Source organism: Asanoa hainanensis, from assembly GCF_900188485.1.
Lineage (GTDB): Bacteria > Actinomycetota > Actinomycetes > Mycobacteriales > Micromonosporaceae > Asanoa > Asanoa hainanensis.
Genome location: NZ_FZPH01000006.1, coordinates 154,618 through 210,335 on the forward strand (window position 1 = coordinate 154,618; position 55,718 = coordinate 210,335).

Genomic DNA, 55,718 nt, shown 5'->3' on the forward strand with positions numbered 1-55,718 from the left:
GCCCGCGACCCGGACCGCCCACCGCCTGCGGTCAGCGAGGGCTTGAGTCGCGTCGGCGGTGTGCCAAGATCAGCGCCCTTCCGCCGAGACCGATGGCGAACATGACCGCACCGGCGATCACCGATTGCCAGGGCAGGGTCGCGACCAGCGTCAGACAGCCGGCTACGCCGAGGACGTTGAGCCAGCGCGGCCAGCGCCGGTCCTCCCGTGGCTGGGTGAACGCCGATGCGTTGGCCACCGCGTAGTAGACGAGCACGCCGAACGACGAGAAGCCGATCGCCCCGCGCAGGTCGACGGTGGCCACCACGACGCTGACCACCACGGCCAACGCCACCTCGGCGTGGTGCGGGACGCGGTAGCGCGGATGCACCGCCGACAGCCACCCCGGCAGGTCGTGGTTTCGGGCCATGGCCAGCGTGGTCCGGCCGATGCCGGCGATCAACGCCAGCAACGCGCCCAGCGCGGCCACCGCCCCACCGATCCGGACCACGGGGGCCACCGCTCCAGAACCGGCATCGTGTACGGCGGTGCTCAGCGGCGCGGTCGCGGCGGCGAGCGCGTCCGGTCCGGCGGCCAGCAGTGCCGCGATGCCGACGACCAGGTAGACCACGACGGCGATGAACAGCGCCCGGGGTATCGCGCGAGGGATGGTGCGCGCGGGATCGCGTACCTCCTCGCCCATGGTGGCAATGCGCGCGTATCCCGCGAAGGCGAAAAACAGCAGCCCCGACGCCTGGAGGATGCCGTAGACGCCGCCGGAGGTCAGTGCCGACCAACCGCCCAGGTTCGCGGTGCTGGCCTGGCCGCCGACCGCGATCGCGACCACCACGATTGTCAGCGCCGTGAGGCTGGCGGCCACCAGCACGCGGGTGAGCTGCGCGGTGCGCGTCACGCCGCGGTAGTTGAGCGCCGCCAACGCGATCACGCCGGCCACCGCCACAATCCGCTGTGCCCACCACGGGCCTGGCACGGCGTACGCGGCGAAGGTCAGCGCCGTCGCGGCGCAGGAGGCGGTCTTGCCGACCACGAACCCCCAGCCGGCGGTGAAGCCCCACCAGTCGCCGAGGCGCTCCCGGCCGTAGACGTAGGTGCCACCGGAGGTCGGGTACGTCGCGGCGAGTTGGGCCGAGGCCACCGCGTTGCAGTAGGCGATGACCGCCGCGATCGCGAGGCCGATCAGCAGACCCGTGCCCGCGGCTCGGGCGGCCGGGCCGAAGGCCGAGAACACGCCCGCCCCGATCATCGAGCCGAGGCCGATTAGCACCGCGTCCCGGGTGCCGAGCCGCCTGGCGAGCTGGTCGGACAATGGTTGCCCTCTCGAAAGTACATCAAACCGATTTGATGTATTCTCGATCGCATGGCGTCGACGGGTCAAGCCGCCCCACCCTTCCTCCGCCTCGCCGCGCATCCTCTGCGGTGGTGCCTGCTGAGCAGCCTGGCCGGCAGTGACCTGCGGGTGCGCGAGCTCGCCGCTCTGCTCGACCAACCACAGAACCTCGTGTCGTACCATCTGCGCCTGCTCCGCGACGGCGGTCTGGTCACCGCCAACCGCAGCAGCCTCGACGGCCGCGACAGCTACTACCACCTGGATCTCGACCGGTGCGGCCAGGCGCTGGCCGACAGCGGCGCCGACCTCCACCCGGCCCTGCGCCGCGACATCGCGGCCGTCGACCGCCCGGAGCGGTTTCCGGCGGTCGCCGTGCTGTTCGCGTGTACGGGCAACAGCGCGCGCTCGGTCATCGCGGAGGCGCTGCTGCGCCACGAGACCGGTGGCCAGGTGCGCGTGGTCAGCGGCGGCAGCCACCCGAAGCCGGCCGTGCACCCCGACGCCGTACGCGTGCTGCGCGAGAAGTTCGACCTCGACATCGCCGACCAGCGTCCGCGGCACCTCGACACCCTCGCCGGCCAGCGCCAGGACTACGTCATCACGTTGTGCGACAAGGTGCGCGAGATCTGCCCGGAGTTTCCCGACCACCCGCGCCAGATCCACTGGAGCATCCCGGACCCGGCCGCAGTCGGCGGCTATCCGGCATTCGCCCGCACCGCTGCCGACATCGCGGCCCGGGTGCGCCACCTGCTCCCTGTTCTGGCGAGACCGACCAGTGCAGGAGGACCGCCATGACCGAGTACGCGACCGTCCGCTACCTCGTCGACGACGTCCAGGCGGCCGTCGACTTCTACACCGTCCACCTAGGATTCCAGCTGAACACCAACGTGGCGCCGGCCTTTGCCGACGTCACCCGTGGACCGCTGCGGCTGTTGCTCTCCGGGCCCACCAGCTCCGGCGCCCGCGCGACCCCCGCCGACGCGGCCATGCCGGGCCGCAACCGCATCCACCTGACCGTCGACGACCTCGACGCCGAGATCGCCCGGCTGCGCGGAGACGGCGTCGCGTTTCGCAGCGACGCCGTCTCCGGTCCGGGCGGCCGTCAGGTCCTACTCGCCGACCCCGCCGGCAATCTGATCGAGATCTTCCAACCTGCTGCTAGGGCTTAGCGGACCGTGCGGAAGAAGGTGCGGACGTCCTCGACGAACAGGTCCGGCGCTTCGAGGGCCGCGAAGTGGCCGCCGCGGTCGTACTCGGTCCAGTGGGTGATGTTGTTGGTCTGGTCCGCGTAGCGGCGGATCGCCACGTCCTCCGCGAAGACCGCGACCCCGGTCGGCACGCCGCTCGGCGTCGGCCAGTTGCCGCTGTGCATGCTCTCGTAGTAGAGGTTGGCCGACGTGCCGGCGGTGTTGGTCAGCCAGTAGAGCATGACGTTGGTGAGGATCTCGTCGCGGGCGATCACGTCCTCCGGCAGCTTGCCGCCGTGCGTCCACTCCTGGAACTTCTCGACGATCCAGGCGAGCTGGCCGACGGGTGAGTCCGCCAGCGCGTACGACAGGGTCTGCGGTCGGGTTGCCTGGATCTGGAAGTAGCCGTTCATGTCGGCCATGTAGTTGGCTAGCCGGCCCAGCCGCACCCGCTCCGCGTCGGTCATCGTGGCCTGCTCCTCCTCCGGCACCTCGCCGAACGGGATGAAGCCCAGCGTGGCCGCGTTGACGTGGATGCCGATCACGTGGTCGGTGTCGACCCGCCCGAGGTCCGGCGCGATGAAGGCGCCGTAGTCGCCGCCCTGTGCGCCGTAGCGGTCGTAGCCCAGCCGGCGCATGAGCTCGGCGAAGGCCGCGGCGATCCGGCGGCTGTCCCAGCCCGCCTCGGTGACCTGGCCGGAGAGGCCGAAGCCGGGGATCGAGGGGATCACCACGTGGAACGCGTCGGCCGGGTTGCCGCCGTGTGCCCGCGGGTCGGTCAGCGGGCCGATCAGGTCGAGGAACTCGACGATCGAGCCGGGCCAGCCGTGGCTGAGCACCAGCGGCAGCGCGTCGGGCTCGGGCGAGCGCACGTGCAGGAAGTGCACCCGCTGGCCGTCGATCTCGGTGGTGAACTGCGGGAACTCGTTGATCCGGCGCTCGGCGGCGCGCCAGTCGTAGCCGTCGGCCCAGTAGGCGGCCAGCTCGCGCAGGTAGTCGACCGGGACGCCGCGCGACCACTCGGCGCCGGGCAGCGCGAACGGCCAGCGGGCACCCGTCAGCCGGGCGCGCAGGTCGTCGAGGTCGGCCTGGGGGATCTCGAGGCGGTACGGGTTCATCGTGGCCCTCCATCGGAGCGTTGTGTTCCGTTCCGCTTAACCATAGCAGAACGGAATGGTACGTTCCAGTAATTGGGTCGGGGAATCTGATGCGGGCCGGGGCGCTCGGGTGGGACCGTTCTCGCATGCGGAAGTACGTGATCATGGGCGTGCAGGGCAGCGGCAAAGGCACCCAGTGCACCCTCATGCGCCACGACCTCGAGCTGACCCACATCAGCGTCGGCGACATCCTGCGGTGGCACGTGCAGCAGCACACCAAGATCGGCGCCCTGGTACGCCGCACGATGGCCGCGGGCGAGCTCGTCGGTGACGACCTGGTCGAGTCGATCGTGCGGGACCGGCTCGCGCAGCACGACTGGAACTACGGCTTCCTCATCGACGGCTTCCCACGCAACGTCCGGCAGGCCGGGTTCTTCCTGGAGAGCTACGACATCGACGGGGTGATCCACCTCGACCTGCCGGACGAGGAGGTGCAGAAGCGGGTACTCAGCCGCCGCCTCTGCGCGGCCTGCGGCATGGACTACAACCTCATCTCGGACCGCCCCGAGGTCGAGGGCAAGTGCGACGTCTGCGGCGGCCGGCTCGTCACTCGCGACGACGACACCCCGGAGGCGCTGGCGGCCCGGCTGCGCGACTACTACGGCAAGACCGAGCCGGTGCTGGAGCTCTTCCGGCGCAAGGAGTACGTGCTCACGGTCGACGCCCGGCCCGACCCCGCCACGGTCCAGAAGGCCATCCGCGCAGGCCTCAACCTGCCCGCGTACGCGGCCTAAGCTCCGCCGCGGCCCGGCCCCCGCTGTTGAACGGGGCCTAGGGTGGTGGCATGACGACGATCTACCGTTCGGTCAACCCCGCCCGGCTCGACGACGTGGTCGCGGAGGTGCCGCTGGCCGATGCCGCCGGCTTCGTGGCCGCGTGCCGCACCGCCCGGGCCGCGCAGCGTGGTTGGGCGGCGGTGCCGGCTCCGGTCCGCGGTCAGGTCATCGGCAACCTGGGCCGGCTGGTGCGGGCCAACCTCGAGACGCTCGCCCAACTCGTCACCCGCGAGATCGGCAAGCCGATCCTCGAGGCCCGCGGCGAGGTGCAGGAGATCATCGACACCTGCGACTTCTTCCTGGGCGAGGGCCGCCGGATGTACGGGCAGACCGTGCCCAGCGAGATGCCCGACAAGCAGCTGTTCACCTTCCGGGTGCCGGTCGGGGTCGCCGCGATCATCACGGCCGGCAACTTCCCGGTCGCGGTGCCGTCCTGGTATCTGGTGCCCGCCCTGCTCTGCGGCAACGCCGTCGTGTGGAAACCGGCCGAGTACGCCTCCGCGAGCGCCGCCGCGCTGGCGGCCCTGGTGCGGCGGTCGGGTGTGCCCGACGGGGTCTTCTCGGTGGTCGACGCGGACGGGGCGGCCACGTTCGACGGGCTGTCTCTCGCCCTGGACGCCGGGCTGGTCGACAAGGTCGGCTTCACCGGCTCGTCGGCCGTCGGCGCGCGGATCGGCGAGCTGACCGGGCGGCACCTGCAGACGCCCTGCCTGGAGCTGGGCGGCAAGAACCCCATGGTGGTCACGCCCGACGCAGACCTGTCGCTCGCCGTCGAGGGCGCGCTGTTCGGCGGCTTCGGCACCGCGGGCCAGCGCTGCACGTCGCTGGGGACCGCGATCGTGCACGAGTCGGTGTACGAGTCCTTCGTGGACTCGCTCGGCAAGGCCCTCGCGGACGCGGTGATCGGCGACCCGACGCGCGAAGAGGTCCTCTATGGACCGATGCTGGCCGACCGGTTCGCGGAGCGCTACGAGGAATACCTGACCTGGATCGGCGACCACCACCGCGTGCTCGGCCCGATCGGTCGGATCACCGCCGACAACCCCCGCGCGGGTTTCGCCGGCAACCCCGCCGACGGGCTGTTCTACCACCCCGCGCTGGTCGCCGGCGTGCGCCCCGACGACGAGCTGTTCCGCACCGAGACCTTCGGCCCGATCGTCGGGGTGCTGCCCTACCGCGACCTCGACGAGGCGATCGAGCTGGCCAACGCGCCGGGCTACGGCCTCTCCTCGTCGATCTACACGAACGATCCCCGGTCGGCGTTCGCGTTCCGCTCGGGCGTCTCGGCCGGCATGGTCAGCGTCAACAACTCCACGTCGGGCGCCGAGGCCCACCTACCGTTCGGCGGCAACGGCAAGTCGGGCAACGGCTCCCGGCAGTCCGGCGTGTGGGTACTCGACCAGTTCACCCGCTGGCAGTCGATGAACTGGGACTACTCGGGCCGGCTCCAGAAGGCCCAGATGGACACCCAGACGATCACGCCGGACCTGGATTTCCGCCTCTAGGTGTTAAGTGCGATCAGGCCCGCGTCGGTAGGACTGAAGCCGCACGCGTCGAGGTAGAAGCCGCGCAGGTGCGGCTCGAAGTCGACGTGCAGCCAGGCGGCACCGGCCGCGCGGGCCTCGTCCGTGGCAAGGCGGACCAGCCTTGCTCCGACGCCCTGGCGCTGGGCACGCTCCGCCACCACGGTGTCCAGAACGAAAGCGTGCGCACCGCCGTCCCACACGACGTTGACAAACCCGACGAGCGCACCGTCAAGCCGAGCACAAACCCATCCGAGACTGTGCCGCTGCACCCGACCCCACCAGTCGTCGCGGTCAACGTCAGAGCGGACGTCGGTGGCCGGGCCGGCGGGGGCGAAGCCTTCCGTATGTAGGGCTTCGAGCTCGGCGTTGCTGAACACGCCGCGCCATTCGTAGGCGATCGCCGACACGTCAGTCGGGCGCCGCGGCCACGTGCAGTGGACCCGGCGACGGCTGGCCGTCCAGGACGGTCGGGTCGACGCTCCACTGGCCCGCCAGGCGGGTCACGTCGTCTTCGCCGACGAGCAGGTCGTCCGGGTCCGGTGCGGTCTCTGGAATGCCCAGTGAGCGTTCGGCCTCGTCCGGGTCGCCGCGCCACTCGGTGACCTCGCCCGTCTCGCCGACGAAGTCGAAGGCTCGCACCAGCACGCCGTCGACCGCGCGGACCCAGCGGTGTTGCTCTCCGACCCGGTGGGTGGCGAAGAACTGCACCTCGGTGGCGAGCGCGACGGACAGCGCCACCGCCTCGACCGTGCTCGGGATCGTGAAGAGGCGGCGCCCGGCTACCAGGATCCAGTCGTTGTCGCGCGCGCCGGGCAGCGGAGGTGTGACGGCCAGCCGGTCGTCGGTGAGGTGGGCCAGGTCGACACCCTCGCGCCATGGTGCGGGCCCGAGGTCGCGCAGGCCCAGCGCGTCGACGACCGCACCGGGGTCGCGGCCGCGGATCGCCAACCACGCCTGCTTGCGGCCGAACCCGACCATCGTCTCCGCGCTCACTCGTGCGACGTTAGCTCGCTATCCCACGGTCGCCTCCAGGAACTCGCGTGCCACCCGCTTGGGGACGCACATCCGCCAGGAGTCGAGGACGATCTCGCGCATCTCCGTCTCGTCGATCGCCGCTAGTCGGACGCGGACCCAGTTGTAGCGCTCGTCGGACGGGATCGGCATGAGGAACTTGTCGGGCTCGGCCTCGACCAGCGCGACGCGCTCCTCCTTGGGGTAGCCGAAACCCATCACGGTCTCGTCGGGCGAGAAGGACAGGAAGACGAGGCTGCCGACCCGGAACTTGACGCGGTCGCGGACCAGCACCTCGTAGGCCCGCGGCAGAGTGGTGGCGAGCCGTCGCACGTCATCGATGGTGACCACGCGGACACGCTATGACCCGGGTACGACAAAAAGCGCCGCCACCGTGCCCGCGATCAGGAACGGGCCGAACGGCAGGTGGCTCGACCAGCGCACCCGGCCGGCGATCAGCAACGCGATGCTGACCAGCGCCGACGCCACCAGCGCGGCCATCAGCCCGAGCAGCACGAAGCCCCAGCCGAACCAGCCGAGCAGCGCCGCGCAGCTCAGCGCCAGCTTCGCGTCGCCGAGGCCGAACCCCCGCCGCCCGAGCAGCACCGTCGTCAACGCGAAGAAGAGCCCGAGCGCCAGACCGGCGAGCACCGCCCGCCACCAGCGATCGAAGCCGAAAGACACCAGCGAAGGGCCAAGCAGCAGCAGGACGACGCCGGCCGCAGCGGGCAGGGTCAACCGGTCCGGCAACCGGTGCACGGCGAGATCGACCAGCACCAGGGGTACGGCAAACGCCGCCCACCACGCATAAGCGGGCAGCACCGGCAACGGCACCACGAAAAGCCCGGCCGCGAGCGCGAGCAGCGCCAGCAGCTCCACCGTGAACGCCGGCGGACCGACCCGAGCGCGACAGCCACCACATCGGCCCAGCGGCAGCAGCGCACCCGGCGGCCCGCCGAATCCCGTCGGCGCCGCGCACGTAGGGCAGGCACGCAACCACGGCGACCCCGACGGGACCGAATGGCCCAGCGCCAGCCACCGGAGCAGCGGCGTCACCACCACGGCGGGTAGCCACCTCGGCGCCGTCCGTACCCGGGCGACCGGGGTCATGCCAACCGCCAAATCAACACGGAGAGTAACGCCATGATCGCATTCGTGGATCTTCGCGCCAGCCCCGGCCACAACCCGGACCACGGTGAGCCAGCGGACAAACCGCCGGTCCGTGAATCGGACACAAACCGACGGTCTCGCGCATATCGCGGCGCGTATCGCACACGCTGTCCGTCACATGATAAGGAGCGCGGGATGCGCGTACCCGAGTGCCGCACCCAGCCGAATAACGTCGCCACCATTGATCCTTCCGTGACCCTACGTGTTATTTCGGATCGCCTCTGTTGCATCGGCGATCGTCAGCCTATGCTCGGCCCTCGGGTGTTGCACTACCGATCAATAAGCACTCCGCCACGGCTTTGACGATCCAAGTTAATAAATGTGAAACGCGGTCGGATCATGGTCCGACCCTTGGCTTACCACGCCCAGTTTCGCCCCACGGTCCCAGGCGACACAGGGAGGATGCACCGTGCCCGCACCACGAACGGCGAGCGCCGCGCTCGCCGTCGCGCTTGTGGCGGCCCTCGCCGCCTGCGGTTCCGAGCCGCCATCGGCGGCCACATTCGACAACGCGCCGGCAGCCGCGACCAATCCCGAAAAGGCCGCGGCGACGAAGTCCGCGCTCGACGCGTACGCCGGTTATCTAGCGGCCGCCAGAAAGGCCGAGGCAATTCCCGACCCGAACTATCCGGAGCTGAAGAAATACCTCGGCGATCCGCTGCTGACCCGCGTCCGGACCACTATTCGTGACATTAAGGAGCATGGCGCGATGCGTACCGGCAAACTCATTTCCGACCCACGGGTCACCGCCGTGAGCTTGGATTCCGTGCCGGCGACCGTCTCGATCCAGGACTGCATCGACGCCACCGGCTACGCGATGGTCGACGCGAGAACGAAGAAGAAGGTGCCGGGCCACGCGGCCGGCCGCTATGTCGCCACGGCGACCGCCAGCCGCTATCCCGACGGCCGCTGGCTCATCAACGCCGGCCTGGCGCACCGGGACCAGCCGTGCTGACCGCCCGCCGGCTGGCCCGGTTCGGCGCGTTCACCGCCGGCCTCGCGCTGGTGCTGTCCGGCACCGTGGTCGCGCTGGCGGCCGCGCCCGGCGGCGGGGCCGAGTGCCCGCCCAACCAGACGACCTGCGAGGGCTGGGGCGAGGGTGGCGGCGGCACCGGCGACGGCGGTGGCAGCGGCAACGGTGGCGGCGGGAACGGCGGCGGTGGCGGCCCGTGCACGCGCGACGGCGAGGTCGTGCCCTGCCACGACGACCTGCTCGGCTGGTTCAACCAGTCGGACGGCTGCTACTACCGGGTGGCCGAGCCGCAGCCCGCCGGCGTGCCGCCGGGCAGCACGGCCTACATCCGCAGTTGCGGCGCCGGCGGACTGGCCGGCGGCGAGCCGGTCATCCTCGACGACCCGCCGCCCGGCTTCAACGCACCGCCGGACCCGGCCGTGCTCGCCCAACGCGCGCTGGACAGCCTCGACCTGCTTCCCCCGGAGATCGGCATCGCGCCGAACCCGGCGGTCGGCCCCGGACTCGTCGGGTTGCCGATCTGGCTCTGGGTGCCGGCCGACCCCGATCCCGGCGACGACGAGAGCACCTGGGGGCCGATGACCGCCAGCGAGTCCGAAGGCGGCGTCACGGTCACCCTGACGGCGGCCGTCGGCAAGATCGTCTTCCGGATGGGCGACGGAAAGACCGTGACCTGCACCAACCCGGGCACGCCCTATGTCCGGCAGGGCGGCAAGTCGCCGACCTGCGGCTACGACGGATACCGGGCGGCCAGCCCGCGCGGCGGCAGCTACACCGTCGAGGCGACCACCACCTGGACCGTCACCTGGGTCGCCGGTGGTGTGAACGGAACGATCGAGGGCGTCACCCGGGACAACGAAGCGCAGATCCAGATCGACGAACTCCAGGTGGTGACCAAGTGACCGCGACACCGACCCGCAACTCCGCGATGCCGGTGCCGGCGCCGATCGCCCCGCCCAAGGTGATCCGGCAGCGCCGGATGCGCCCCGGGCTGCTCGGCCTGGCCGTACTCCTGATCGCGCTCGGCGGCCTCGGCGCCGCGTTCGCGATCACGTCGGTCAAGGCGACCGGCGACTACCTCGCCGTCGCGCGCTCGGTGCCGCAGGGCACCACGCTGACCGCCGACGACCTGGCGACCGTGCAAGTGGCTGGTGGCGCCGGTCTGGCGTCAGTGCCGGCCAGCCAGCGGGCCCAGGTCGTCGGCAAGCGCGCAGCGGTCACGCTGATGCCCGGCTCGCTGCTGACCATGTCGCAGCTCACCGACAAGCCGCTGCTCACCGAGGGCCAGCAGCAGGTGGCGCTGGGCCTGCGGGCCAACCAGGTGCCGGCGCGGCGCCTGCTGCCCGGCGACAAGGTGATCCTGGTCGGCACGCCCGAGAAGGACGCACCACCGGCGATCACCCGGTACGACGCGACGGTCATCGACATGGCGCTGGACCGGGGCAACGCGACGGTCTACCTGGCTTTGCGCGCCACCGACGTGGCCGCGGTCGTCCTGCTGGCGGCCGACGACCGGATCGCCGTCGTCCTCGTGCCTGGCGCGTGACCGTGGCGATCATCGCGCTGGTCTCCGGCAAGGGTGCGCCCGGCGTCACGACCGCCGCCCTGGCCTGCACGTTGACCTGGCACCGCCGGCTGGTGCTGGCCGAGTGCGACCCGTCCGGCGGCTCGATCCTCGCGGGCTACCTCGGTGGCGCGCTGGAAGGGCGGCGCGGCCTGGGTGAGGTGGCCGTCGCGGAACTTCGCGACGGCAATCTCGAGGCCCACTTCTGGTCGCAGCTCGTCGACCTCGACGCGCCCAGGCGGGAGCGACTGCTCCTGCCGGGCGTGGTCGACGCGGCGCAGGCGGGCAGCGTCACCCCGCTGTGGCAACGGTTCGCGGACTTCTTCGGCACCCTCGAACGCGGCCAGCCGCCGTTCGACGTGCTGGTCGACTGTGGACGCATCCAGGTCGGCAACCCGCCGTGGCCACTGTTGCGGGCCGCGGCCACCGTGCTGGTGGTCACCGGAGCGCGGCTGGCCGACCTCTCGGCGGCCCGCGGCGCGATCCGGGCGATCGAGCGCGACTTCACCGACCACCGGGTGCCACCCGGCAACCTGCGGCTGCTGGTGGTCGGCGACGGTCACCCGAAGGCCGAGATCAGCAAGGCGTTGAAGCTGCCGGTCATCGGGCAGCTGCCGCACGACCCGCGTACCGCTGAGGTGCTCACCCACGGCGGCACCGTGCGCGCCAACCGGCCCTTGATGCGCGCGGCCGGCGCGCTCGAGGTGCCCGTGCACAGCCTGCTCGACCGCCGCCGGGCCCGGTTGAGCTGGCCCGTCGCGGAGGTGGGCCATGCGGTTTGAGCCCGTCGCCTACGACCCCCGCGGTCACGAGGTCGGCGCCACCTCGACCGTGCCGCCGATGCCGCCGCTGACGCCGAACGGACGGCACCACCATCCGGACCAGCCCAACCCGGCACCCCCACCGATAAGCCAGCCGGGCCAGCCGCACGCACCGACCCAGCCCCTGCCGCAGACCCGGCGCCGGGTCGACTTCGCCCTGGTACGCGAGCTGCGCCGGGAGCTCTCCGAACGGCTGACCCGCTGGCAGCGCGGCCGCGACTACACGCCCGGCGAGGAGGACCTCGAACGCACGCGGCTCGCCGCCGAGGTGGTCGCCGCGTACGCCGACGCGGTCCGCCGGGCCGGCACGCCGCTGCACGCCGCCGACGAGCGCGCCCTGCTCGACCAGGTCACCGCCGAGCTGGTCGGCCTCGGTCGGCTCCAGTCCCTCCTGATCGACGAGTCGATCGAAGAGGTGCACATCCTCGGCTGCGACCAGGTCCGGATCACCCGGCACGGCGGCGGCGTCGACTGGGGCGACCCGATCGCCGACAGCGACGACGAGATGGTGGAGATCCTCCAGGCCGCGGCCCGCCGGGCCGGCTCGACCGAGCGGAGCCTGTCGACCTCCAAGCCCACCCTCGACCTCCAGCTCCCCGACGGCAGCCGGCTGGCCGCGGTGTTCCTCGTCAGCCATCGCCCGTACGCGGTGATCCGGCGCCACAACACCCTCGACGTGACGCTCGACGAACTGGCCGGCGCCCGCGCCGACCTCGACGAGATGGTCGACCCGCTGGTCCGCGACTTCCTGCGTGGGGCGATGCGGGCCGGGCTCAACATCATGGTGGCCGGGCTGGCCGGCGCCGGGAAGACCACGGTCATCCGGGCCCTGATGAACGAGATCCCGGCCGACGAGCCGTACGTGCTGCTGGAGGAGAGCCGCGAGCTGTTGCCCGCCCGCCGGCAGCTCAAGCACCGCGCGGTGATGAGCTTCGAGGCCCGCGAAGGCCACGGCGAGCGCGGTTTCGACGGTCGCCCGGCGGGTGAGGTGACGATCGCCGACCTGATCCCGGTCTCGCTGCGGATGGGCGTCCTGCGGATCATCGTCGGCGAGGTCCGGTCACGGGAGATCGTGCCGATGCTGCAGGCGATGACCACGAGCCGTGGTTCGATGTGCACGATTCACGCGCGTACGCCAGGCGGGGTGAGCGAACGCATCATCGAGCTCGCGCTGTCCCACGGCCGGGAGATGACCGTCGACCAGGCCCGCCGGATGGCCGGCAACGCGCTGGACCTGATCGTCTACGTGACGGTCGAGGACGAGACCGCGATCGGCGGCCGCAAGCACCGCTTCGTCTCGCACATCGAAGAGGTGATCGGGGTCAGCGAGCACAACCGCATCTCGACCACCACGGTGTTCGGCCCGGGCGCCGACGGCCGGGCGGTTCCGAAGCACCTGCCGGAGCGGGTCCGCGACCAGCTCATGCGGATCGGCTACGACGCCCGGATGCTGACCCGCTACATCGAGGCCGGCACCGGTGCCTGGCGCCGCCCGAGGCACACCCAGCTCCAGCAGCGGAGGTCGATGTGAAGCTGCCCGCCGACCTCGAGCTGATCGCACTGCTCGCCGGCGCCGCCTGCGTGGCCGGCGCCGTCCTGGCCGTGGTGGCCGTCGTCGGCACCACCGCGCCTGCGCGGCCCGCGCGCAACTCCGCGCTGAGTCGACTGTGGACCGGTTCCAGCGACAACCCGCGCGACCGGCGCCGCCACCAGATCCTGCTGGTCTGCGCGGCCGGAGCGGGTGCGCTGGCGTTTCTCGTCACCGGGCTGCCGATGGTCGGCCTGTTGGTCGCCATCGCCGTGCCGGGCACGCCGTGGCTGTTCACCGTCGGGCGGGCCGAGCAGCGGGCAGTGGCCCGGATCGAGGCGATCGGCGAGTGGACCCGGCGGCTCAAGGACGTCTCCAGCACCGGGCAGGGCCTGCAGCAGGCGATCGTCGGCACCGTCGCGACCGTGCCCGAGCAGGTCCAGGAGGAGGTGCGGTTGCTCGCCGCCCGCCTGCAGGCCGGTTGGCAGGCCCGCACCGCCCTGCTCGCGTTCGCCGACGACATCGCCGACCCGGTGGCCGACCAGGTCGTCGCGGCGCTGATCCTGCACCTGTCGGACCGGGGCGAACGCCTCGGCGACGTGCTGGGCTCGATCGCGTCGGCCGCCTCCGCCGAGGTCGCCACCCGCCGCGAGATCGAGGCCAAGCGCACGCAGCCCCGGTTCGCGGTGCGCTTCCTGACCGGCATGGTGCTGCTGGTGCTGGCCTACGGCCTGATCAACCCCGACTACATGCGCCCGTACGGCACGCCGACCGGCCAGATCGTGATGGCGGTGCTCGGCGCCGTGTTCATCGGCCTGCTGGCCTGGGTCCGCACGATGAGCCTGCCGGCGAAGACCAACCGCTTCCTGGCGGCGCCCAAGCTCGAGGAGGCGGTGCGGTGATCGTCGTCAACCTGCCGTTCGTCTCCGGCGTGCTCGGGGGCGCGCTGATCGGCGCCGGCGCGTTCGTCATCATCCGGGAGTCGCTGCCGGCCTCGCCCGCGCTCGCACCCGCACTGCGCAGGCTGCACCAGCCGGGTGCGAGCGGCCCGACCGTGCAAACCCGGCGCAACCTCGACTGGCTCGGCGGGCTGTCCCGCTGGCTCCGCCCGCCGACCCGCGACCTGGCGCTGCTCGGCCGCACGCCGGAGCAGTACGCGCTGTCCCTGCTGACCGCGGCCGGCGCCGGACTGCTCGCGCCGGTGCTGCTGACGGTGTTCTGTCAACTCATCGGCATCGGGCTGCCGTTCTTCGTCCCGGTGATCGGCAGCCTCGGCCTGGCCGCCGCCGCCGCGTTCATCGCGCACCGCGACGTGCTCAGCAAGGCCGACCGGGCCCGGCGGGAATTCACCCGGGCGGTCTGCACCTATCTCGACCTGGTGGCGTTGCAGCTGACGGCCGCACACGGTCCGGTGCAGGCGTTGGAGAACGCCGCCGCGGTCTGCGACGGCTGGGTCTTCGAACGGATCCGTTCCGCGCTGCGCATGGCCCAGTTGCAGATGCACTCGCCATGGGAAGAGCTGCGCGAGCTGTCCGAGGAGATCGGCGTCGTCGAGCTCGGCGACGTCGGCGCGATCATGCAGTCCTCCGGCACCGAGGGCGCACAGGTCCACGAGACGCTGCGCACCCGGGCCGACTCCCTACGCGACCAGATCCGCACCGACAACCTCAGTCGCGCCGAGGCGGTCACCGGCCGCCTCGACGTACCCGGAGCGATGCTCGTGTTCGTTCTCATGGGCTTCGTTCTCTACCCCTTCCTGACCCGGGTGTGAGCCCGGGCGTCCGAGAGGAAAGTCCGATGGCGTACCTCGCCTATCTACACATGGCCGCGCTGCAGCGGCTTCGCACCGTACTGCGCGGCGGCGAAGGGGACCGGGGCGACAACCCGGTGCCGACCGCGATCATCATCGTCGGCCTCGCCCTGATGGCCGGCATCGTCGTGGCCTGGGCCCTGACGACGGCCAACACCTTCATGGACCAGTCGGGCGACATCCAGCAGATCGACGGCGGCGGCGGCGAAGGCTGACGATGGCCCTACTACCGATCCCGGGTACGGACGCGGCCACCGCGCGCCGGGACCCGGACGTGCCCGGGGATCGGGACGGCTCCGACCGCGGCGCCTCGCCGGTCGAGCTCGCCATCGTCGCACCGCTGATCATCCTGTTGCTGTTCCTGGCCATCCAGATCGCGGCCATCTTCCTCGCCCGCTCCGCGGCCCTGTCCGCGGCGCAGGAGGCGGTCAGCGCGCAGCGCGCCTACCAGGCACCGCCGGGCGTCGGCATCACCAAGGGCAACGCGTTCCTGACCCACACCGGCGACTGGCTCAGCGACGGCCAGGTCGAGGCCGCGCCCGCCGAGGCCGACGAGGTGGCGTTCACCGTCACCGGCCAGGCCCTGTCGGTGATCCCCGGCGTCCGCTTCCCGGTCGAAGCGACCGCCCACGGCACCGTCGAACGATTCACTGTGGACCAGCCATGAGAGATCGGGGCTCGGCGTCGGTCGAGGTGGCCATCCTGCTGCCGGCGTTCATCATGCTGATGGTGGTGGCGTCCTTCGTCGGGCGGGTCACCATCGCGCAGAACGCCGTCGACCTGGCCGCGCACGACGCGGCCCGGGCGGCGTCGATCGAGCGCGAAGGCGGTCAGGCGGCGGCCGCGGCCCGCGACGCGGCCAACGACACCCTCGACGAGCTCGACGTGCTGTGTCTGAACCGCACCATCACCCCCGACGTGGCCGACGCGTTCGCGAACGACGACTTCGGGCCGCAGGCCGGGCCGCCGCCCGTCGTCACCGTGACCGTCGAATGCACGCTCGACTTCACCGGCTTCCCGTTCCTCGACCTGACCACCACGGACGTGCGGGCGCGCTACACCTCGCCGCTGGACTGGTACCGCGGTCGGAGCCTCGGATGACCGCCGGAAGCGGACCTCCGGCGTCGGCGGGCGGCGCCGGCGCCGGCGCCGGAGTCGGCACTGACCGCGGCCGGGTCAGTGTGTTCATCGCGGTCGCGCTGGTCGGCGTGCTGATCGTGATCGGGCTGACCTTCGACGGGATCGGCCGGATCCGCGCCTACCAGCGGGCTGCCAACATCGCGGCGGAGGCGGCGCGGGCCGGCGGCCAGGCGATCGACGTCGCGGACGCGATCGCCGGCGCACCGGCCGCCGTCGACCCGGCCGCCGCCCGTACCGCCGCGTTGGCCTTCATCGACAACCTCGACGATCCGACCGTGGTCGACCGCTCCGTGGCGCTGGGCGAGGACGACGACGGCAACGAGAGCACCCAGTTCCTCCAGGTCACGGTCACCATCTCGTACGACGCGGCGATGCTCGATTTCTTCGGCTTCGACGACACGTACCCGGTGCGGGCCGAGGCGACGGTCGAGCTGGTCACCACCACCGATGCCTTCCCCGAGGAGGAACCGTGACCGTGTCCACGCCCCGCCGCGTGGGGCAGATCGTCACCGGCCTGGGTGCGCTGGTCCTGCTGGTCGGGCTGGTCGGCGGTGCGCCGATCGCGCTGCTCGCCTTCGCCGGCAACCCGTTGCCCGACCACATGCCCACGTTCGCCGAGATCGGCACGGCGTTGACCAGCCGCGACGACGGGCAGCTCTTCGTGCGGACGCTGGCCGTGCTCGGCTGGCTGGGATGGGGGACCTTCGCCATGTCCGTGCTGCTCGAGCTGCCGTTCCGACTCGTCCGCCGGCCGACGCCGCGACTACCCGGGCTGCGCCGCCAGCAGCGGATGGCGGCGGCGCTGATCGGCTCGGCGCTGGTCCTGATCGGCAGCCCGACGACGGCCGCGATCGCGTCGCCCAGCCAGCCGATGGTGCTGCACGTGCCGGCCCGGGCGGCGACCGCGACGCCGTGGGCGACCATGCCCGAGCGGGCCACCACCACGGTCGCGGCCGCGACCCCGGCGTCGCCGGTCGGCGTCGCGCAACTGCTCCCGACGGCCGCGCACCGGCACAGCTCCCCGGACGACGAGCCGCGGTACGAGGTCGAGCGCGGCGACTACCTGGGCGCGATCGCCGACCGGTACGTGGGTGACTTCGGCGACTACCCGGAACTGGCCCGGCTGAACAAAATCCAAAATCCGGACCGGATCTATCCGGGCCAGCTGCTCAAGCTGCCGGACGACGCGATCGACCACGGCTACCGTCCACATGCGAGCGGCATGGTCATCCGGCCAGGCATCGACGACGGCCACGACCCGAACCAGCCGCCACCCGCGCAGCCGGCCCAGCCCGCGCAGCCGCCGAAGGCAGACCCGACGCAGCCCAGCCCGAACCAGCCGGCACCGAGCAAGCCCACGCCGAACCAGCCGGCCCCGAACCAGCCGCTGCCGGACCAGCCCGCCAAGCCCGCCCCGCCGGAGGTCAACACCGTGCCACCGGTGCTGCCCGCCCCGCGCCCGCCAGTCATCGTGCCGCTGCCGCCGGCATCCCCGGACCAGAACATGGCAGCCGGCGCGCCCCAGTCCACCGACACGGGCCTCCAGATCAACCGCCCACTCGCCGTCTCAGCCGTGATCGCCGCCGCGGCGATCGTAGGCGCGCAGGTCGGTACCGTCTTCGGCCTACGCCGTAAACCGGCCGGGACCCCGGTCGACGGCGGCCGCCACCGAGCCGAAGGCGAATGACCTGCGGGGGTTCCCGCCGTTGTTCGGGCGGCGGCGGGAACCCCATCAACGGCGGCCCGCTGGAAGTAGGAGCGCGCAGCCGCGGACGTGGCAGCGGAGCGAAGCGGAGCGGTCGCGCCCACCGCGGACCCGAGTCATGAGCCCTTTGTTCTTACCCCTGCGACGAAACCTGACCACCTAGAACGCTGTCCCTCGGCCGAGTTGGCGTTGGGTGCTTTCGTTGCGCAGTTGGCGGGCTTGGCGCAAGGGCTTCGTGTGGTGGTAGACGCCGAAGCCCCACCCGAGGATCGGCCAGAGTGGCCACGGGTACCACGCGCCCGTGGCCAGGCCGACCACGAACCAGATCGTGATCATCAAGCCGCTGCCCGCGATGTACGCCGCCAGGTGTTTGCGGGCCGATGCCTGCTGGGCGACCAGCCGGTCCGCCCGGCGGCGGGACTTCTCCCAGCCGCGTACCCATTCGGACGGGATCTCGACCGCGACCCGGTCGAGGTCGGCTCGGGTGACGGCGGAGTATGCGGCCGAGACCCGCCCGTCGAACTCGTCGGTCGTCAGATAGCCGGCACCGGCCGCGTCGGCGAGCATTCTGGCGGCCGCTTCGCGTTCGGCGTTCGAGACGCGCTCGTGCGGTTTCGTCATCTCGGTCCCCCCTCTTCCCACCATCTACCTTCCAGGCTAGTCTTGTCACCGTCAAGATAACTAGTCAACGGCAAGATTGGATGGCCACCGTGACGCTGACCTCTCAGTCACTGGGCATCGCCGGCGTACTCCTGATCACGATCGTGACCATCGAGACCGGCGGGTACTACCTGACCAAGGTGGCTCGCGGTGCCGTCGAGCTGACCGACTTCCAGAAGGCGTTCGCCCGCGCCGGGCACGCACACGCCGGCGTCTTCGTGATCCTCAGCCTGGTCGCACTCCCGTACGCCGATGCCGCCGGCGCCCATGGTTTCTGGGGTTGGCTCGCCCGCACCGCGATCCCGATCGCCGCGATCCTCATGCCCGCCGGCTTCTTCTTCTCCTCGATGGGCCGGGGCCGCACCAAGCCCAACTCCCTGATCGCCCTGCTCTGGATCGGCGCGCTGTTCCTCGCCGCCGGCGCGCTCACGCTCGGCATCCTGGTGCTCGCCGCGGCATGAGAGAACGGCCCCGGTCCACCATGGACCGGGGCCGTTCTGGAGGGAAGAAAAGCTACCTGTTGCTGGCGATCCGCAGCAGCTCACCGCGGCCGGCCGTGGTGGACCGGTTGGACACGTACAACGAACCGTCCTCGCCGACCGCCAGACCACCCGGGGCGACCAGCCGGCCCGGCGCGAGCTCGACGTGGTTGCCGCGCCGGTCGACGCGGATCAGCGCACCGGTCTGGTCACCGCTGAGCAGGCCGTTCTTGGCGATCTCCAGCACCAGCAGGCGACCCTGGCGGTCGAAGGCCAGGTCGACGACGTTGGTGAAGCCACGAGCGAACACCGTCGGCCGCTCGCCGGGCACGACCCGGTAGATGTTGGCGCCGCCCACCGGGAACGGGAAGCCGGTCAACTGACCGACGTAGAAGGCCCCGTCTGGCCCCCGCACCACCGAGGTCGGCACCGCCTGCATGGGCACCCGCTGACCGTTGGGTCCCTGCACGAACCGGTTCGGGAAGACCGCGACCGTGGACACCTCGCCGCGCCGGTCGACGCTGAGCAGGGTGTTGCCACCCGCGTCGGTGGCCACCACGCCGTTGCGGGTGGCGAGCACGCCGTACGGGTTGCTGTCCGCACCCTGCCGGTCCGGGTCGCGCCGGGCCTCGAAGGCCGCGTGGTCACCGAGGCTGCGGATGCTCAACCGCCGGCCGTCGGCACTGATCACCACGCTGCGACCGAGCAGCAGGGCGCCGAAACCGAGCCCGGCCCGCGTCTGCGGAGTCCCGCCGAGCCCGATGGTGGTGACGAGGTCGCCGCCCCCGTACGACGACACGTCGTGCGGGCCGATCGCCTGGGAACCGTCGGGACCCGCGAGCGAGGGAAGACCGCCCACGATGCGCCGCTGGGTCCAGGTGTCGCGCCTGCCCGTCGAGACGGCGGTGATGCCGCCGCTGAAGCCGAGGCAGACCTGCCCGCCTTCGGCGGAGTCGACGCACTTGTCGCTCCGGCCGCCCCGCCCCGCCTCCGCGACCAGGACGGCACCGTTGGTGCCGACCGCCACGCCGCGCGGGTTGTCAAGGCCACGTGCGATGACGGAGACCCACGGCCGGTTGTTCATCGGCGCCGCGTTGGCCAGCGTCGGTGTGAGCATGGTGGCCGCGAGCGCCCCGGCGAGAACGGTGGCGAAGCGATGAAGTTTCATGAAACCCCCGTATATACACAAAGGACGCAGATAGGCTGGCACGCCGGGCCGGTCGGGCGTGGGTGACCCGCCGAAAGTCACCCGCCCGGGTCTGTGAGGGTTAAGAGATGACCGTGCGAACCGAACGCGCCGGACCCGTCACCACCGTGCTGATCGACCGGCCGGCCAAGCGCAACGCCGTCGACGGGCCGACCGCGGCGGCCCTGGCTGAGGCATTCCGGGCGTTCGACGCCGACGACACGGCGGCGGTCGCGATCCTGACCGGCACGGGCGGCACGTTCTGCGCCGGCGCCGACCTGGGCGCGATCGGCACCGACCGGAGCAACCGCGTCGCCCCCGACGGCGACGGCCCGATGGGCCCGACCCGGATGGCACTGTCCAAACCGGTCATTGCCGCGATCGAGGGGTACGCCGTAGCCGGCGGCCTGGAGCTCGCCCTCTGGTGCGACCTGCGGGTCGCCGCCGAGGACGCGGTGCTCGGCGTCTTCTGCCGGCGGTGGGGAGTGCCACTCATCGACGGCGGCACGGTCCGACTCCCCCGGCTGATCGGCGAAAGCCGGGCGATGGACCTGATCCTGACCGGCCGCCCGGTGCCCGCGGCCGAGGCGCACCAGATCGGCCTGGTCAACCGACTGGCGCCACCCGGCGGCGCGTTGGCCGCGGCCCAGGATCTCGCCGCCGAGCTGGCCCGGTTGCCACAGACGTGCCTGCGCAACGACCGGCAGGCGGTCCGCGCCGGCACGATGGAAGCCGAATTCGCGTTGGGCCTGGAGTCGCTCGCGGCGGGCGCCACCGAGGGCGCGGCCCGTTTCATGTCCGGCGAAGGACGCCACGGCGCCCCGAGTTAGCAAGGGCACCCTGTTATGCGAAAAGCGATAACAAGGTGCCCTTCCTTCAGACTGGCGCGTACTTGGCGAGGAACGCGAAGAAGGCTTCGCGTAGTTTGGTGTCGCCGCCCTCGATGACCAGCGGGACACCGTGGGTCGCGCCCGGTGTGACCAGGAGCTGAGCGTCTGGGCTGGCGGTGGCGGCGGTCTTGAACTGCTTGGCCGCGTCGCCGAACAGGCCGTCGTCCTGCTGCGCCAGGAACAGTGCCGGCACCGTGAGCTTTGGTGCCGATTCCTGGGCGCTGACGCCGCCGTAGGCCAGCGGTGCTGACACCGAGATCACCCCGGCTACCGGGGGTGTGATCTTCGGGGTCGCGGCGATCGAGAACGTGCCGCCCATCGACGCGCCTACCAGGACGATCGACGTGGCGCCGTCGGACCGCAGGGTCGCTGCGGCGGCGACCACGTCTTCGTCGAAGCCGACCTCAGCGCTTTCTGACGAGCCGTGCCCGTGGAAGTCGAACGCGAGCACCCTGTAGCCCTTGCCGATGAGCTCGTTGAAGCCCAGGATCCACTGGCACAGGTCGGCCTGCGCCTGGTGGGCCAGCACCACACCGGTGGTTCCCTTGCCACCGATCAGCCCGGCCAGGTTCGTGGCGCCGTCGTCCCCGAAGTGCACCGGCTTGGCTGCCGCTCCCGAAGCCATGCCCGGACACGCGGCGCCCGGCACGGGACCGGTCGGGCTCGGCGCGATCACGGCCGCACCGCCATCGTCAGAGCCGCAGCCGGCTAGCAGAAGCACGGCCACGGCCGCGCAGGCCAGCATCCCCCGTCGCATGAGACCTCCAAAAGAAAGAGAAGGAGTGCCCCGGGGACTCGGCGTTGTCCCCGGGGCACTCGGTCGATGGGTCAGTTGTTGATGATCAGTTGGAACGTGCTCGTCGTGTTCTTGATGTCCTGGAAGTTGTTGCTGAACCGCAGGTTGTTGAACGTCGCCGAGCCGACCGCCGGGCCCTGGCCCGGCTCGGGCAGCTCGTTGACCCAGATCCCGAAGCCGGACTTGGCGTCGAACGCGTCACCGCTCTTCTGCGCACCCGAGATCGAGATGTTGGTAAAGACGGTGTCCTGCACCGGGAACTCCGCCGCACCGTTGTACTTCGTCTGGAACATGATCCCGGAGTACGTCGGATCGACGATGTCCACGTTGGACACCCGAATAGCTCTGAACTCCTTGGACGCCGAGAACATCCAGATCGCCGGGAAGGTCTGCGCGCCCCAGAAATGGCCGCCGGACCTGATCAACGAGATGTTGTCGAAGGACGTGACGCCCGGCCCGAAACCGACGAACGGGTAGCCGAAGTCCAACGAGCTGATGGTCAGACCCGAGTACGTGAGCTGGTCGGCGATGTAGAGGTTGCGGAAGGTGTTGTTCTGCCCGCCGTAGACCGCGATGCCGGCCGCTCGCCAGGTGACCGTGGCCGACAGGTTCTCGAACACGTTGCCCGTGTTCGCTCCGCCGCCCGCGTCCGTGGCCGAGAACAGGGCGAACGCGTCGTCGCCGTTGCCCCGGCCCTCGTTGTTGGAGATGAGGTTGTCCGTGCTGCCGTTCGTCATGTTGACCGCGTCGGCGAACGTGTTGCGGAAGCGGCTGTTGGTGATCTTCAGTCCGCTCACGCTCACGCCCCAGTAGGCGCAGATCGTGTGCTCGACCCAGACGTTGTCGATCGTCATGTTGTCGACGTTCTGCAGCTCGCCCCAGACCTTGCCCGGCCCGTCCTGGCGGGACGTGTAGTTGCCGAAGAAGGCCAGGTGCTCGAACGACGACCCGCTGGCCGACGCCTGCACGTCGAAGCCCGCGTTCGTGTCCTGTTGGGTCTGCGGCGTCTGGAACCGGGTGTACCAGATGCCGGCGCCGACCACCTTGATCGCCCGCCCGTACACCTGGAACTTGTTCGCGGTCTCGTAGGTGCCCGCCGGCAGGTAGACGCCGAGCGAGGTGGTGTCCTGCCGGGCCGCGTCGAACGCCGCCTGGACCTGCTGCTGGCTGGTGCCGGCCGGGACCTTGTAACGGGCCGCGTCCGGGTTGGCCCGCGGCGCGACCTGCTCCAGGTTGACGAAGTCGACCGTCGCCTCGGTGCCACTGTCCTTCTGAAGCTTGATCACCGAGCCGGCGGGTACGGACGAGTTCAACATGATGTTGGCCTCGTCGTAGATGTGCCGCGGCCCGCCGGAGCCCGGCGAGTTGTTCGGGCTCGCCTCGGCGCCGTAGAGCCACGCGTAGCGCGAGTCGAGCGGGATCGCCTTGTGCAGCGTGCCGTTGACGTAGATGTTCAGCGACGACGTCTGGCCGCCACCGCCTGCGGAGTCCGGGATCGAGAACCGGACCACGAGGGTGTTGGTGGGGTTGCGCGTCGTCCACTGCACGAACGACCCGTTGGACGGCAGGCGCACCGCGCGCCGGCCGGATGCCTCACCGGCGAGGTCGCCGATGGTGCGGTTCGGCGCCAGCGACTGCGCGCCGCCGCCGATGGTGCCGTCCTCGGCCTCGTACATGTCGTACGGCATGTTGGCACCGCGACCGGAGAAGAACGGCCGGTCACTGGTGTTGTTGGTGCGCTTGACCGGCAACTCGTTGGCATCGTCGGCGAGCACGACCCGCACGGTGTACCGGCCGTTGGCGGCCACCCAGGTGCCCATGGTGACGGCCGGCGCGGTGGCACCGGCGGCGATCGCGCCGCTGTACGACCCGGTCAGCGTGCGAACCACCGAGCCGGACTCGTTGAGCACCGTCAGCGTGATGCCGTGCGCGCCGCTGGCCGAGGCGATCGTGCCCTGGTTGCGGATCGCCACCGAGAAGGTGACGGTCTGCCCGGCCGACGGGTTGTTCGGCGACCAGCTCACCGAGCCGGCCACCAGGTCGGAGCTCTGCACCTGGCCGACGACGAGGTTGCCGCCGGTGAAGGTGTTGTTGGCGTCGCTCTGCTCGATGACGGTGTTGCTCTCGTCGACCTTGGCGACCAGCTGGTACGTGCCGGCGTCGCGCGGACCGATACCAGCGGTGACCGTGGTCTGCCCGCCGGCCGCCAGCGCACCGACGTTGGCCGTGGCCACCTTGGTGGTGCCCAGGTAGAGCCCGACGGTGGTGGCGCCGGAGCCCGCGTTGCCGATGTTGCGGACCGTGGCCGACAGCGTGATCGAGTCGGTCTCGATCGGGTTCGCCGGCGACGCGGAGATGGCGCTGACGGTCAGGTCCGGGTTGGGCGCCGGCGTGCCGATCACCTGGAACTCGGAGACCTGGCCGTTCGACGAGCCGCTGTTGGCGGTGAACGTCAGCCGAACGTCGGCGACGTTGCCGCTGACCGGGATGGTCACCGTGTTGCTCGCGGACGAGTTGCTGAAGCTGTACGTCGCCGAGCCCACCAGCGTGGTGAAGCTCGACGAGCTCTGCTCCCGACCCGAGATCGAGAACGTCTGGGTACGCGGACCCCACGCCCCGTCCGGCGGCAGCTTGACCACGACCGAGCTCACGGTGGCGTTCGCGCCGAGTGAGATGGTCAGCGTGCTCGGGTACGCGCCCGGCGCGCCCTCCCAGTAGGTGGCGGCGTTGTCGTCGTTGGCGTTGGCGGCGACGAACGTGTGCACCGTCGACGAGCCGGTGATCGGCTTGCCCACCGCCAGGTTGGTGCCGCCCGGTCCGCCGCTGCCGGCGCGGGTCACGGTGTTGCTGTTGCCCGAGACGTTGCCGGCGGCGTCCTTGGCGCGCACGTAGTAGGACACGGTCGCCGTCGCGGGCTGCGTGTCGGTGTAGGTGAGCACACCCGCGCCGACGCTGGCCCGCACCGATCCGTTGGCGTAGACGTCGTAGCCGGTGACGCCGACGTTGTCGGTCGAGGCGTTCCAGGTCAGCCGGATCTGGTTCGACCCGGGCTCGGTGTACGCCAGCCCGGACGGAGCGGTCGGCGCCTGGGTGTCGGTCGAGGTGCCCGTGCGGGTCACCGTGTTGCTGTTGCCGGACTGGTTGCCGGCCGCGTCCTTGGCGCGCACGTAGTAGGAGACGGTCGCGCTGGCCGGCTGGGTGTCGGTGTACGTGAGCACGTTGCCGACGCTGGTCAGCAGCTGGCCGTTGGCGTAGATGTCATAGCCGGTCACGCCGACGTTGTCGGTCGAGGCCGACCAGGTCAGCCGGATCTGGTCGGAGGCCGGCTGGGTGAACGCGAGGTTGGTCGGCGCCGAAGGCGCGGTCGTGTCGCCCCCCGAAGGCCCGTACACCTCGAACTCGGAGATCTGGCCGGCCGGCCACGCGGTGTTCGCGGTGAAGTTCAGCCGCACGTACCGCGTGGTCGCCTGGTTGAAGGTGATCGACACGGTGTTGCCGCTGGCCGGGTCGAACACCCGGCCCGCCGACGGCGACAGGTCGGTGAACGACGTGCCGTTGGTGCTGCCCTGCACGGACAGCGTCTGGGTGCGGGTGCCCCAGCCCGACGTCGGCAGCTTGAGCACGACCCGGTTGACCGCGACCGCGGAGCCGAGGTCGACCTGCAGGTGCTCCGGGAACGAGTTGTTGGTGCTCTCCCAGTAGGTGCCCTGGTTGCCGTCGACCGCGTTGCCCGAGCCGTACACGTCGGAGTGGCCGCTCTCGCTGGTCGCCTTGTTCAGCGCGAGGTTGCTGGACGAGGTCGCGGCGCCGTACACCTCGAGCTCGGAGAGCTGGGCTGCGCCCCAGCCGGTGTTCGCGGTGATGTTGACCCGCACGTAGCGGGCGTTGGTCGCGCCGAAGTTGATGGTGACGGTGTTGTTGTTGCCGGGCGAGAACACCTGGCCGGCCGAGGACGTGATGGCCGAGAAGCTGCTGCCGTTGGTGCTGCCCTGCACGGACAGGGTCTGCGTGCGCTGCCCCCAGCCGTCGGGGAGCTTGAGCACCACCTGGTCGATGCTGATCGTGCTGCCCAGGTCGACCTGGCCCCACTGGGGCAGGGCGCCGGAGCTCTCCCAGTAGCTGCCCTTGTTGCCGTCGGTCAGGTTGCCGGCGACGAAGCCGCCGTTGGTGCTGCTGGCCGAGGTGGGCTTGCCCGCGGCCAGGTTGGGTCCACCGGCCGCGGCGGCCGGGTTGGCCGAGACGGCGACCAACGCGGAGCCGACGAGCAGGGACGAGAGTGTGCCGGCTATTAACCGCCACGTGACACTTCGATGCCGGGATCGGGACATGATGGGGGTTGCACCTCTTCCGTGAGGGTTTCCGTGGAGTCGGGAACGGGGTGCTTCGACGGGAGGGCCGCCAAGGCAGGGCGGCCCTCCCGTTTGGTGCGTCAGGAGGCGTAGACCTCGAACTCCGAGAGCTGACCGGCGGGCCAGCCCGTGTTGCCGGTGAAGGTCAGCCGCAGCCAGCGCTGCGACGTGGCGGCGAAGGTGATGGTCGGCGTGTTGCCGGAGGCGGGGTTGAAGGTCCGCCCGGCCGCGCCGGACAAGGTGGCGAAGGACGAGTTGTTGGTGGAGCCCAGGACCGCGATCGTCTGGGTACGCGTCGCCCAGGCGCTCGCCGGCGGTAGCTTCAGCACCACCCGGGACACCGACTGGGCGCTGCCCAGGTCGACGGTGACCGACTGCGGGAAGGCGTTGTTGGCGCTCTCCCAGTAGCTGTTGGCATTGCCGTCGACCGCGTTGCCGGCGCCGTAGACGTCGGCGTGGCTGGTCTCGGTGATCGGCCGGTTGAGCGCCAGGTTGGTCGCCGGTGGCGTCGTCGTGGTGCCTTCTCCGGTCAGGCTGACGGTGTGCGGCGAGCCGGGTGCGTTGGACGCGATCGACAGCGTGCCGGTGCGGGTGCCCGTGCCGGTCGGCGTGAAGGTGACGTTGACGGTGCAGGACGCGCCGGCCGCCAGCGACCCGCAGTTGTTGGTCTGCGCGTAGTTGCCGGTGACCGAGACCCCGGAGATCGTCGCGGTCGCGTTGCCGGTGTTGGTGACGCTGACCTGCTGCGCCGGGCTGGTCGTGTTGACCTGCCGGCTGGCGAAGGTCAGCGCGCCGGGCGTCACGTTGAGAGCCGGTCCGGTGGAGCCGCCGCCGTACACCTCGAACTCCGAGAGTTGCGCCGCCGGCCAGACGTTGTTGCTGTTGAAGGTCAACCGGACGTAGCGCCGGGTGCCTGCGGGCAGGTTGACCGTCACCGACGAGCCCTGGTTGAAGGTGTAGTTGGCCGCACCCAGGATCTGCGCGTACGAACCGCCGTCGGTCGAGCCCAGGACCGTGATGTTCTGGGTGCGGGTCTCCCAGTTGGTCGGCAGCTTGAGCACCAGCCGGTTGACCGACTGGGCAGAGCCGAGGTCGACGGTCAGCGACTGCGGGAACTGCCCGTTGGTGCTCTCCCAGTAGGAAGCGACGTTGCCGTCGACCGCGTTGGTCGCCGGGTACGGGCCGTTGGTGCTGCTCGCGGTAACCGGGCGGCCCGCCGCGAGGTTGCCGGCCGGGTCGAAGCCGACGCCGGAGAGCCCGATCACCAGGTCACCCGGGGTGGTCTGGACGAACGCCATGCCGGCCCGGTTGCCGGCCGCGGTGGGCCGGAACGTGACGGTCAGGGTGCAGGTGGCGTTCGGCGCCAGCGTGGCCGGGCAGTTGTTGGTCTGGCTGAAGTCGGCCGGGCTCACCGAGATGCCGGACACCGGGGCGTTGGCGGTGCCGCTGTTGCGCAACGTCACGGTCTGCGGCGCGCTGGTCGTGTTGAGGTTCTGCGTGCCGAACGTGAGGCTGGTCGGGTTGGCCACGATCTGCCCGGTCGGCGTCGGCGGCGTGGTGGTCGGCGGGTTGGTCGGTCCGTTGTTCCATTGTGGAGCCGGCCAGGGCCCGCAGTCCGGTGTCGCGGTGTACCAGCCGGAGTTGCCGGCACCCTGGGTGATCTGGAAGCCCGAGCCGACGCAGTTGTGGATCGGCTTGGCCTGGGCGATGCCGGTGGCCACCACGTTGGTGAAGGAGACCTGGCTGGCCGCCTGCACCTGCAGGGCGTACGTGCCGGCGCCCTGGATCTTGACGTTGTTGAAGTTGATGCCCCGGGTCTGACCTTCGATCCAGTGCAGGGCCGCGTACGAGCTGTCGAGGATGTCGGTGTCGGTGATGTTGATGGTCGCGTCGCTGGCGAACGCCTCGTTGAGGGCCGAGAACCAGATCGCGCCGACGCCGAAGTTCCAGTTGTAGTCGGAGTTGCCGGCCCGGATCGTGGTGTTGCGGGCGATCGTCCAGGTGCCGTGCACCGCGGTCGCGCCCTGCACGCCCGGATAGCGGTTGGCGACGTGGATGCCGCCGCCGTTGGTAAGCGAGTCCGCCACCACGTTGTCAATGATCTTGATGTCCCGGCCGCCGTAGCTGACCAGGTGGTTGGCCAGCAGCGTGACGCCGATCGTGTTGTTGCTGAAGGTGTTGTTGACGTTCGGCACGTTCTGCGCCCACATCGCCAGCGCGTCGTCGCCGGTGTTGCGCAGGAACGTGTTGGTGACCGTCGAGTTCGTGACGCCGGTGTGGAAGTTGACCCCGTCGGCGGTCTGGTCGAGGATCCGGCTGTTGCGGATCGTGAAGTTGTTCATCGGGCCGTCCATCCAGGCACCGACCTTGGTGTGCTGCATCCAGACGTTGTCGATGACGGAGTCGGTCATCGCGCCGCCGAACGCGTTCACCTGGTCGTCGTCCATCCGCTCCCGGATGTCGCCGATGATGGCCAGGTCGCGCACGGTGACGTTGCGGCTGGGCCCGTTGGCCTCGTGCGCCCGGATCTCACCGGTGTAGCCGCCGCCGGGCACGTACTTGCCGTAGATGCCGGCCGCGCGCTTGCGGTCGGTCGGGTGGCGGCCCCCGAGGACGGTGTACCAGGGGCCGGCGCCGCGCAGGGTCACGCCGTCGACCACGACGTGGTCATAGAGCGTGAAGTTCCCCTGGGGTACGTAGACCGGACGGCCCTGGGCCTGGCCGGCGTTGACGGCGGCCTGGAACTTGGCCGTGGAGTCGGTGGCACCGGTCGGGTCGGCGGCGTAGTCAGCGACGACGTCGATCGCGTTGGTGGGCTTGGCGATCGCGGCCGGGACGTTCTCGAAGTCGGCGAGGTCGATGGTGAACGTCGGCGACTGCGCGGTGGAGTTGACCTGCAGCCGGATCTTCGTGCCGATCGGCTGCGTCGAGCCGAACATGGCCCGGGCCTCGTCGTAGAAGTGGTGCGGGTTGGTGTCACCCGGGTTGTTGTTGAACGGGTAGCCGCCGTAGTACCAGCCGTACTTCGACGTGACCGGGACGGTCTTGAGCAGGCTGCCGTTGGCCCGCAGGTCGATGGTCGCGTCCCGGCCCTGGCCGCTCGGGCCGTCCGGAATGCTGTAGCGGAAGGTCACGGCGTTGGCCGGGGCGGTCAGCGTGAACTCGACGTACTCGCCGACAGCGTCCAGGGTGACGGCCTCCCGGCCGGACGCCTCCGCGGGAAGCTGCCCGTAGAACCGGGTCGGTCCGATCTTCGTGCCGTTGTGCGCGACCTCCTCCGCCTCCTGCTCGATGAACGGAACGGTCGCGCCTCGGCCGGCGATGTCGAACGGGGAGAGCCCGGCCGCGACGGCCGGGGTCCCGGTGGTCAGGGTGACCACGGCGATGCTGGTGGCGACCAGGGCGGAACTCGCCAGGATGGCGAGTCCCGCCCGACGGCGGGTGCCGGCTGTGGGCGCAGCGACGGCGGCTGGATGGGGCATGGGTTCCCTTTCGAGAGGCGGGCGGTTCCCCCCGTGCGGTGTTGCCCTTGGTGCGTTTACCCCCGTGCGTTTCTTGTCGTCGTGGAGCCGATCGGTCGGTTGGTTATGCGGTGCGGAGCCAGGCGGTGGTGTCCGGCGGGAGCCGGTCACCGTCGAGCGGGCCGCTGGCCAGCCAGAGCTCCTCGTGCTCGGGCAGGTCCACGGCCGACGGCGAGAGGTTGGCGACACAGACGAAGCGCGGGTCGCGGGCGAACGTCAGCACCCCGTCGGCGGACGGCAGCCAGCGCATGTCGCCGTCGCCGAGGGCCGCCGCTCCCCGCCGCACCCGCAGCGCGGTGCGGTAGAGCTCGAGCATCGAGTGCGGGTCGCCGGTCTGCGCCTGGACGGTGCGGTCCTTCCAGTCGGCGGGTTGCGGCAACCAGGGCGCGGTCGCGCCGGCCGGGCTGAACCCGAACGGCGACTCGACACCGGACCAGGGCAGCGGCACCCGGCAGCCGTCGCGGCCGGGGTCGACGAAGCCGGACCGGGGATACATCGGGTCGGTCCGCATCGCCGGCGGGATGTCCTCGACCTCCCAGAGGCCGAGCTCGTCGCCCTGGTAGACGTAGGCGCCGCCGGGCAGGGCCAGGGCGAGCAGAGCGGCCGCGCGGGCCCGCTGGTAGCCCAGCTGCAGGTTGGTCGGTGTCCCCTCCCGCTTGGTGTCGAACGCGAAGGTGGTGTCCTCGCGGCCGTAGCGGGTGACGGGCCGCGTGACGTCGTGGTTGGCGAGCACCCAGGTGGCCGGCGCACCGACCAGGGCGTGCGTCTCCATCGTGCGGTCGATGCAGGCGCGCAGCAGGTCCGGGTCCCACGCGCAGGTCAGGAAGTCGAAGTTGAACGCCGCGTGCAGCTCGTCGGGGCGCAGGTAGTTGGTGAAGCGCTGGGCGTCGGGCAGCCAGACCTCGCCGATCAACGCGCGCTTGTCCGGGTACTCGTCGGCGATCCGCCGCCAGCTCCGGTAGATGTCGTGCACGCCGTCGAGGTCGTGGAACGGGTGCCGCTGCGCCGCTTCGACCTCCGGCAGCGCCGGGTCCTTGAGCAGCAGCGCCGCGGAGTCGATCCGGATGCCGTCGACGCCCCGGTCGAACCAGAACCGCAGGATGCTCTCGAACTCGGCGCGGACCTTCGGGTGGTCCCAGTTGAAGTCGGGCTGTTCGGGTGCGAACAGGTGCAGGTACCACTCGCCGGGAGTGCCGTCGGGGTTGGTCGTGCGGGTCCAGGTGGTGCCCTTGAACTCGCCGCGCCAGTCGGTGGGCATCTCGTCGCCGTCGGGGCCGCGACCCGGACGGAACCAGAACAGCTCGCGCTCCGGTGAGCCCGGGCCGGCGGCCAGCGCCGCCTGGAACCAGGGGTGCTGGTCCGAGCAGTGGTTGGGAACGATGTCGATGATGACCCGGATGCCGCGTTCGTGCGCCTCGGCGATCATCGCCTCGGCCTCGTCGAGGGTGCCGAAGAGCGGGTCGATGCCCCGGAAGTCGGACACGTCGTAACCGGCGTCCGCCATCGGCGACGGAAACCATGGGCTGAGCCAGACCGCGTCGACCCCGAGCCCGGAGAGGTGGTCCAGGTGTGCCCGGATGCCGGCGATGTCGCCGATGCCGTCGCCACTGCCGTCAGCGAAGCTGCGGGGGTAGATCTGGTAGATCACCGCCCCGCGCCACCACGGCTGGCTTTCTGCGATGGACACTGGATACCTGCTTTCTTTCTTTTCGGGTGGTTCGGGCGCCGCGGTCTGCTCTGACCGCCCTTTGTTGCCGCTGGTCAGGTCTAAGTCAGCCCTTCATACTCCCCGCCGCCAATCCGCCGATGATGCTGCGCTGGAAAATGAGGAAAACCACGATCATCGGGACGCTGGCGATCGCCAACCCGGCCATGAGCTGGGTCGGCGGCACCTGGCTGGTCGAGGCGAGCCGGGACAGCGCGACGCTGAGCGTCTGCGTCTCCGGGTCCTGCAGCACCAGCAGCGGCCAGATGAAGTCCTTCCAGATCGCCACGATCGAGAAGATCGACACCACGCCGAGGACGGGCCGGGACAGCGGGAGCACGATGCTCCAGAGGACCCGGAACCGGCCGGCGCCGTCCAGCGCCGCGGAGTCGAGCAGGTCGTTGGGTATCTGGTCGAAGAACCGCTTGAGCACGTAGATGTTGAACGCGTTGGCCACCGCCGGCAGCCAGAGCGCCCACGGGGTGTTGAGCAGGTTCCAGCCGAAGATCGGCACGTCGGTCACGGTCAGGTACGCGGGGATCAGCAGCGCGGTGGCCGGCAGCATCAGGCTGGCCAGCATCGCGCCGAGGACGACCCGCCCGAAGATCGGGCGCAGCTTCGACAACGCGTACGCGACGGCGACCTGGAACACGAGCTGGATCAGCCAGCCGCCGAACGCGTACAGCGCGGTGTTGCCGAAGAACTTGGCGATCCGCATCCGGTCCCAGGCGAGCTGGTAGGTCTCGGGGACGAAGGACTGCGGGAAGAACGTCGGGTCCGGTTGCGCGTACTCCTCCGGCGTCTTCACCGCGCTGCTGAACATCCAGTAGAGCGGGAAGATGAACACGGTCAGGAAGAGCAGGAAGACCAGGGTCAGCACGACCCAGTAGAGGACCCGTCCCTTGCCCCGGCCGATCTCGGTCTCGGAGAACAGGGTGCGCAGGCCGTCGCCGCTGCTGACGCCGCGGCGCCGCTTGGGTGCTGGCGCGGGCGGCGGGCTGGCCGGTAGGGGCCGGATCGGTGTCGTGATGGTCATCGGTGGTCCCCCTCAGTCCCGGTCCCGGGTGACCCGCAGGTAGATCGCGGAGAAGATGGCCAGCACGACGAACAGCAGCACGCTCATCGCGGCCGCCATGCCGAAGTCCTGGTTGACGGTGAACGCGTACCGGTAGATCAGCACCATGACCGTGACCGTGTCCGGGTTCGAGGTGCCGGTGAGCTGGTAGGGCTCGATGAAGACCTGCATGGTCGCGATGATCTGGAGCAGCAGCAGGACCAGCATGATGAACCGGAGCTGGGGCACGGTCACGTGCCGCAGGCGGCGCCAGGCGCTGGCTCCGTCGAGCTCGGCGGCCTCGTACAGCTCGCCCGGGATGCTCTGCAACGCGGCCAGGTACATCAGCGTCGCGCCGCCCAGGTTGGCCCAGGTCGAGACCAGGACCAGCGAGATCATCGCGGTGGACGACGACTGGGTCCACTGCGACTCCGGCAGGCCGACCCCGCGCAGCACCGTGTTGAACAGGCCGAAGCCGGGGTCGTAGAAGTAGCGGAAGAGCAGCACGCCGACGATCGGCGGGAGCATCACCGGCAGGTAGACGGCCACCCGGAAGAAGCCCTTGAGGTGGCGCATCTCGTTGATCAGGATCGACAGCACCAGGGGTACGGCGAAACCGAAGACCAGTGCGATGCCGGTGAAGACGAGGGTGTTCTTCCACGCCGTGACGAACAGCGGGTCCTCGAAGATCGCGGTGAAGTTGTCGGTGCCGACCCAGTACGGGTCGGTGACGAAGTTGATCTGCTGGAAGCTGAGGATGACGCCGCGCACCAGCGGGTACCACGAGAAGAGCGCGAAACAGGCGATGCCTCCGGCCATGAAGGCGTACGCCATGAGGTTGTCCTGGATCTTCCGACTCAGGCGGCTGCGCAACGCAGTCGGCCGGCCGGCGGTGGCGACCGCCATCTCCAGCGTCCTCTTTCTGTTTAGGCGGCTTGGCCGCCGCCGGGCCTTGCGTGACCCGGCGGCGGCCGCGGCGGTTACTTGACGCTGGCGAGGATGCTGTTGACCTGGGTCTCGGCGTCCGACAGCAGCTTGGCGATGTCGGCGTTCTTGTCCGTGAGGACCTTCTGCATCGGCACGTCGAGCACCGCGTAGATCTGCTGCGCGTTCGGCGGCTCGACCTTGAGCGGGATGTTGGCGGTCGCGTCGGCGAACGGCTTGTAGTTCTCGACCGGCAGGTTCTTCAGCTTGTCGATGGCCGCCTGCTGCTTGGCCTTGGCGTCACCGGTCCACAGCGCGGGCTCGGGCAGACCGACCGGGGTCTTCTGCTCGGCAGCCCACTGGTACTCGGCCTCGATCCGGTCCGGGTTGTTCCACCAGTAGGTGAGCCACTTCAGGCCGGCGCGGATCTTCTCGGGCGTGGCCTTGGCGTTGAACATGTAGCCCTCGCCGCCGGCCAGGGTGGCCGTGCCGTTCGGGATCGGGCCTAGGCCGTACTTGTTGAAGTCGCCCTTGAACTGGTTGACGATCGTCTCGATGTTGTCCGGGGCGGCGACGTACATGCCGAGCTTGCCGGAGCCCATCAGCTGGAGCAGGTCGGCCCACTCGAGGAGCTGGCGCTGGCCCATGCTGTTGTCGGTCCAGCGCATGTCCTTGAGCTGCTGCAGGACCTGCTTGCCCTTGTCGTTGTTGAAGGCGGCCTTCCAGGTGCCACCCTCGTTGACGGCGATGTCGCCACCGAGCGAGTACATCTCCGCGGTGAAGTGCCAGCCGCCGGTGTTGTTCTTGCTGTAGTCGCCGTAGCCGACGTAGTCCTTGCCCAGGCCCGCGATCGCCTTGGCGGCGGTGCGCACCTCTTCCCAGGTCTTCGGCGGGCTGTTCGGGTCCAGCTTGGCCTGCGTGAACAGCTCCCGGTTGTAGAGCAGGCCGAGGGAGTAGTTCTTGGCCGGCAGGCCGTACACCTTGCCGCTGTCGTCCGAGAAGATCTTCATGAGATCCGGGCGGATCTCCTTCGTCGGCGCGAACTCGTCGAGGTACTTGCTGATGTCGGCGACCTGGCGCTTCGCGATGAGGCTGGCCGGGTCCGTGAAGTAGACGTAGAAGACGTCTTCGAGCTGACCACCCGCGAGCTTCGACTGGAAGGTCTGCGGGTCCATCTTGCCTTCTTTGGCATCGACGTCGATGTTCGGGTTGAGCTTCTCGAACTCGGCGACGTTGTCGAGGAAGTGCTTGCGGTTGACCGCCTCGGTGTCCGGCGGCAGGCCGTTGATGACCAGCGTGACCTTGGCATTGGGGTCAGATGCCGGGGCTTCGCCGCCGTCGTCCGAGCCGCACGCGGCCGCCGACAGCGCGACCCCGGCGACCAGCAGCAGCCCGACGGCGCTACGCAACCTGGATCTGTTCATGAGGTGAACGCCCTTCCTGGGTGGAGCGAGGAGTCTCGGGTGTGATGTGGCTCTCGTACGTGCATGTTTCGTGGCGATGACGATACAAAGCCGAACTAGCCCTCGCAAGAAGCCGACTGGTCTCAGAAAAAACAAGACTTCGCGTGGGAGCGCTCCCGGAGTGGGCATGAAAATGGGGCGGACCGCACAGGTCCGCCCCATCGATGCAGGTCAGCGCGAGCTGGCCGGGCCCGTCGACCCGCGTACCACCAACTCCGGTTCGAAAAGAAGCTCGTCGGTGTTGACGCCGACCCCCTCGATCTGGTTGACGAGGATGTCGACGGCCGCCTGGCCCATCATTTCGATGGGCTGGCGGATCGTGGTCAGCGGCGGGTCGGTGCAGGTCATCAGGCCCGAGTCGTCATAGCCGATGACCGAGATGTCGTCGGGCACCTGCTTGCCGAGCCTGCGGACCGCGCGGATCGTGCCCAGGGCGATCACGTCGCTCGCGCAGATCAGACCGGTGGCGCCCTTGTCGATCAGCTTGGTGGCGGCGACCCGGGCGCTCTCCATGGAGAAGCTGGTGCGGCCGACCCAGGTGTTCTGGTCTTCCGCGCTCCAGCCCGCGGCGTCGACCATGGCGGCGAGCTTGCGCCGCGACGGGACGTGGTCCTCCGGGCCGAGCACCAGGCCGATGTTCTCGTGGCCGAGCGAGCGCAGGTGGCCGAAGGCCTGCTCGACGGCGACCGCGTCGTCGGTGGAGACCCGGGGGAACGGGAGCTCGTCGACGCCGGCGTTGACGAGCACGACCGGCAGGCCGCGGTCGGTGAGCTGGCGGTAGTGGTCGTGTTTGGCGTCCGCGAGGGCGTACGAGCCGCCGGCGAAGATCACGCCCGAGACCTGGTGGTCGAGGAGCATGTCGACGTAGTCGGGTTCGGAGATGCCGCCGATGGTGCGGGCGCAGAGGGCCGGGGTCAGGCCGCGCTGCGCGAGGGAGCCGGTCACCACCTCGGCGAGGGCGGGGAAGATGGGGTTCTGCAGCTCGGGCAGCACGAGGCCGACGAGCCGGGCGCGCTCGCCGCGCAGCTTCGTCGGGCGCTCGTAGCCGAGCACGTCGAGGGCGGTGAGCACCGCGGTCCGCGTCGACTCGGAGACGCCGTCGCGGCCGTTGAGCACGCGGCTCACGGTCGCTTCGCTGACGCCGGCCTTGCGCGCGACCTCGGTCAGTCGTCTGGTCACGGCGCAAGGGTACGTCATGGTTTTGCAAAAACATGACAGCCGTTTGACCGACCCCGACAGGCCCGGGTTATCCACAGGTTGTAATCGATCAAACGCAAATGCAACGCTGTTCCCGTAGAAAGGAGGCGTGACAGTGATGACCCCCTCTCGCGCGGTGCCAACCGAGGCATGGACAGTCGAGGACCTCGACGACCTTCCCGACGACGGCTACCGGTACGAAATCTTCGACGGGAGCCTCCTGGTGAGTCCGCCAGCGGCGATGCCGCACATCGCCTCGACGGTATGGCTGCGCGACATCCTCCATGACCAAGCGCCTCGTCACTTTAGGTTGATCGAGGGCGCCGGCGTCTTCGCGAACGCTCGCAACTTCTACATCCCGGATCTCGTAGTCGTGCATGGCGAGGTGCTCAAGAGCCGTGAACGCGGCATCAGGCCCGCCGACGTGCTGCTTGCCATCGAGGTCGTGTCACCGTCAAACCCGAGCAATGACCTGTTCATCAAACGCAAGGCTTACGCGCAGTTCAACATCCCCGAGTATTGGATCGTCGACCGCCGCGACGAGTCGCTCTCGGTGTTGCAACTCACCGAGCAGAGCGAATACCGCGTCGCGGCCAAGGTCCATCCAGGCTCGCAATGGCGAGCTGAGGAGCCGTTTCCACTAGTAGTGGATCCAGCCGACCTCTTCAACTAGCCAAGGTTGCGGAGGGCGTCTTCCACTGCGCGGTGGAAGGTGGGGTAGGCGTAGATCATGCTGCGGAGTTGAGGCAGGGGGACGCGGGCGTGCACCGCGAGTGTCAGCATGCTGAGGACCTCGCCGCCCATCGGGCCCACTGACGTGGCGCCGACCAGGAGGTCGCCGTCCGCGATCAGTTTGATCAGGCCGGCGTTGCCTTCCTTGTGGATCCAGCCTCGGGACGAGGTGGTGAGGTCCGTCTGTCCTACTCGGACGTTCATGCCGCGGTCGCGGGCCTCGGCTTCGGTCAGGCCGACCGTGCCCACCTCGGGGTCGGTGAAGGTCACTCGCGGGACCGCGCGGTAGTCCGCCGGCGGGCCCTCCTGACCGAGGATGTCGCGGATCGCGATCCCGGCCTCGTACATCGCCATGTGGGTGAACGCGCCGTGCCCGGCCACGTCGCCGACCGCCCAGATGCCGTCGGCCGCCCGCATCCGTTCGTCGGTCTCGATCGCCCGCGCCGACGCGTCGAGACCGATCGTCTCCAGGCCGAGGTCGGCCAGCCGGCCGCGCCGGCCGGTCGCCACCAGCAGGCGGTCGCCGGTCACCGAGCCCGCGCCGCCGCCGATCTCCACCGCGAAACCGTCCGCCTCGGTGTAGAGCACGCGGGTGGCGTGCATCCCGGTCCGCACGGTCACGCCGTCGGCTTCGAGTGCGGCCCGCACCAGGTCGGCCGCCTCGGGCTCGTCGAACGGCAGCAGGTGGTCGGCGGCCTCGACCACGGTCACCCGCACGCCGAAGCGCGCGAAGACCTGAGCCAGCTCGACCCCGATCGCTCCGCCGCCGAGCACGACCAGCGACACGGGCAGCTGCTCGACCTCGATCGCCTCGCGGTTGGTCCAGTACGGCGTGCCCGCCAGGCCCTCGATCGGGGGCGCCACCGGCGCCGCGCCCGTGGCCAGCACGATGCCGCGGGTCGCCTCGAACTCCTCGTCGCCGACCGCCACCGTGTTTGGGCCGGTCAGGGCCGCGTACCCGCGGACGAACCGGCCGCCCTTGCCGACGAAGCGTTCGACGGCGACCGTGTCGTCCCAGTCGTCGGTCGCCTCCTCGCGGATCCGCTTGGCGATCGGCGTCCAGTCGGGGTGCACCGTCGCCGAGCCCGCGAGCTTGGCGACCCGGCGCGCCTCTTCCAGCGCGTTGGCACCACGGATCATCATCTTGCTCGGGATGCACCCCCAGTAGGGGCACTCGCCACCGACCAGGTTGCTCTCGATGCCGACGACGGTGAGCCCGGCCTCCGCGAGCTTGCCGGCGACCTCCTCGCCACCGACGCCCAGCCCGACCACGACGACGTCCACACGCTGTGCCACGTCTCCCATTAAAGACCTAGAGTGGCGGCCATGTCGCAGGTGACCGGTCACACCGACCCGGATTTCGCATCGGTTCGCCAGGTCTTCGAGAGCTTCTTCGCCGGCGGCCGGGACACCGGCGCGGGCTTCGCCGTCGTGCGAGCCGGCCGGCTCGTGGTCGACCTGGTCGGCGGCTGGCGCGACGACGCCCGCGCGCGACCGTGGACGCCGGACACCCGCGTCGCGGTCTATTCGGTGAGCAAACCCTTCGCCGCGGCCTGCCTGATGATCCTGGTCGACCGGGGCCGGGTCGGGCTCGACGACCCGGTGCACCGGCACTGGCCGGAGTTCCCCGACGACGGCACGACGGTGCGGCACGTGCTCGCGCACACCGCCGGCCGCCCGGCCTTCCCGACCCCGCGCCCGGCGGAGGCGTGGGCCGACTGGGACACCCTCGCCGCCGACCTGGCCACCGCGCCTCCGATGTGGACGCCAGGCAGCACGGCCGCCGAGCACGCGCTGACCTACGGCCACCTGGTCGGCGAGCTCGTGCGGCGGGTCGACGGCCGGCCGATCGGGCGGTTCCTGACCGACGAGGTCGCCGGACCTTGGCACCTCGACCTGGCGTTCGGCGCGGGCGGTCGGACCGACGTCGCCGACCTGACGTTCGGCGACCCGGGCTGGCCGACGACCTCGGTCGGCGCGCCGGGCAGCCTGCGACACCGCGGCCTGGCCAACCCGGACGGCTGCCGCGACCTGTCGGTGCTCAACGGTGCGCTGTGGCGGGAGACCGAGGTGCCGGCGGTCAACCTGCACGCCACGGCGCCCGCCGTCGCCCGGTTCTACCAGGGCATACTCGGCGGCGGAGTGCTGGACGGCCGGCGGATCCTCAGCGACCGGGCCGTGGCGGAGATGATCCGGGTCCAGCACGACGGGCCGGACCTGTTGCTGGAGCGCCCGGTGAAGTGGTCGCTGGGCTTCCAGGTCGAAGACGACGGCAGCTTCGGCATGGGCGGCATCGGCGGGAGCTGTGGCTACGCGCTCCCGGGCGCGGGCCTCGCGATCGGCTTCGTCACCCGGCACCTGGCGGACTTCGACCGGATCGACGAGCTGGAAACCGCGGTCATGTCCGCCGTTCAGGCATAACGCTCCACGTAGGACCCGTCCGGGTCGTACCGCTCGCGCTGGCGTTCGGGGTTGAACTTGCGGTACGGCCGGGTGTCGTTGCCGGTGCCCGCGACCCACTGCCAGTTGCCGGAGTTGTTGGGCAGGTCGCCGTCGATCAGCCAGCGGTAGAACTCGTTCTGGCCACGCCGCCAGTCGATGCCGAGGTCCTTGGTGAGGTACGACGCGGTGACCAGGCGCGCGCGGTTGTGCATCCAGCCTTCCCGGCGGAGCTGGTGCATGCCGGCGTCCACAATGGGCACCCCGGTGCGGCCCTCGGCCCAGCGACGGAAGCCGGCGTCGTCGTCCTGCCAGCCCTCGGTCGCTCCCCGCCGGTAAGCCTTTCGACCGATCTCCGGGAACGCGTACGCCACCTGGTAGTAGAAGTCGCGCCAACAGAGCTGCCGGACGAACGGGTCGTGGGCCGGCTTGCCCAGCGCGGCATGCGCGACCTCCAATGGGGACAGCGCGCCGAAGCGCAGGTACGGGCTGAGCCGTGACGTGCGGTCGCCGGCCAGGTCGTTGTGCCCGTCGTCGTAGTGCTCGACCTCGCCGATCCAGCCCCGCAGGCGTTGCCGGGCCTCGGTCTCGCCGCCGCGGGCGGCATCGGGCGACTCGCCCGCGGGCTCCGCCGGCAGCCGGCCGACCGCCACGCCGGACGGCAGCGGCACCTTCTTCGGCAGCGCCACCGGCTCGCGCCACTTCGCCGCGAGCCACGCCCGGTGATACGGCGAGAACACCCGGTAGTGGTCGCCACCGCCCGGCTTGAGCACGCCGGGATCCACGATGGTCAGTCCGGGGAAGAACCGCACGGACAGCTCGTGCCGCTCGCCTTCGGCCAGCAGCCGCCGTTCCCGCCGCCGGGCGTAGGCGCTCACGTCGGCCGCGGCGGCGACGCCTTCGGCGCCGACCTCGCCGGCCAGCCGGATCGTCTCCGCGACCGGGTCGCCCTGGCGCACGACGAGGTCGCTGTCGCGGTCGCGGAGCAGTGCGCGCAGGTCGGCGACGCACTGGTGTAGGAAGCGGTCGCGGTTGGGCGATCGGCCGGCCAGGACCGGGTCGAACACGAACAGCGGCACGACCCGCTCCGCGTTGGCGCACGCCGCGGCCAGAGCCGGGTTGTCGTGCAGGCGGAGGTCCCGGGTGAACAGCACGACAGCCGTGCGCATCAGGCCACCTCCGACACCGTGCGCAGGTTGCTCGGCGGCACGACGATCGGGCTGTTCGCGCCACCCAGCAGCGCGCGGGCGGCCACCGCCGCGCGGCGCCGGTTGGGCACGGTCGCCCGCCGCACGAATACGTCGTAGTCGGCGGCGACCACCTCGTCGAGGATCCCGCCGTAGAGCGTGTAAGCGGCCCGGATGCAGGCGCGCGAGCCGGGCGCGAGCATTCCGATGCCGGGCGCCGCGGCGGCGTAGTGCAGGCGCGCGCGTTCCACCTCGTACGCGATGAGGTTCCTGATCGGTGGTGTCGCGGCGCGGCGGCTGACCGCGTCGGCGAGGTCGGCCCGGGTGACGCCGAACTTGTCGAGGTCCTCGTCGGGCAGGTAGGTCCGGCCCCGGTCCAGGTCCTCGCCGACGTCGCGGATGAAGTTGGTGAGTTGGAAGGCGAGGCCGAGCTGGCGGGCCGGGCCGCGGGCGAGGCCGGGGTCGGAGCTGCCCAGGATCGGCAGCATCATCGTGCCGATCACCGCCGCCGAGCCCTCCATGTAGTCGAGCAGGTCCTCGTAGGTGGCGTAGTCGGTGACCGTCAGGTCCATCGCCATGCTGCGTAGGAAGCTCGCGAAGTCGTCGCGGTCGAGGTCGAAGACGGCGATGGTGTGCAGCACCGCGGGCAGCAGGGGGTCGTCGACCACCGCGCCGTGCAGGCCGGCGACGAACCGCTCCGACCACTTGCGGAGCTCGGCGGCGCGGTCGGCCGGGACGAGATCGTCGGTGCGGTCGACGATCTCGTCGGCGTAGCGGGTGAATCCGTACAACGCGTGAACGTGTCGTCGTTTCCACGCGGGCAGCAGCCGGGTCGCGAGATAGTACGTGCGACCGTGCTGTTTGTGCAGCTCACGGCAGCTCTCGTAGGACGCTGCCAGTTGGTCGTCCATCACGCCTCCCGCATCGAAATCGACTCAGCAATCGACGCAACTCGTAAGTCTAGGGTACGCTCGGCCTCGTGGCCAACGACACGCTCGTGGAGAGAACCCGCGACGTCCCGTGCCCGCCGCCGCAACGGTCCACACCGCCCAACGACGGGCGGCTCCGCGCCGCGGTCGACACCACGCTCGCCGATTTCCTCCGGCACGAATCCGCCATCCTCGAGTCCACCGACGCCGCGTTGCGCCCCTTAGCTGCCCTGGCCCGCGACAGCGTGCTGGCCGGCGGCAAGCGCTTGCGGCCGACGTTCGCACACTGGGGCTGGCGCGGCGTCGCCGGTCCCGCACCCGCCGTCGAGCCGGTGCTGCCCGCGTTCGCCGCGCTCGAGCTCCTGCACGCGTTCGCATTGATCCACGACGACGTGATGGACGGCTCCGCGACCCGGCGCGGCCGGCCCACCGCGCACCAGGTGCTCGCGACCCAGCACGCCCAGGCGGGCCGGCGCGGCCCGGCCGAGCGGTTCGGCACCGCGGGCGCGGTCCTGGTCGGCGACCTCTGCCTGGTCTGGGCCGACCGGCTGCTGTCCCGCGCCGACGTGCCGGCCCCGGCCCTGCTGGCGGCCCGGCGCTGCTACGACGAGATGCGGGTCGAGGCCATCGCCGGGCAATACCTCGACGTGCTGGGCGACGCCGAGCCGGACAGCTGGTCGGTCGACCGGGCGCTGCGCGTCGCCCGGCTCAAGACCGCCGGCTACACGGTCACCCGCCCGCTGCTCTTCGGCGCGGCCCTGGCCGGCCACGGCGAGCGGGCGGTGGCCGGCCGCCTCGAGCGGGTCACCGACGCCTACCAGCGCTACGGCGCCGCCGTCGGCGAGGCCTTCCAGCTCTGCGACGACCTGCTCGGCGTGTTCGGCGACCCAGCGGTGACCGGCAAGCCGGCCGGCGACGACCTGCGCACCGGCAAGCCCACCGCGCTGCTGCTGCTGGCCCGGCGGCTGGCCACGGCGGCCCAGGCGGCCGAGCTGACCCGAGCCGACTCACCGGACCTGCGCGGCATCGCGGAGATCGTCACCGATACTGGCGCAGTGGCCGCGGTCGAAGCCATGATCGACAATCGGGTCGACCTGGCGCTCGCCGCGCTGGACGGCGCGCCGATCGACAGCACCGCCGACGCCGCGCTGCGTGGCCTCGCGGTGATGGCCACGCACCGGCAGTCGTGACGACTAACTTCAGGAGGTGCGCGTGCGAACCGTGACCGGACCCACCGACCGCGTGGTCGTGGTCGGTGCTGGCCTCGGCGGGCTCGCGGCGGCCCTGCACCTGGCCGGCGCCGGCCGGCAGGTCACGATCCTCGAGCGCGAGGCGATCCCGGGCGGGCGGGCCGGCCGGCTCAGCCTCGACGGCTACGAGTTCGACACCGGGCCGACGGTGCTGACCATGCCCGACCTGATCGCCGAGGCGCTGGCCGCGGTCGGCGAGGAGCTCGGCGACTGGCTGGACCTCGTCCCGCTCGACCCCGCGTACCGGGCGCACTATCCCGACGGCTCGACGCTCGACGTCATCACCGACACCGTGCGGATGGCGGCCGAGATCTCCCGGGTGTGCGGGCCCCGCGAGGCCGACGGCTACCTGCGCTTCGTCGACTTCGCCCGGCGGCTGTGGAAGCTGGAGCGCGACGACTTCATCGCCCGCAACTTCGACGCGCCGACCGACCTGCTCACCGGCAACCTGCTGCGGCTGTTCGCCACCGGCGCGTTCCGCCGCCTGCAGACCAAGGTCGACCAGTTCTTCCGCGACCCGCGTACCAGGCGGATCTTCTCGTTCCAGGCGATGTACGCCGGCCTCGCACCGCACGACGCGCTGGCCATCTACGCCGTGATCGCGTACCTGGACTCGGTGGCCGGGGTGTTCCATCCGCGCGGCGGCATCCACGCCGTGCCGCGCGCGCTGGCCGGCGCCGCCGAGAAACACGGCGTGCGGATCCGCTACGACGCCGAGGTGACCCGCGTCGAGACCTCCGGCGGCCGGGCCGTCGCGGTGCACACCGCCACCGGCGAGCGGATCCCGGCCGACGTCGTGGTGCTCAACCCCGACCTGCCGGTCGCTTCCGAAGAGCTGCTCGGCGAGCCCCGGCGCAGGCTGCGTTACTCGCCCTCCGCGGTGGTCCTGCACATCGGGTCCAGCCAGGGGTACGCGAAGATCGCGCACCACAACATCCACTTCGGCCGGGCCTGGCGGCGTACGTTCGCCGAGATCATCGACCGCGGTGAGCTGATGTCCGACCCGTCCCTGCTGGTCACCAACCCGAGCCGGACCGAGCCCGCGGTGGCGCCGGCCGGCCGGCACAGCTACTACGTCCTCGCGCCGGTGCCCAACCTCGACCGGGCGCCGCTCGACTGGCGCGGCCCGCTCGGGCAGCGCTACGCCGACGAGCTGATGACCACCCTGGAACAGCGGGGCTACCGCGGCTTCACCGCCGGAGTCGAGGTGTCCCACCTGGTCACCCCGGCCGACTGGGCCGCCGCCGGCATGGCCGCGGGCACGCCGTTCGCCGCCGCGCACAGCCTGTTCCAGACCGGGCCGTTCCGCCCGGGCAACCTGCACCGCTCATTGTCCAATGTGGTGTTCGTCGGCTCCGGGACCCAGCCCGGCGTCGGTGTGCCCATGGTGCTCATCTCCGGCAAGCTCGCCGCTTCCCGGATCGTCGGAGGCTGACATGACCGACTCTCGCGAACGACACCTCGTCGAGCTCGTCGACGACGACGGCCTGCCGATCGGCAGTGCGACCGTGGAGGTGGCGCACCAGCGACCCGCGCAGCTCCACCGCGCGTTCTCGGTGGTGTTCATGGATCCGACCGGACGGGTCCTGCTGCAGCGTCGCGCCGCGGTGAAAACCCGCTTCCCGTTGCGCTGGGCCAACACCTGCTGCGGCCACCCGGCGCCGGGCGAGGAGTTGGCGGTGGCGGCCAACCGGCGGCTCAAGGAGGAGCTCGGCGCCGCCCCGGTGGCCCTGTCGGAGCTGGGCGTCTACGTCTACTACGCCGAGGACCCGGCGACCGGCCGGGTCGAGTGGGAGTACGACCACGTGCTGCTCGGCCGGGTGACCGGCGACGAGCCGCTGCTGCCCGACCCGGACGAGGTCGCGGAGCTGGCCTGGGTGGACCCCTCGGCGCTGCCGCGCGCGATCCGCGCGGAGCCGACGCTCTACTCGCCCTGGCTCGCGGGGGTGATCAACCAGGTCGCCGCGATCTCCGGCACGGTTGGCGCCACCACGGGCCCGGCCGATGCCGACAGCGACACGGCGGAGCGGTCGGGTGGCCGATGAGGCGCTGAGCGCCGGGGCCGTCGCGCGTCGCCTCGGCGTCGCCGTCACCACGCTGCGCACCTGGCACCAGCGTTACGGGCTGGGGCCGAGCGGCCACGTGCCCGGCCACCACCGGCGCTACACGGCCGAGGACCTGTCCCGGCTGGAGGTGATGCGCCGGCTCACCGCCGAGGGCATCGCACCGGCCGAGGCGGCCCGCTGGGCCCGCTACGCGCCGGACGTGCCGCCCTCCGACGAGTCGCCAGGGCCTGTGCCCACGCGCGCCGGCGGCGGCTTCGCCATCCCGGTCGGTCGCGCCGGGCCGACCGCGCGCGGCCTGGCCCGGGCCGCCATCCGCCTCGACGTGGGCGCGATGCGCGAGATCATGGCCCGGTCGGTCACCGAGCTCGGTGTGGTGTCCACCTGGGACCTGGTGGTGCGCCCGGTGCTGGCCGGCATCGGCGAGCGACACATGGCGACCAAGCGGCTGATCGAGGTCGAGCACCTGTTCTCCCGCACGGCGACGGAGGTGCTCGCCTCCGTGCCCCGACCACGCGGCGGCGAACCGGCGCGGATCCTGCTCGCGTGCACCGACGAGGAGCAGCACAGCCTGCCGTTGGAGGCGCTGGCCGCGGCGCTGGCCGCGGACGGTGTGCCCACCCGGCTGCTCGGCGCGCGGGTGCCGCCGGTGGCGCTCAGTGACACCGTCGAACGTACCGGCCCTGACGTGGTCATGTTGTGGTCGCACACACCGGAGACCGCCCACGTGGCCCAGCTCGTGGCACTGCAGGAGGCGACGCGGCGACCGGTGCTGATCCTCGCCGGTGGTCCGGGCTGGGTGGCCGGTGCGCTGCCGACCGGTGTGGTCGCACCGACGAGTCTCGGTGAGGCCGTGCGGCTCACCCAAAAGTGGAGTGGCCCGACAAATTAGGCGCCGCCGCTGTTCGCGCTGGCCAGCCCGTCCGGCGCGGCCCGGCACCGATCCTGGAGATCGACAAGCTGCCACATCAGCAGTCGAAATGGTCGCCTTGTTCCGCTAGCGTGTGTGCGTCCCCGCCGGCTCGCGCCGGTGCCCCTTGGGAGCACGCCCCCGCTCCCGCCCCGGGAGTCGACGATGACGAGACGCCTCGCGGTCGCCACCGCGTTGGTCGTCCTCACGCTGCTGGTGGGCTCGCGCTGGGTGACCAACAGGTCCGCGGTGCTGGCCAACCAGCGCACCACCGTGCCGGCCAGTCCCACGACACCTTCACCGACGGGGTCGCCTACGCCGTCCACCTCGCCCTCGGCCCCGCCGACGCGGGTCGCGGCGCCGAAGCCACCGCCGGCCAAGCGGGCCGGCAACGGACCCTTCGGCAGCCTGAAACTGACCGGCAAGAAGACGGTCGCGCTGACCTTCGACGACGGCCCGCATCCGGTGTGGACACCGAAGGTGCTCGACCTGCTCAAGGCCACCGGCGTGAAAGCCACCTTCTGCGTGGTCGGCACCGAGGTCAGGAAATACCCCGAGCTGGTGAAGCGGATCGTCCGCGAGGGTCACACGCTGTGCAACCACACCTGGCACCACGAGCTCGACCTGGGCACCAAGAAGCCCGCGGTGATCAAGGCCAACCTGGAGCGGACCAACCGCGAGATCCGCAAGGCGGTGCCGGGCGCGAAGATCGGCTACTTCCGGCACCCGGGCGGCAAGTGGACCGCCGACGCGGTCAAGGTGGCCCGCTCGCTCGGCATGGTGCCGCTGGACTGGGACGTCGACCCGCGCGACTGGGACACCGAGGACGCGAAACTGATCAAGTCGCGGGTGATCGGCGGCGCCCGCTCCGGCTCGATCATCCTGATGCACGACGGCGGCGGCGACCGGAAGGGCACGCTCACGGCCTGCCCAAACGTGATCAAAAACTTGAAAAGCCGCTTCGGCATCGCCCAGCTGCGCTGACCCGGTGGGGTTTGTGCCGGTTTGCGGTGCCGGTGATACCGGTTTGGAGAGGGAGTACGGGATCGCGTATGCTTTCGAAGCCTCCGGCGGCGCCGGATGGGAGCACTGCCGCAGATTCGCGCCTGGATCCACATGTGCGATGATTGCGGGGCCGCCCTCATCGTCTAGCGGCCCAGGACGCCGCCCTTTCAAGGCGGTAGCACGGGTTCGAATCCCGTTGGGGGCACGGCAAGACCCCGGCTTCGGCCGGGCAGCAAGAAGCAAGGTCCTGTGGAGCAGTTGGAGTGCTCGCCGCCCTGTCAAGGCGGAGGTCGCGGGTTCAAGTCCCGTCAGGACCGCGTTCAGTGCCACGGCCAGGTAGCTCAGTTGGTACGAGCGTCCGACTGAAAATCGGAAGGTCGGCGGTTCGACCCCGCCCCTGGCCACATAGCCTTTCGCCGGGCTATAGGAGCGGTGACCAGCGAATCAGCCGGTCACCGTTTCGTCATTTCCGGTCCGGCCGTTCGCTGTGCCTTGGGCCCGTCGGTCGCTTATAGTCGCGCCGGAGGCGAGTGGGCGCCTGGTGGTCCTCGCGGTCTTCAAAACCGGCGTGATCCGGCATCCGGGTCAGGCGGGTTCGATTCCCGTACGCCTCCGCCAAACAGCCACCCGTACTCGGGGGTGCGATGACCGATCCACGCCGCGCGACGCCGCGGGTCGATGCCGTGCTTGCCGATCCTCGGCTGGTCGCGGCCGTCGAGCGGCTCGGGTCCGCGCTGGTCCGCTCCGCTGTCACCCGGGCGCTCGACGAGGTGCGGTCGGGTCGGTTGCCGGCGCACGCCGCCGCCGACGTGGCGGTCGCCGCGCTGCCCGGGTCCGCCGCGACGTTGCGCCGGGTGCTCAACGCGACCGGCGTCATCGTGCACACCAACCTCGGGCGTTCGGCGCTGTCGCCGGCCGCCGTGGCCGCCGTCACCGACGCGGCCGGCTACACCGATGTCGAGTTCGACCTGGCCTCCGGCGTACGCGCCCGGCGCGGTGCGGAGGTGCTCGGCGCGCTGCGGGCCGCGGTGCCCGGCGCCGAGGCCGTGCACGTCGTCAACAACAACGCGGCCGCGCTGGCGCTGACCGTGTTCGCCCTGGCCGCCGGCCGCGAGGTGGTGGTCAGCCGGGGTGAGCTCATCGAGATCGGCGACGGCTTCCGGATCCCGGAGCTGCTCACCGGCGCCGGTGCCGTGCTCCGCGAGGTCGGCACCACCAACCGCACCCGGCTGGCCGACTACACCGCGGCGATCGGCCCGGACACCGCGCTGGTGATGCGGTTGCACCCGTCGAACTACCGGGTCACCGGGTTCACCTCGGCGCCGACCCTGGCCGAGCTCGCGACGCTGGACGTGCCGGTGGTCTACGACATCGGCTCCGGGCTGCTGGCACCCGAGCCGCTGCTGCCCGACGAGCCGGACGCCGCCTCGGCGCTGGCCGGTGGCGCCGCCCTGGTCACCGCGAGCGCCGACAAGCTGCTCGGCGGCCCGCAGGCGGGCCTGATCTTCGGCCGGGCCGACCTGGTCACCCGGTTGGCCCGGCACCCGCTGGCCCGGGCGTTGCGGGTCGACAAGCTGACCCTGGCCGCGCTGGAGGCCACCGTGCGGGGCCCGGTGCCACCGACCACGGCCGCGCTGCGGGCGCCGGTGACGGTGCTGCGGGAGCGGGCCCAGCGGCTGGCCACGACCCTCGCCGACGCCGGTGTGGACGTCGCCGTGGTCGACACCGGGTCCACGGTGGGCGGTGGGGGCGCGCCCGGTGTGGTGCTGCCGAGCGTGGCGTTGAGCCTGCCCACGGCGTACGCGGCGGTGCTCCGCGCTGGTGAGCCCCCGGTCGTCGGCCGGGTCTCCGCCGGTCGGTGCCTGCTGGACCTGCGCACGATCGCGCCGCACGACGACGCTGACCTACTCGACGCGACCCTGTCCGCCGCCAAACAGACCTGAGGCCCGCCCCGTTTCCAGGGCGGGCCCGCACAAAACTCAGGCCGCGGTCGGCGGGTGGCCGCCGTCGCCGTCGACGACCGCGTCGGGGTTGCCGTCCTCGTCGAGGTCGACCATCGTGACGTCGGGCTTGCCGTCACCGTCGGTGTCGAACTGGAACAGGTCGGGCTTGCCGTCGCCGTCGGTGTCGACCACCCACACGTCGGTCTTGCCGTCGTTGTTGGCGTCGGCCGTCATCAGCTCGACGTGCTGGTCGCCGCGGGTCTCGACGACCTCTTCGGACTCGCTCATCGGATCTCCTCGCGGGTGCGGTGTGTGCTCCGGCACAACCTACGGCGAGTGCGTCCCCATCGCGACTCGACGCTCGGTGCGGCCGTCGGCTCGCTTACCCGCCCTACGCTGCCCGGAAACAGACCGCTAGTTGGTGGCGTACGGGTTCGCGGTCATGGTGGCCAGGTCCGGGATGCCGTCGTAGTTCGTGTCGCGCATCCAGGCGTCCGTGCGGCCGTCGAAGTTGAGGTCGAAGGAGACGGCGTCGACCCGGCCGTCGTTGTTGATGTCGCTGGCGACGACGTCCGCGTGGCCGTCGCCGTTGACGTCCTGGAGCAGTTGGTCGGCCACCCCGTCTTCGTCGTAGTCGCGCATCGTGGTGTCGAGCCGGCCGTCGCCGTCGCTGTCGCTGTAGGCCGTCTCGATCACGCCGTCGTGGTCGCCGTCGAGGGCGACCAGGTCGGCGTAGCCGTCGCCGTCCGAGTCCGTGATGATGCGGCTGCCACCGTCGACATCGAGCTCCACGATGGAGTGCGGCACGCCGAACCCGGCCGGCTCCCCTGCGAAGCCGGCCGGATCGTCGTTGCTGCCGAAGCCGTCCGTGGCGTCCTGGTCACTGGCCAGGTACGAAGAGTCCCACTCGCTCATGCCCTGAAACTATGGCCGGCGCACCGGCCGCGGCTCCCGGAAACGTGCCACGTGGTCAGTGGCGGATCACCATGCCCGCCTTGTCGAGCGCCTTGATGATCTGTGCCGACTCGCCGAAGCCGATCACCAGTACGCCGTCCGGACCGCTGCTCTTGATCTGGCTGGCGCCGGCCGCGAAGTCGATGTCCGGCGCGGCGGGCGTCGGAGGCTCGTACGTCACCGTCTGGATCATGTCGACCGGGAAGCCGGCGCGCTCCAGTTCGGACTTGACGTTGCCCTGCAGGCCCGTGCCGTACGAGTCGTTGCGGGCCACGATCGTGATCTTGCGCGGGCCGTCGCGCAGGATGACGTCGGCCAGCGCGCGACCCTGGAGGATGTCCGACGGCGCGGTGCGGAAGTAGAGCCCCTTGTCTTCGACCGTGGTCAGCCCGGCGTCGGTGTTGCACGGCGAGAAGAGCACCAGGCCGGCCTTGACCACCTCGGGCAGGACGGCGCGGGAGATGCTCGAGGCACCCGCACCGATGATCACGCTGACCCCGGAGCCGATGTGCTTGGCCACGGTCGCCTTGGCGACGTCGGGGTTGGTGCCGTCGTCGCCGGGCACCCAGGTGACGTCCTTGTCGAACACCCCGCCGGCCGCGTTGACCTCCTTGATCGCCAGCGCGGCAGCCGCCTCCATCGGCGGGTACGCGATGGCCAGGTCACCGGTCTCCGGCAGCAGCCCGCCGATCTTGAGCTCGGCCTCCTTGCCGCCGTCAGTGGAGCCGCCCGACGGGGGCTTCTTCGTCGTGGTGGCCGACTCGTCACCCGCGCCGACGTATTCCGTCTTGGCGTCGTCGAGCTTGTCCGTCGCGTCGAAGTGCAGCGTCGCGTAGCTCGCGGTCGACGGCTCGCCGGCGTCGGTGAACCCGCCGCGGGTCAGCGAGACGCCGCGGTACTGCAGGTCGGTGCCGGCGCGGGCGAGCGCCAGGCAGTCCTTGGCGGTGTCGCACTCGGTGCCGCCGGTGGTGACCGAGTTGATCTGCTTGGCGATCTCGCTCGGCTCGTTGGTGCCGGCCTGCTGCGCGGCGAGCGCGCTGATCAGGATCGCGTCGTAGGTCTCACCCGCGTACGAGAAGTCACCCAGACTGGGTCGCAGGGCCTTGAGCCGCGCCTTGAAGTCTTCGGACAGCCGGGTGAGCGGGGTGGTCCCCTTCATCCCGGCGAGCATGCCCGCCTGTTCCTTGAACTCATCGCCGAACGAGTTGATCATGTTGCCGTCGGTGCCGTACAGCCTGGCCGGGTTGGCCACGGCGTCGGCACCCTGCGGCGGCGGCGCGTCTTCGCCACAACCGGCGATGGTCAGCACGAGGGCGGCGCACGTGGCGATGGCCAAGTGGCGCGCTCTGCGGGAGACGAGCATGGGGGTGTCCGTCCTTCCTCCCCTGAAGTCCAGGGCACAGTAGCGTGCCGAAGCCGAAATGTGGGATAGCGCCTGACGGAACCCGTTATATCGACGGGTAACGTAACTGTGTGTCAACATCATCGATCCTCGAGAACGGCCCTGGCGCGCTTGCCGAGCGGATGGGCATCAAGCTGACCGAGCTGACCCCGGAGCGGGTGGTCGGCAGCATGCCGGTCGACGGCAACACGCAGCCGTACGGCCTGCTGCACGGCGGCGCGTCCTGCGTGCTGGCGGAGACGTTGGGTTCCGTCGCCGCGGTGCTGCACGGTTACACGGTCGACCGGCCGCTCGCCCTGGGCGTCGACATCAGCGCCACCCATCACAAGGCGGTACGCGAGGGCACGGTCACCGGTGTCGCGACCCCGGCACACCGTGGGCGCGGGGTGGCCACGTACGAAATCGTTATCACCGACGAGGCCGGCGACCGGGTCTGCACCGCGCGGCTCACCTGCCTGTTGCGCTCGGCTGGGTGAGCCGTTTTCCGGCGTCTTGGTCAGGTTGACGGCGGGTCGTAGAGTTCGCCCGTGGTCGAGGTTCCCCCGGATGCGGTCGACGACGCCGCGCAGGTGTTGCGGCTCGCGCTCGACGGTGACAGCGACGCGGTCGCAAACGCCTTCGACGCGGTGGTCGACCGCTCCGGCGTGGTCGGCGCGTACGACGTCGCCTGGTGTCTGGCCGCGACCATGGTCGGCGACAGCGTGCCGGTCGGCCGGTGGACGCTCGACTTCCCGGACATCGAAGACGCCGGGTACGACACGCGCTGGGTGGCCCGATTCGTCAGCGCGTACGCCAACAGCGACGCGTCGACCGGCGAAGCGCTGTTCGGTGCCGCGCTGGAAGACGGTCAACTGCCGGAGTGCCTGCTGACGCTGGCCGGCTCGGCCGTCGCCACGCTCCGCCGCCGCACTCAGTAGGCCGTGTCGATCACCAGCGGCTCGTACTTGTATTCCGCCAGCACCACCCGCACGTAGAAGCGCGTGTTGTCGCGCACGTTCGTGGCGGCCACCCGCCAGGCCCCGCCGGTGGGCACGGTGGTCCAGTAGTTGCAGGTGCCGATGCTCGCGAAGATCACGCAGACCTTGACCGGATAGACGCTGCCGTTGCGGACGTTGATGTCGACACACCGGGTCGAGGTCGTGTACGGCCCGGCGTCGACCCCGGTGCCGCCGCGTGGCAGGGACTTGCGCACGTAGCCGCCGTAACAGGTCGCGGCGGCGGCCAGGTCGCCGGTGGGCTCGGCCCGCGCCGGCGCGGCGACGGCAACGCCGAGGGCGGTCATCGTGGCGAACGCCAGCAGGGCACGGACGATTCGGGTCAGCATGGGTGGCGGCCTCCATCGTGGATCTTCGGCGCCCTCATCATACTTATTGATATCGATTTCGTACGGACGTTTCCGCCGATGTGCTATTCCTTGACCTCGTGCTTGACAAGGTGCGCAAGCTGCTGGCCAAGGCCGAAGACCCGGCGTGCTCGCCGGCCGAGGCGGAGGCGCTGACCGCGAAGGCGACGGAGCTGATCGCCAAGTACGGCGTGGACCAGGCGCTGTTGGCTCAGCGGGACCCGACCCGCGACCCGGTGGTCGACCGCATGATTTCCGTGGCGGCGCCGTACGCCACGGACAAGGCCGGTCTGCTGGTCGGCGTCGCGATCCCGCTGCGCTGCCGCACGGTGCGGCTGTCGCGGGCAGGCTCGATCGCGGTGCACCTCTTCGGCTTCGACAGCGACGTCACCCGGGCGGAGCTGCTGTACACGTCGCTGCTGGTGCAGGCGGCACACGGCCTGGCGGCCACCGCGGTGCCGTGGGGCCAACACCCGGCGGCGTTCCGCCGCTCGTGGCTGGCGGGCTTCGCGGCGGCGGTCGCCACGCGGCTACGGGAGGCCGAGTCCGCGGCGTCGTCGGCAGTGCCGTCGATGGACCTGGTCCTGGCAGACCGCTCGGGCACGGTCGAACGCCGGCGCGACGAGGCTTATCCGACGGCGCGGCTGGCCCGACCCCGACGCCTGTCGGGCGACGGCGGCGCGTCGGGCTACGCGGCGGGCACCACCGCGGACCTCGGCGGCGGCTCCCCGGTCGGCACCCACACCCGCGACGCCTTGCCCTGAACCAGCCGAAGACCAGCGAGACCGTGAACGGCTCCGGGACATCCGGCGCGGTGACCTCGCCCCCAGCGACGGCGTGGCTCTCCAAACGCCGTGATGGATTGTCGTTGTCGGAATGACGGAATCAATCCATCATCAGCACAGATTAGAGCTGTGTATCACCCATGACAGATAGTGACCGTCACGCGGTCAAGAGGCGCCGAGGGCGATCAAGGCCAGGCCGACCGTGACCATCGCGGCCAGGAAGATCGCGATGCCGCCTACCACCCGCCGAACGCTGCCGTTGCGGGTCAGGGGTGCGGTGGCTTCCGGGTGGCCCAAGGCCAACATTCGCCCGCGCTCGACCAGGACACGATCGCGCCAGCGGACCGCGCTCGGGCCGCCGAGCACCCGGGCCTGGACGGGTGCGGCCGCGACCCGCGCCACCCCGATCGCCACCCCATCGACCGGAGTCGACGGTTGCCCAGATAGGTCCGTCACCCCGGCTGCTGGCACGGCCGCCGTCTCCCCACCCGCAGTGGGCGGCAGGCCAGCCATCTCCACCGCCGCAACGGACGGCAGAGGGGCCATCCCCGCCGTGGGAATGTGCGGCAGACCGGCCGGAGGCGTCGCGGCCACCTCCGTCGTCGCGATGGCCGTCGTCCGCGAAGCCATCACCCCCGCAGCAGGAGGGGGAGGCCAGTCCGCCGGGGCGATGCGCAGGCCGGGCACGTTGATCCCGCGCGCTCGGCTGAGCTCGACCGCCAGTTGGGCCTGGGCGCGTTGCAGGCGGCGCACCGCGCGCCGGCCCTTCACCCCGCACCGACCGTGGGCGTGCCGGCGCGCCCCAGCGCGCAAGTGGCCGTGGGCCAGCACCCGGAGCTCGTCCTCCGTCGCGATCCGGCGGTCGCCGAGGGCCGCCAGTTGCGCCATGTAGTAGTCGGCCTCGCGGTGGCGTACCCCGCGTACCAGGAAAAGGATCATGAGTAGGGGCGGGATGCCCTTGACGAAGAGGTCTCCGAAGATTCCGGCTCCGCCGCCCAGGCTCAGGAGGGGGGAGTTCCACAGGAAGTGGATGCCCATCGCTCCCAGGACCGCGAGGATCGCTACCGACAGGCGGATCAGCAGTGGGCGGTCCGTGCGGACCGCCAGGTAGCCGATGCCCGCGCCGGCCAGCGCCCCGAACAGGGTGTGGCTCCACAGGCCCGCCAGGAAGCCGCGGAGCAGGAACGTCGCCACCACCGGGGCCACCTGGTCGCCCCGCCCGGCCACGGCCACCGCGTTGACCGCGTAGACCACGTCCTCGACGACCTGGAAGCCCAGGCCGACCAGCGACCCGTACACGACGCCGTCCAGGACGCTGTTGACCTGGGCTCGGGCTACCAGCACGATCGCGATGATGCCGAGGGCCTTGGCGATCTCCTCGACCGTCGGGCCGGCCAGCGCGGAGCCCCACTCGGCGGCCAGGCCCGGTGAGGCCAGCTTCGCGACGAGGTTGTGTACGGCCGCGTTGCCGCGGATCGAGATCGACGTCGCGACCAGGCCGCCCCAGGCGAACGCGGTGGCCAGCAGCAGCGGTGGTTCCCGCTCCAGGTAGTCGAGGGCCGCGACGAACACGCAGAACGGGACCGCGTACAGGCCGAAGAGCACAAGCGCGGTCAAGGTCGCGGTCGGGTACGCCGCGAACGACTCGCGCACGAACAGGCCCAGCCGGACCGCGCCGCCGGCGATCAGCATCAGCACCACCCAGAACGCGGGCAACAGAAGTGACTTGCCCGGGTGCGCCCACGAAGGGGTCGGGTGGACGGGCGTCATGGTTTGCCGCCGCGGTACGTGATCGTCCGCGTGCTCGCCTCGATCGCCGCGAGCGCGGCGCGCAGGGCGGGCGCGCTGCCGGCCACCGTCACCTCGATGGCCACGTCGCCGGCCAGGAAGACCAGGTAACGACCGCTGCGACCCGACGCCGCATAAGTGCCCTCGACACCGTCGAGGCCCGTGGTCGTGCGGGTCGGGAACTCCTTTCCGGTGATCTGGTGCCCGCGGGTGATCTTGTCGCGCAGGCGCTGGGCGGCCGCGGCGAGGGAGCCGTCGAACGGGGCGACCACGATCACGTAGCGGACCGTGCCGACCAGGAAGACGGCGGTGCCGCGGGTGTCCCGCGGGCGGGTGAGGGTGACGTCCAGGCGGGCACCCGGCGGCGGGGTGACGGTCACCCCACCACCGACGGGGTACGGGCCGGTGCCGGCCGGACGCACGGCGGGCAGGGCGCTGTCGATCGCGGGCAGCCCGAACGCCAGCCCGGCGACGGTGCACAACACCCCGATACTGCCGGCGAGGTTCCGCAGCAGCGTGCCGCGTGCCACCCTCATGAAAGGCACGCTACCGACGGGCAAGTCGGATTTCCGAGGTTTGTTCGCCTTTACCCGGTGGCGGCCAGCTCCAGCGTCGCCAGGTAGTAAGGGGCGTCGACATTGTCGATGTCCGCAAGGCGCCACGGTGTGCCAGCGATCAGCCCGCGCAGCTCGTCCACCGAGCAGACCAGGTAGTCGAACCAGTCGGTGGCCAGCTCCCGGTAGCGCACCCGCAGCCGCAGCTGCCCGCCCAGCCGGCCCCGCGACCGGTTGAGCCGGTGGTAGGCCGTGTGCACCGGGTCGGTGGTGCCGTACGGGTCGGTGCCGTGCGCGATCAACTGGGCGCCCGGCCGGGCCAGCGCAGCCAGGGCGGCGAGGAAGCCCGGCGCCTGGTCCGCGCCGCCGATCAGGCCCAGGTTGTTGCCGAGGAGCAGGAAGGTGTCGTACGTCGGCCCGGCGGTAGCGGCGTGCTCGGCGACCGTGCCCAGCACCAGGTCACGCACCCCGCGCCGGCGGCTGACCTCGACGGCACCGGCCGAGACGTCCAGCCCG

The 55,718-nt window shown here is 70.9% G+C and carries 55 protein-coding genes and 4 tRNA genes (1 of these 59 running past the window's edge); 33 read left to right on the forward strand and 26 right to left on the reverse strand.

The features are described from left to right. Positions 1–31: 31 nt before the first annotated feature. The gene (locus tag CHC05_RS16900) at positions 32–1,306 is read right to left on the reverse strand and encodes an APC family permease (RefSeq protein WP_281257680.1); all 1,275 of its coding nucleotides are present in this window, start codon (positions 1,304–1,306) and stop codon (positions 32–34) included. A 51-nt stretch (positions 1,307–1,357) separates the two neighbouring features. Here CHC05_RS16900 and CHC05_RS16905 point away from each other — a divergent pair, with 51 nt between their 5' ends. Together CHC05_RS16905 and CHC05_RS16910 are read left to right on the forward strand one after the other, a co-directional pair. Beyond that, positions 1,358–2,122, forward strand: coding sequence for an arsenate reductase/protein-tyrosine-phosphatase family protein (locus CHC05_RS16905; RefSeq protein ID WP_089250366.1), 765 nt, complete (start codon positions 1,358–1,360; stop codon positions 2,120–2,122). Beyond that, positions 2,119–2,496, forward strand: a complete 378-nt coding sequence (locus tag CHC05_RS16910; RefSeq protein WP_089249837.1) for a VOC family protein — start codon at positions 2,119–2,121, stop codon at positions 2,494–2,496. The genes CHC05_RS16905 and CHC05_RS16910 overlap by 4 nt, the downstream gene beginning before the upstream one ends. Here the strand turns inward: CHC05_RS16910 and CHC05_RS16915 are convergent. Then, positions 2,493–3,632 carry an epoxide hydrolase family protein gene (locus CHC05_RS16915; protein ID WP_089249839.1) on the reverse strand — a complete coding sequence of 380 codons (1,140 nt, stop codon included), beginning with the start codon at positions 3,630–3,632 and terminating at the stop codon, positions 2,493–2,495. The two genes, CHC05_RS16910 and CHC05_RS16915, sit on opposite strands and share 4 nt — an antisense overlap. A 125-nt stretch (positions 3,633–3,757) precedes the next feature. Between CHC05_RS16915 and CHC05_RS16920 the strand changes: the two genes are divergently transcribed. Together CHC05_RS16920 and CHC05_RS16925 are read left to right on the forward strand one after the other, a co-directional pair. Then, on the forward strand, positions 3,758–4,405 hold the full coding sequence (locus CHC05_RS16920) for an adenylate kinase family protein (RefSeq protein ID WP_089249840.1): 648 nt from the start codon (positions 3,758–3,760) through the stop codon (positions 4,403–4,405). 50 nt (positions 4,406–4,455) lie between these two features. Continuing rightward, on the forward strand, positions 4,456–5,952 hold the full coding sequence (locus tag CHC05_RS16925) for an aldehyde dehydrogenase family protein (RefSeq protein WP_089249842.1): 1,497 nt from the start codon (positions 4,456–4,458) through the stop codon (positions 5,950–5,952). On the opposite strand, the gene CHC05_RS16930 is transcribed toward CHC05_RS16925, so the two are convergent. The 4 genes from CHC05_RS16930 to CHC05_RS16945 are packed head-to-tail and all read right to left on the reverse strand — an operon-like array spanning position 5,949 to position 8,094. After that, a complete protein-coding gene (locus CHC05_RS16930; RefSeq protein WP_245870941.1) occupies positions 5,949–6,380 on the reverse strand; it encodes a GNAT family N-acetyltransferase in 432 nt (143 codons plus the stop codon). The two genes, CHC05_RS16925 and CHC05_RS16930, sit on opposite strands and share 4 nt — an antisense overlap. 1 nt (position 6,381) lies before the next feature. After that, positions 6,382–6,966, reverse strand: a complete 585-nt coding sequence (locus CHC05_RS16935; protein WP_245870942.1) for a hypothetical protein — start codon at positions 6,964–6,966, stop codon at positions 6,382–6,384. Positions 6,967–6,984: 18 nt separating this feature from the next. Then, entirely contained in the window at positions 6,985–7,335 is a 351-nt protein-coding gene (locus CHC05_RS16940; protein ID WP_089249844.1) for an MmcQ/YjbR family DNA-binding protein, read from the reverse strand. A gap of 9 nt (positions 7,336–7,344) precedes the next feature. After that, positions 7,345–8,094: a prepilin peptidase gene (locus CHC05_RS16945; RefSeq protein ID WP_089249846.1), complete on the reverse strand. Its 750-nt coding sequence runs from the start codon at positions 8,092–8,094 to the stop codon at positions 7,345–7,347. A 514-nt stretch (positions 8,095–8,608) separates the two neighbouring features. On the opposite strand from CHC05_RS16945, the gene CHC05_RS16950 reads away from it, so the two are divergent. Genes CHC05_RS16950 through CHC05_RS17010 form a run of 12 tightly spaced genes read left to right on the forward strand, consistent with a single transcriptional unit; the run spans position 8,609 to position 17,677 of the window. Next, on the forward strand, positions 8,609–9,109 hold the full coding sequence (locus tag CHC05_RS16950; protein WP_245870943.1) for a hypothetical protein: 501 nt from the start codon (positions 8,609–8,611) through the stop codon (positions 9,107–9,109). Continuing rightward, on the forward strand, positions 9,103–10,029 hold the full coding sequence (locus CHC05_RS16960) for a hypothetical protein (protein ID WP_179266227.1): 927 nt from the start codon (positions 9,103–9,105) through the stop codon (positions 10,027–10,029). Before CHC05_RS16950 ends, CHC05_RS16960 begins: the two co-directional genes overlap by 7 nt. A 26-nt stretch (positions 10,030–10,055) precedes the next feature. After that, positions 10,056–10,673, forward strand: a complete 618-nt coding sequence (locus CHC05_RS16965) for an SAF domain-containing protein (protein WP_089250372.1) — start codon at positions 10,056–10,058, stop codon at positions 10,671–10,673. Between the two features lie 2 nt (positions 10,674–10,675). Further along, positions 10,676–11,473 (forward strand): CpaE/TadZ family protein, encoded by a 798-nt coding sequence (locus CHC05_RS16970; RefSeq protein ID WP_089250374.1) that lies wholly within the window; start codon positions 10,676–10,678, stop codon positions 11,471–11,473. Continuing rightward, positions 11,463–13,043, forward strand: coding sequence for a TadA family conjugal transfer-associated ATPase (locus CHC05_RS16975; protein ID WP_089249854.1), 1,581 nt, complete (start codon positions 11,463–11,465; stop codon positions 13,041–13,043). The genes CHC05_RS16970 and CHC05_RS16975 overlap by 11 nt, the downstream gene beginning before the upstream one ends. Continuing rightward, positions 13,040–13,942: a type II secretion system F family protein gene (locus CHC05_RS16980; RefSeq protein WP_425426770.1), complete on the forward strand. Its 903-nt coding sequence runs from the start codon at positions 13,040–13,042 to the stop codon at positions 13,940–13,942. The genes CHC05_RS16975 and CHC05_RS16980 overlap by 4 nt, the downstream gene beginning before the upstream one ends. Beyond that, positions 13,942–14,811 carry a type II secretion system F family protein gene (locus tag CHC05_RS16985; protein WP_245870998.1) on the forward strand — a complete coding sequence of 290 codons (870 nt, stop codon included), beginning with the start codon at positions 13,942–13,944 and terminating at the stop codon, positions 14,809–14,811. The genes CHC05_RS16980 and CHC05_RS16985 overlap by 1 nt, the downstream gene beginning before the upstream one ends. A 26-nt stretch (positions 14,812–14,837) precedes the next feature. Then, positions 14,838–15,065, forward strand: a complete 228-nt coding sequence (locus CHC05_RS16990; protein WP_089249856.1) for a hypothetical protein — start codon at positions 14,838–14,840, stop codon at positions 15,063–15,065. A gap of 2 nt (positions 15,066–15,067) precedes the next feature. Next, complete coding sequence (locus tag CHC05_RS16995) at positions 15,068–15,517, forward strand: TadE/TadG family type IV pilus assembly protein (protein ID WP_089249858.1); 450 nt, start codon at positions 15,068–15,070, stop codon at positions 15,515–15,517. Continuing rightward, entirely contained in the window at positions 15,514–15,951 is a 438-nt protein-coding gene (locus tag CHC05_RS17000) for a TadE family protein (protein ID WP_179266228.1), read from the forward strand. The genes CHC05_RS16995 and CHC05_RS17000 overlap by 4 nt, the downstream gene beginning before the upstream one ends. Then, the gene (locus CHC05_RS17005) at positions 15,948–16,463 is read left to right on the forward strand and encodes a hypothetical protein (RefSeq protein ID WP_089249862.1); all 516 of its coding nucleotides are present in this window, start codon (positions 15,948–15,950) and stop codon (positions 16,461–16,463) included. Before CHC05_RS17000 ends, CHC05_RS17005 begins: the two co-directional genes overlap by 4 nt. Further along, on the forward strand, positions 16,460–17,677 hold the full coding sequence (locus CHC05_RS17010; RefSeq protein ID WP_089249864.1) for a LysM peptidoglycan-binding domain-containing protein: 1,218 nt from the start codon (positions 16,460–16,462) through the stop codon (positions 17,675–17,677). Before CHC05_RS17005 ends, CHC05_RS17010 begins: the two co-directional genes overlap by 4 nt. Before the next feature lie 177 nt (positions 17,678–17,854). On the opposite strand, the gene CHC05_RS17015 is transcribed toward CHC05_RS17010, so the two are convergent. Next, the gene (locus CHC05_RS17015; RefSeq protein ID WP_179266229.1) at positions 17,855–18,316 is read right to left on the reverse strand and encodes a DUF1707 domain-containing protein; all 462 of its coding nucleotides are present in this window, start codon (positions 18,314–18,316) and stop codon (positions 17,855–17,857) included. A gap of 80 nt (positions 18,317–18,396) precedes the next feature. Between CHC05_RS17015 and CHC05_RS17020 the strand changes: the two genes are divergently transcribed. Beyond that, positions 18,397–18,816: a hypothetical protein gene (locus CHC05_RS17020; RefSeq protein ID WP_089249868.1), complete on the forward strand. Its 420-nt coding sequence runs from the start codon at positions 18,397–18,399 to the stop codon at positions 18,814–18,816. A gap of 52 nt (positions 18,817–18,868) precedes the next feature. Here the strand turns inward: CHC05_RS17020 and CHC05_RS17025 are convergent, their stop codons facing one another. Further along, the gene (locus CHC05_RS17025; RefSeq protein WP_089249870.1) at positions 18,869–20,002 is read right to left on the reverse strand and encodes a ScyD/ScyE family protein; all 1,134 of its coding nucleotides are present in this window, start codon (positions 20,000–20,002) and stop codon (positions 18,869–18,871) included. A 107-nt stretch (positions 20,003–20,109) separates the two neighbouring features. Here CHC05_RS17025 and CHC05_RS17030 point away from each other — a divergent pair, with 107 nt between their 5' ends. Next, positions 20,110–20,850 carry a crotonase/enoyl-CoA hydratase family protein gene (locus CHC05_RS17030; protein WP_089249872.1) on the forward strand — a complete coding sequence of 247 codons (741 nt, stop codon included), beginning with the start codon at positions 20,110–20,112 and terminating at the stop codon, positions 20,848–20,850. 46 nt (positions 20,851–20,896) lie between these two features. Here CHC05_RS17030 and CHC05_RS17035 read toward each other — a convergent pair whose 3' ends face one another. From CHC05_RS17035 to CHC05_RS17070, 8 genes are all read right to left on the reverse strand, one after another. Further along, the gene (locus tag CHC05_RS17035) at positions 20,897–21,667 is read right to left on the reverse strand and encodes an alpha/beta fold hydrolase (RefSeq protein ID WP_089249874.1); all 771 of its coding nucleotides are present in this window, start codon (positions 21,665–21,667) and stop codon (positions 20,897–20,899) included. Between the two features lie 71 nt (positions 21,668–21,738). Continuing rightward, entirely contained in the window at positions 21,739–26,034 is a 4,296-nt protein-coding gene (locus CHC05_RS17040) for a discoidin domain-containing protein (RefSeq protein ID WP_089249876.1), read from the reverse strand. Between the two features lie 101 nt (positions 26,035–26,135). Beyond that, on the reverse strand, positions 26,136–29,537 hold the full coding sequence (locus tag CHC05_RS17045; RefSeq protein ID WP_089249878.1) for a galactose-binding domain-containing protein: 3,402 nt from the start codon (positions 29,535–29,537) through the stop codon (positions 26,136–26,138). A gap of 103 nt (positions 29,538–29,640) precedes the next feature. Beyond that, positions 29,641–31,257, reverse strand: coding sequence for a glycoside hydrolase family 13 protein (locus tag CHC05_RS17050; protein ID WP_089250380.1), 1,617 nt, complete (start codon positions 31,255–31,257; stop codon positions 29,641–29,643). 91 nt (positions 31,258–31,348) lie between these two features. Continuing rightward, the gene (locus CHC05_RS17055; RefSeq protein ID WP_089249880.1) at positions 31,349–32,317 is read right to left on the reverse strand and encodes a carbohydrate ABC transporter permease; all 969 of its coding nucleotides are present in this window, start codon (positions 32,315–32,317) and stop codon (positions 31,349–31,351) included. A gap of 12 nt (positions 32,318–32,329) precedes the next feature. Next, positions 32,330–33,241, reverse strand: coding sequence for a carbohydrate ABC transporter permease (locus CHC05_RS17060; protein ID WP_089249882.1), 912 nt, complete (start codon positions 33,239–33,241; stop codon positions 32,330–32,332). Positions 33,242–33,315: 74 nt separating this feature from the next. After that, positions 33,316–34,683, reverse strand: coding sequence for an ABC transporter substrate-binding protein (locus CHC05_RS17065; RefSeq protein ID WP_089249884.1), 1,368 nt, complete (start codon positions 34,681–34,683; stop codon positions 33,316–33,318). 210 nt (positions 34,684–34,893) lie between these two features. Continuing rightward, positions 34,894–35,901 carry a LacI family DNA-binding transcriptional regulator gene (locus tag CHC05_RS17070; protein WP_089249886.1) on the reverse strand — a complete coding sequence of 336 codons (1,008 nt, stop codon included), beginning with the start codon at positions 35,899–35,901 and terminating at the stop codon, positions 34,894–34,896. A gap of 136 nt (positions 35,902–36,037) precedes the next feature. Here CHC05_RS17070 and CHC05_RS17075 point away from each other — a divergent pair, with 136 nt between their 5' ends. Further along, positions 36,038–36,592, forward strand: coding sequence for a Uma2 family endonuclease (locus CHC05_RS17075; RefSeq protein WP_245870999.1), 555 nt, complete (start codon positions 36,038–36,040; stop codon positions 36,590–36,592). Here CHC05_RS17075 and CHC05_RS17080 read toward each other — a convergent pair. Next, on the reverse strand, positions 36,589–37,956 hold the full coding sequence (locus CHC05_RS17080; RefSeq protein ID WP_089249890.1) for a dihydrolipoyl dehydrogenase family protein: 1,368 nt from the start codon (positions 37,954–37,956) through the stop codon (positions 36,589–36,591). The genes CHC05_RS17075 and CHC05_RS17080 overlap by 4 nt on opposite strands. A 21-nt stretch (positions 37,957–37,977) precedes the next feature. Between CHC05_RS17080 and CHC05_RS17085 the strand changes: the two genes are divergently transcribed. Then, complete coding sequence (locus tag CHC05_RS17085) at positions 37,978–39,072, forward strand: serine hydrolase domain-containing protein (RefSeq protein ID WP_089249892.1); 1,095 nt, start codon at positions 37,978–37,980, stop codon at positions 39,070–39,072. Here CHC05_RS17085 and CHC05_RS17090 read toward each other — a convergent pair. Both CHC05_RS17090 and CHC05_RS17095 read right to left on the reverse strand, forming a co-directional pair. Continuing rightward, positions 39,063–40,259 (reverse strand): cryptochrome/photolyase family protein, encoded by a 1,197-nt coding sequence (locus CHC05_RS17090; protein ID WP_089249894.1) that lies wholly within the window; start codon positions 40,257–40,259, stop codon positions 39,063–39,065. The two genes, CHC05_RS17085 and CHC05_RS17090, sit on opposite strands and share 10 nt — an antisense overlap. Next, on the reverse strand, positions 40,259–41,188 hold the full coding sequence (locus tag CHC05_RS17095; RefSeq protein WP_089249896.1) for a phytoene/squalene synthase family protein: 930 nt from the start codon (positions 41,186–41,188) through the stop codon (positions 40,259–40,261). Before CHC05_RS17095 ends, CHC05_RS17090 begins: the two co-directional genes overlap by 1 nt. A 68-nt stretch (positions 41,189–41,256) precedes the next feature. Between CHC05_RS17095 and CHC05_RS17100 the strand changes: the two genes are divergently transcribed. From CHC05_RS17100 to selA, 10 genes are all read left to right on the forward strand, one after another. Beyond that, positions 41,257–42,396, forward strand: coding sequence for a polyprenyl synthetase family protein (locus CHC05_RS17100; protein WP_089249898.1), 1,140 nt, complete (start codon positions 41,257–41,259; stop codon positions 42,394–42,396). 22 nt (positions 42,397–42,418) lie between these two features. Continuing rightward, the gene (gene crtI / locus CHC05_RS17105; protein ID WP_089250382.1) at positions 42,419–43,891 is read left to right on the forward strand and encodes a phytoene desaturase family protein; all 1,473 of its coding nucleotides are present in this window, start codon (positions 42,419–42,421) and stop codon (positions 43,889–43,891) included. Between the two features lies 1 nt (position 43,892). Continuing rightward, positions 43,893–44,501 carry an isopentenyl-diphosphate Delta-isomerase gene (gene idi, locus CHC05_RS17110; protein WP_089249900.1) on the forward strand — a complete coding sequence of 203 codons (609 nt, stop codon included), beginning with the start codon at positions 43,893–43,895 and terminating at the stop codon, positions 44,499–44,501. Beyond that, positions 44,491–45,411, forward strand: a complete 921-nt coding sequence (locus CHC05_RS17115) for a MerR family transcriptional regulator (RefSeq protein WP_089249902.1) — start codon at positions 44,491–44,493, stop codon at positions 45,409–45,411. The genes idi and CHC05_RS17115 overlap by 11 nt, the downstream gene beginning before the upstream one ends. A gap of 183 nt (positions 45,412–45,594) precedes the next feature. Continuing rightward, positions 45,595–46,413, forward strand: coding sequence for a polysaccharide deacetylase family protein (locus tag CHC05_RS17120; protein ID WP_089249904.1), 819 nt, complete (start codon positions 45,595–45,597; stop codon positions 46,411–46,413). A gap of 153 nt (positions 46,414–46,566) precedes the next feature. Continuing rightward, positions 46,567–46,639, forward strand: a tRNA-Glu gene (locus tag CHC05_RS17125). Positions 46,640–46,677: 38 nt separating this feature from the next. Beyond that, positions 46,678–46,751: transfer RNA gene (locus tag CHC05_RS17130), tRNA-Asp, on the forward strand. A gap of 13 nt (positions 46,752–46,764) precedes the next feature. Next, positions 46,765–46,838: transfer RNA gene (locus CHC05_RS17135), tRNA-Phe, on the forward strand. Positions 46,839–46,956: 118 nt separating this feature from the next. Further along, positions 46,957–47,052, forward strand: a tRNA-Sec gene (locus CHC05_RS41505). Positions 47,053–47,078: 26 nt separating this feature from the next. Then, the gene (gene selA / locus CHC05_RS17140; RefSeq protein WP_089249906.1) at positions 47,079–48,377 is read left to right on the forward strand and encodes an L-seryl-tRNA(Sec) selenium transferase; all 1,299 of its coding nucleotides are present in this window, start codon (positions 47,079–47,081) and stop codon (positions 48,375–48,377) included. Positions 48,378–48,413: 36 nt separating this feature from the next. Here the strand turns inward: selA and CHC05_RS17145 are convergent, their stop codons facing one another. The 3 genes from CHC05_RS17145 to CHC05_RS17155 form a co-directional block, all read right to left on the reverse strand. After that, positions 48,414–48,665 carry a hypothetical protein gene (locus CHC05_RS17145; RefSeq protein ID WP_089249908.1) on the reverse strand — a complete coding sequence of 84 codons (252 nt, stop codon included), beginning with the start codon at positions 48,663–48,665 and terminating at the stop codon, positions 48,414–48,416. A 126-nt stretch (positions 48,666–48,791) separates the two neighbouring features. Further along, entirely contained in the window at positions 48,792–49,292 is a 501-nt protein-coding gene (locus CHC05_RS17150) for a hypothetical protein (protein ID WP_089249910.1), read from the reverse strand. A gap of 55 nt (positions 49,293–49,347) precedes the next feature. After that, entirely contained in the window at positions 49,348–50,694 is a 1,347-nt protein-coding gene (locus CHC05_RS17155; RefSeq protein ID WP_089249912.1) for an ABC transporter substrate-binding protein, read from the reverse strand. A 110-nt stretch (positions 50,695–50,804) separates the two neighbouring features. Between CHC05_RS17155 and CHC05_RS17160 the strand changes: the two genes are divergently transcribed. Together CHC05_RS17160 and CHC05_RS17165 are read left to right on the forward strand one after the other, a co-directional pair. Continuing rightward, complete coding sequence (locus tag CHC05_RS17160) at positions 50,805–51,209, forward strand: hotdog fold thioesterase (protein ID WP_425426771.1); 405 nt, start codon at positions 50,805–50,807, stop codon at positions 51,207–51,209. Between the two features lie 51 nt (positions 51,210–51,260). After that, positions 51,261–51,650 (forward strand): hypothetical protein, encoded by a 390-nt coding sequence (locus CHC05_RS17165; RefSeq protein ID WP_089249916.1) that lies wholly within the window; start codon positions 51,261–51,263, stop codon positions 51,648–51,650. On the opposite strand, the gene CHC05_RS17170 is transcribed toward CHC05_RS17165, so the two are convergent. Then, complete coding sequence (locus CHC05_RS17170; protein ID WP_089249918.1) at positions 51,644–52,057, reverse strand: hypothetical protein; 414 nt, start codon at positions 52,055–52,057, stop codon at positions 51,644–51,646. The genes CHC05_RS17165 and CHC05_RS17170 overlap by 7 nt on opposite strands. A gap of 98 nt (positions 52,058–52,155) precedes the next feature. On the opposite strand from CHC05_RS17170, the gene CHC05_RS17175 reads away from it, so the two are divergent. Beyond that, complete coding sequence (locus tag CHC05_RS17175; protein WP_245870944.1) at positions 52,156–52,839, forward strand: DUF2786 domain-containing protein; 684 nt, start codon at positions 52,156–52,158, stop codon at positions 52,837–52,839. 186 nt (positions 52,840–53,025) lie between these two features. Here the strand turns inward: CHC05_RS17175 and CHC05_RS17180 are convergent, their stop codons facing one another. The 3 genes in view from CHC05_RS17180 to CHC05_RS17190 are tightly spaced (at most 50 nt apart) and all read right to left on the reverse strand, a layout consistent with a single transcriptional unit that may run on beyond the window. After that, on the reverse strand, positions 53,026–54,630 hold the full coding sequence (locus tag CHC05_RS17180) for a PrsW family intramembrane metalloprotease (RefSeq protein WP_089249922.1): 1,605 nt from the start codon (positions 54,628–54,630) through the stop codon (positions 53,026–53,028). Beyond that, the gene (locus CHC05_RS17185; protein WP_089250385.1) at positions 54,627–55,184 is read right to left on the reverse strand and encodes a hypothetical protein; all 558 of its coding nucleotides are present in this window, start codon (positions 55,182–55,184) and stop codon (positions 54,627–54,629) included. Before CHC05_RS17185 ends, CHC05_RS17180 begins: the two co-directional genes overlap by 4 nt. 50 nt (positions 55,185–55,234) lie before the next feature. Continuing rightward, a protein-coding gene (locus CHC05_RS17190) for a class I SAM-dependent methyltransferase (protein WP_089249924.1) crosses the window boundary here: on the reverse strand, positions 55,235–55,718 show its 3' portion. 308 nt of this gene lie beyond the right edge of the window; 484 of the gene's 792 nt are visible here — the last part of the coding sequence; its start codon lies off the right edge, out of view; its stop codon occupies positions 55,235–55,237.

Excerpts from the sequence above, each read along its gene's own strand:
- CHC05_RS17015 (WP_179266229.1), bottom strand. The coding sequence starts at position 18,316 with ATGACGAAACCGCACGAGCGCGTCTCGAACGCCGAACGCGAAGCGGCC.
- CHC05_RS17035 (WP_089249874.1), bottom strand. The coding sequence starts at position 21,667 with ATGCGACGGGGGATGCTGGCCTGCGCGGCCGTGGCCGTGCTTCTGCTA.
- CHC05_RS16915 (WP_089249839.1), bottom strand. The coding sequence starts at position 3,632 with ATGAACCCGTACCGCCTCGAGATCCCCCAGGCCGACCTCGACGACCTG.
- CHC05_RS17030 (WP_089249872.1), top strand. The coding sequence starts at position 20,110 with ATGACCGTGCGAACCGAACGCGCCGGACCCGTCACCACCGTGCTGATC.
- CHC05_RS17040 (WP_089249876.1), bottom strand. The coding sequence starts at position 26,034 with ATGTCCCGATCCCGGCATCGAAGTGTCACGTGGCGGTTAATAGCCGGC.
- idi (WP_089249900.1), top strand. The coding sequence starts at position 43,893 with ATGACCGACTCTCGCGAACGACACCTCGTCGAGCTCGTCGACGACGAC.
- CHC05_RS16995 (WP_089249858.1), top strand. The coding sequence starts at position 15,068 with ATGGCCCTACTACCGATCCCGGGTACGGACGCGGCCACCGCGCGCCGG.
- CHC05_RS17065 (WP_089249884.1), bottom strand. The coding sequence starts at position 34,683 with ATGAACAGATCCAGGTTGCGTAGCGCCGTCGGGCTGCTGCTGGTCGCC.
- CHC05_RS16925 (WP_089249842.1), top strand. The coding sequence starts at position 4,456 with ATGACGACGATCTACCGTTCGGTCAACCCCGCCCGGCTCGACGACGTG.
- CHC05_RS17095 (WP_089249896.1), bottom strand. The coding sequence starts at position 41,188 with ATGGACGACCAACTGGCAGCGTCCTACGAGAGCTGCCGTGAGCTGCAC.
- selA (WP_089249906.1), top strand. The coding sequence starts at position 47,079 with ATGACCGATCCACGCCGCGCGACGCCGCGGGTCGATGCCGTGCTTGCC.
- CHC05_RS16990 (WP_089249856.1), top strand. The coding sequence starts at position 14,838 with ATGGCGTACCTCGCCTATCTACACATGGCCGCGCTGCAGCGGCTTCGC.
- CHC05_RS16965 (WP_089250372.1), top strand. The coding sequence starts at position 10,056 with ATGCCGGTGCCGGCGCCGATCGCCCCGCCCAAGGTGATCCGGCAGCGC.
- CHC05_RS17055 (WP_089249880.1), bottom strand. The coding sequence starts at position 32,317 with ATGACCATCACGACACCGATCCGGCCCCTACCGGCCAGCCCGCCGCCC.
- CHC05_RS17090 (WP_089249894.1), bottom strand. The coding sequence starts at position 40,259 with ATGCGCACGGCTGTCGTGCTGTTCACCCGGGACCTCCGCCTGCACGAC.
- CHC05_RS17085 (WP_089249892.1), top strand. The coding sequence starts at position 37,978 with ATGTCGCAGGTGACCGGTCACACCGACCCGGATTTCGCATCGGTTCGC.
- CHC05_RS17185 (WP_089250385.1), bottom strand. The coding sequence starts at position 55,184 with ATGAGGGTGGCACGCGGCACGCTGCTGCGGAACCTCGCCGGCAGTATC.
- CHC05_RS17080 (WP_089249890.1), bottom strand. The coding sequence starts at position 37,956 with ATGGGAGACGTGGCACAGCGTGTGGACGTCGTCGTGGTCGGGCTGGGC.
- CHC05_RS16910 (WP_089249837.1), top strand. The coding sequence starts at position 2,119 with ATGACCGAGTACGCGACCGTCCGCTACCTCGTCGACGACGTCCAGGCG.
- CHC05_RS17005 (WP_089249862.1), top strand. The coding sequence starts at position 15,948 with ATGACCGCCGGAAGCGGACCTCCGGCGTCGGCGGGCGGCGCCGGCGCC.
- CHC05_RS17025 (WP_089249870.1), bottom strand. The coding sequence starts at position 20,002 with ATGAAACTTCATCGCTTCGCCACCGTTCTCGCCGGGGCGCTCGCGGCC.
- CHC05_RS16975 (WP_089249854.1), top strand. The coding sequence starts at position 11,463 with ATGCGGTTTGAGCCCGTCGCCTACGACCCCCGCGGTCACGAGGTCGGC.
- CHC05_RS17150 (WP_089249910.1), bottom strand. The coding sequence starts at position 49,292 with ATGAGCGAGTGGGACTCTTCGTACCTGGCCAGTGACCAGGACGCCACG.
- CHC05_RS17170 (WP_089249918.1), bottom strand. The coding sequence starts at position 52,057 with ATGCTGACCCGAATCGTCCGTGCCCTGCTGGCGTTCGCCACGATGACC.
- CHC05_RS17145 (WP_089249908.1), bottom strand. The coding sequence starts at position 48,665 with ATGAGCGAGTCCGAAGAGGTCGTCGAGACCCGCGGCGACCAGCACGTC.
- CHC05_RS17075 (WP_245870999.1), top strand. The coding sequence starts at position 36,038 with ATGACCCCCTCTCGCGCGGTGCCAACCGAGGCATGGACAGTCGAGGAC.
- CHC05_RS16905 (WP_089250366.1), top strand. The coding sequence starts at position 1,358 with ATGGCGTCGACGGGTCAAGCCGCCCCACCCTTCCTCCGCCTCGCCGCG.
- CHC05_RS17180 (WP_089249922.1), bottom strand. The coding sequence starts at position 54,630 with ATGACGCCCGTCCACCCGACCCCTTCGTGGGCGCACCCGGGCAAGTCA.
- CHC05_RS16945 (WP_089249846.1), bottom strand. The coding sequence starts at position 8,094 with ATGACCCCGGTCGCCCGGGTACGGACGGCGCCGAGGTGGCTACCCGCC.
- CHC05_RS17045 (WP_089249878.1), bottom strand. The coding sequence starts at position 29,537 with ATGCCCCATCCAGCCGCCGTCGCTGCGCCCACAGCCGGCACCCGCCGT.
- CHC05_RS16920 (WP_089249840.1), top strand. The coding sequence starts at position 3,758 with ATGCGGAAGTACGTGATCATGGGCGTGCAGGGCAGCGGCAAAGGCACC.
- CHC05_RS17120 (WP_089249904.1), top strand. The coding sequence starts at position 45,595 with ATGACGAGACGCCTCGCGGTCGCCACCGCGTTGGTCGTCCTCACGCTG.
- CHC05_RS17020 (WP_089249868.1), top strand. The coding sequence starts at position 18,397 with ATGGCCACCGTGACGCTGACCTCTCAGTCACTGGGCATCGCCGGCGTA.
- CHC05_RS17060 (WP_089249882.1), bottom strand. The coding sequence starts at position 33,241 with ATGGCGGTCGCCACCGCCGGCCGGCCGACTGCGTTGCGCAGCCGCCTG.
- CHC05_RS17000 (WP_179266228.1), top strand. The coding sequence starts at position 15,514 with ATGAGAGATCGGGGCTCGGCGTCGGTCGAGGTGGCCATCCTGCTGCCG.
- CHC05_RS17155 (WP_089249912.1), bottom strand. The coding sequence starts at position 50,694 with ATGCTCGTCTCCCGCAGAGCGCGCCACTTGGCCATCGCCACGTGCGCC.